Source organism: Bacillus sp. EB106-04-04-XG123 (assembly GCF_058791855.1).
This window is the reverse complement of record NZ_JBYTDZ010000004.1, coordinates 230,687-288,357: the sequence shown is the minus strand read 5'-3', so window position 1 is coordinate 288,357 and position 57,671 is coordinate 230,687. Positions and strand designations below refer to the sequence as shown.

Genomic DNA, 57,671 nt, shown 5'->3' with positions numbered 1-57,671 from the left:
CATATACGAGCTTCCCGCCTGTGTAACCGATTAAGAGCGGCAGCAAGTAGTTGATCATTGGACCAACAAGTGTATTTAATTGTTCATTTGGAAAATAACCACTTGGAATGAACAATGCAGTGATGAGTCCCCAAGCGATAAACGCTCCAATATTCGGCATGATCATACCGCTTAAATAGCTTCCAAAGCGCTGTACTTTTACGCGAAATCCGCTTTTTTCCTGCATCTATGAAAACTCCTTTCTTCTCTCCCTTTATTTAGGGCTTTATAGGTCAAAAGATATAAGAACAAGATTCAGTGAAGCCCTTATGCCTATCGTAAAACGCTTTCACTTTCTCATCAATTGAAACTAAATGTCACTTTGTCACATCGTGTGTGACAAAATTGAAAAATGATGTGAATTCTCTGTCAGATCTCAACATATAATGGGTGGAAAGCTTGATATGCCGTTGTTTTCACGCAAAATTCATGGGAATTTCACAACTTTCAAATGGTCACTTCTTGTTTCCTCTTCTTAAATCGAATAGGCTTATAATTGATCAAACCTATTCAATTAAGAAATGTCTGCGCAGACATGACACAGAAAAAGTGAACCATCTTGCTATTTGTTTCGTTTACCTTTTAGAGAGGGCGGTACAATAGAAGGAGCGGTTTTTTCTGTGACTCACAGTTTACTGCCGCTTTCTTTCTGATACATGAGACATTTTCATAGGTAGAAAGGCGGTTATTCACTTTGTTTAAAAATAGTCAGTGGCTTCTGCTTCTTATGGTCATGTTCGCTTTTTTCATTCCAAAGGAAGCATTTGCTCATGCATATGTCGTGAGCTCGAACCCAGCCGCAAATGAAGAGCTGGATCAGCAGCCTCCTTCAGTCTCGATCACATTTAGTGAAGGAATTGAGAGCGGGTTTCATGCCATTAAGGTGCTAAATGCAAAAGGTGATCGTGTGGATAAAGGAGATACGGTCATTAAAGATCAAAAGATCATGGAAGCGGCTTTAAAAAAGAATTTACCTAAAGGGATTTACACCATTCAGTGGAATGCGGTATCAGCGGACGGACACTCCGTCTCTGGCATGATTCCGTTTAGTATTGGAAAAGCGGCTGGCGGCTTTGACCAATTAGAGCAAGGTCAAACGGATGAATCTATTGATGTGGCATCAACTATTGATAAAGCCTTTCTTTATACGTCATTCAGCTTATTCCTTGGCACCATTTTGTTTGGACTGCTTTGGTTTAAGACTGCGATTTCACCTGTATTGGCGAAACGAATGAAGCGGATTTTGACATTGTCATTAATCATGATGGGCGGAGCACTTGTGTTCCAGCTGCCGATTCAGACAAAGTCAGCGGCAGACGTGTCCTTTTTTGGGGCATTTCAGCCTTCGCTTTTACAAGAAACGATTGCGTCCACTTCTGGCGGTAGTCTGTGGATGATGCTTATGGCGTCATTTGTACTTCTCACCATCTGGACAATTGTGGCGATGAGAAAAGGGGACTTCTCTTCTTTTCGTGTTTGGCTGTTTCCACTGCTTCTCTTCACAGTGCTGCTTTGGCTGAAAGCACAAATCGGACATCCAGCCGCAACAGACAATAAAATACTCACAACATCACTTGATTTCATCCATCTCGTCTCTGCTTCGATTTGGATCGGTGGTTTAACAGCCATTATCCTTCTTTTGATGAAAAAACTGCCAAATGAAGATGAGCCGCTCATACGGAATACGCTCGCAGCATTTCATCCTTGGGCACTGCTCTCTGTTGGACTTATTGTGTTTTCAGGATTTGTGAATGCCATCTTTATTTTGCAATCGTTTGACGCTCTTTTCCAATCAGCATACGGACGCACCTTTTTAATCAAGCTTGGTTTATTTATCATCATGGGCCTGCTTGGACTTATGCATTACTTGATGCTGAGATGGGAAAAAAAGCAGAAACGCAGCGTTTCCTTACGAGCTGAATGGATGATCGGGATCGCCATTTTGTTATTAACGGCTGTCTTTACTAATATTCCGAGCCCTCCTCCGCCTGCACCTGAGCCTTTCTTTGGCGCCAATCAGGTCGAGCATCGTGACATTGTGTCCTTGAGCATTACCCCGAATGCCCCGGGGAAAAACTCATTCGAGGTGGCATTTACAAAGAAGAATGGCGAAACGATCACTGATATTCAATCTGTGACAGCCAAGATTCATAAGGTGGCTTTATTCGGTGATGAGACACCAAGTGAATTTCAGCTGAAACGATTAAAAAATGGTCATTTCTCTGCTGAAAATCTCTTATTAAATGAAAAAGGCACATGGAAAATTGAAATCCATGCGTTAACTGGTTCTTTTGAGAATATCGATACCACCTTTATAAGAAGAAACTAAAAGGAGTTCATCACATATGAAAAAATACGTTAAAGCTTTATTACCAATGCTTCTCGCTTCATTTATATTGGCGATTCCTGTGAGTGCGCACGTAACAGTCAAGCCTGATACATCTGCGACAAATGCTTGGGAGACCTATACATTAAAGGTTCCTTCTGAAAGTGACAGTCCAACGACTAAGGTTGTCGTGAAAATTCCTAAAGGCGTAGAATTCCAGCAATATGAGCCAGTACCTGGCTGGAAAACGTCAACTGAAGAGAAAGATGGCAAGGTGACAAGAGTGACTTGGGAAGCAACAGGTAAAGGTGTGCTTGCTGGACAATTCCAGCAATTCGTTTTTGTAGCGAAAAACCCTGAAAAAGCTGGTGAAGCTGCATGGGATGCGTATCAATATTATAAGGATGGAACGGTCGTTGAATGGACTGGCGATAAAGATGCTGATAAACCTCATTCCATCACAAACATTGTGGCATCTAATACCGTAACGGATTCACATGGTCAAGAAAAACCAAAAGAAGAGAAGGCCTCTGAAAAAGCCTCTGCTTCTTCCTCACCACTTGTCCTTGGTCTGTCCATTGCTGCTCTAGTCGTGGCACTGATTGCACTTGGACTTGCTTTTAGAAAAAAATAAAAGCTGTATGAGCGATCGTTTTCTTAGAAACGATCGCTTTTTCTTCCTTTACACATGTACAAATCTCACTGTTTACTTTTATGAAAAATCAATTATTTTCCATTTTCCCAACTTGTTATTACCAATATAGGATTGAATAGGATAAATCCACATGCCATAATGAGACAGATGACCACATAGGAGGCTATGAGATGAACCATGTAATCATTTTTGCTCATCCCCAGCAAAGCTTAAATCAAACCTTATTAGATCTTGTTGTGAGCACTCTATTGAACAATGGTCATAAAGTGACTGTTCGTGATGTCTATGCCCTAGGTTTTTCGCCAGAGCTCACCATTGCAGAAAAGGCTGCGATCAAATGCGGTGATGTCCCGATCGACATTCAAAGAGAGCAGAAGCTGATTCAGCAAGCGGATGTGCTGACGTTTATTTTTCCAATATGGTGGACAGGCTTGCCAGCTATGCTAAAGGGCTATGTAGAGCGCGTCTTTTCTGAGGGCTTTGCTTATCAGAAGAATGAGCATGGAGTGATTGAAAATTTACTTCGGCACAAAAAAGGGGTCATTATCAACACGCACGATGCCCCGAGGAATTTTCTTGATTCCAATATGAGCTTCTCCTCCTCTCATCACATGACAACGGATACAGAAGTCTTTAATCTTATTGGGGTTCAGCCTGTCGAACGGCTTTTGTTCAGCAGTATGGAACAGGCATCTGCAGATTACATACATGAAATTCTGAAAGAAACGAAAGAAACGGTGGACCAGCTTTTCCCGCCGGCTGTATAACATAAAAAAGACTGCTGAGATTCCTCAGACAGTCTTTTTCACGTTTATTCGTCTAAACCAATAGATACATATTTTGTTTCTAAATATGGTTCGATTCCTTCGATTCCACCTTCTCGCCCTATTCCGCTCTCTTTCATACCGCCGAACGGTGCTTGGACAGCTGATGGACCGCCATCATTCCAGCCAATAATTCCATAATCGAGATGTTCGGAAATGTAGAGCCCGTTCCGATAATTTTCTGTAAAGAAATAAGCTGCAAGGCCAAAAGGTGTATCGTTGGCTAATTCAATTGCCTCATCTAACGTTTGGAATATCGTAATCGGTGCCACTGGACCAAAGGTCTCTTCATGCATGATGTTCATCGAAGGGTCCACATGTGTAAGAACCGTTGGCTGGACAAAATAATATGATTTGTCATCGTCGAAATGCGTATCGCCGCCAACAAGAACTTTCGCCCCTTTATCCACTGCATCTTGGATTTGGCCGACAATTTTATCAAAGCCGCGCTTGTTGATAATTGGACCGATAGATGTGCCTTCTTCAAAGCCATTTCCCACTTTCAGCTTTTCTACTTCTTTGCTGAACCTTTGCGCAAATGCTTCATGAATGTCTTCATGTACAATTAAGCGGTTGGCACAGACGCAAGTTTGTCCTGCATTACGGAACTTAGACGCCACTGCTTGTTTGACAGCTAGTTCAAGATTTGCGTCCTTGTCTACGATAAGCGGGGCATGGCCGCCAAGCTCCATTGATACATGCTTCACTGTACTCGCACTGTTTTTGATCAAATGCTTTCCGACGGGTGTTGAGCCTGTAAACGTGATTTTTCGAATCAATGGACTATCTGTGAAGATTTCACCCACTTCTTTGCCATCTCCGACAACCCATTGCAATGCATCCTCTGGAATACCAGCTTCATGACCTAATTTCACTAGTTCAATGGCTGTCAGCGGTGTGTCTTCAGCAGGTTTTACAATAAACGTACAGCCTGCTGCAAGCGCTGGGGCTGCCTTTCTCGTAATCATCGCCGCAGGGAAATTCCACGGAGTAATGGCAGCAACAGGACCAACTGGCTGTTTTGTGACGAAAAGGCGTTTGCTTGTCGTATGTGATGGGATGGTTCTTCCGTAGATTCGCTTTGCTTCCTCCGCGTACCATTCAATATAACCAGCCGCATAGACGATTTCCCCTAATGCTTCTTGATACGGCTTCCCGTTTTCTTCTGTAATGATTTTCGCAAGCCTTTCTTTATGTTCAATCATCAGATCAAACCACTTGCGAATGATATTGGCACGTTCATGCGCTGACGTTTTGGCCCATGCTTTGAATGCTTTGTGTGAGCGGGAAATTGCGTCTTCGATCTGTTCGTTTGTATGCTGAGCAACTGAAGCAATTTCTTCTCCTGTTGCAGGATTATACACTTTGAGTTCGTTTGTCATGCTCTACCGTCTCCTTCGTTCTTGGATTCATTACATATAGTATATACCCAATGAGTACCCAACCTAAAAGCAAAATCCATTCAGCTGGCCATGATAAGGAGGCCGGCATTCCTGGAAAGTAAAATGAAAGAAAAAGAAGACTCAGTCCAATGGCTAGAACGCCTGTCGTTCGCCAATATTTAATGCGGTATGGACGCTCAAGCTCGGGTTCTATTTTGCGAAGTCTCATAAAGGCGATGGATACAATTAAGTACCCAACGATGATTCCGACACCGCCCGCATTCACAATCCACACGAGGGCAGGACGGCCTAATAATGGAGCAAAAAAGGCCAATGCCCCAAGAAACAAAATCGCATTTGTCGGTGTTTTATACTTTGGATGAATATACGCAAACCATTTGGAAATCATGCCTCTTTCCGCCATGGCATATAGGATACGGCTTGCCCCGATGATAAAAGCGTTCCAGCTTGTCACAATCCCTGCTACACCGCCAATAACCAGCACTGTTCCAAATGCTTGATGACCGAGAAGCTGAACCATGGCATCTGCTGTCGCTAATGAAGAGGCTTCAAGCTGTCCTTTTGACATTCCAGCAGCTACCCCAAAGACAATAAGCAGATAAAAAACGACCGCGCTTACGATAGAAATAATCAAGATTCTCCCAATGATTTTCTTTGGTGCATGAATTTCCGCTGCTACTTGTGGAATGACATCAAACCCAACGAATAAAAAGGGAATCATGACTAATACCGCCATGAGACCGCCAACCCCGCCTTGAAACATCGGCTCAAGGTTTGCAAAATCTCCATTAAATGTTGCGCCGCCTAAAAGGAGAAAACCTGTCAGAATAATCGCCACTGTGAACACGGATTGAAAAATGGCAGCAGGCTTCGCCCCAATGTAATTCAGCGCTGTTAAAAACAATGCACCGCCAGATCCAATCAATACCCACGTGAAATAAACGTCCCATCCCCCTATATTCCATAAGAAGCCAACATGCTGTGTTGGAATCACATAATCAATGACGGTCGGCAAGGCGACAGCTTCAAACGTAATCACAGACACATAACCAAACAATACGCCCCATGCTGAGACGAACGCTGCTTTCATCCCAAATGCCCGTTGGACAAAGACGAGCCCTCCGCCTGTCTCTGGAATCGCAGATGAAAGCTCGGCATACGTGAGTCCAATAAAGATCACGAGAATGCCTCCTATCACAAAGGCAATCACACTGCCTAAAAAGCCAGCTGTTAAAATCCAATCTCCCGAAAGTACAACCCAGCCCCAGCCAAGCATTGCACCAATGGACAAAAACAGCACGTCTGACTGCGACATCGTTTTTGCCATTTGTTGTTTTTGCATACAACCATCCCCCTTTGTTGTTTAGCGTGCTTTGAAGGCTTCCTCGATGATCCCTAGTCCCTCGTGAAGCAGCTCATCTGTGATGACAAGTGGTGTTAAAAAGCGAATAATATTCCCATTAATCCCTGCCGTTAATAGAAGCAGCCCGTGATCGTTTGCATATGCTGCAATCGCTGCGGCTGTTTTCTTATCCGGTGTACGTGTTGTTTGATCTTCCACAATTTCAATCGCCGCCATTGCCCCTAATCGACGTACTTCCCCAATGAATGGATACGCTGTTCTCCATTCATTGGCTTTGTCCTCAATGACTTGTCCAATGTGTTCAGATCGTTGATTCAATTGTTCAGTTTCAATGATATCAAGAACAGCCATTGCTGCTACACAGCCTAACGGACTTCCTGCATATGTTCCCCCGAGCTCCCCTGGATCTGCCGCATCAAGCAGTTCTTTTCTGCCAACGACACCACTCAGCGGTAAGCCAGCTGCAAGAGATTTTGACACAGTAATTAAGTCCGGCACCACATCAAAGTGCTCAATCGCAAAGTATTTCCCTGTTCTCGCAAAACCGGTTTGGATTTCATCTGCAACAAAGACAATCCCGTGCTGCTGACAGAATGATGCAACATGCTGAACGAAACGCTTCGATGGTACAATGAATCCGCCCTCCCCTTGGACTGGTTCCATGACCACACAAGCAACGGTTTCTGGTGCAACGGCTGCGACGAAGAATTGATTGAATTGATCAATGATGTACTCGTCGTATGCGGCATCACTTAATCCTTCAGGCTTTTGATAGTAATAAGGGTACGGTGCTTGGTACACCTCAGATGCGAATGGTCCGAAGCCAAATTTATATGGCTTGACCTTGCTCGTCATGCTCATTGTCATATTCGTTCTGCCGTGAAAACCTCTTGTAAACGACACAACGCCCTGTCTTTTCGTATATTTACGGGCAATTTTCACGGCATTTTCAACAGCTTCTGCACCTGAATTAAGGAAAATGGTTTTCTTATCATGGTCTCCTGGTGTGAGGCGGCAAAGCTTCTCTGCCAATTCGATATACGATTCGTACATCATCACGTTAAAACCTGGATGAATCAGGCTCTCTGCCTGAGCTTTGACCGCTTCAACCACCTTTGGATGTGAATGTCCTACGTTTAATGTGCCAATGGCGCCTGCAAAATCGATAAATCGCTTCCCATCAATATCGAACAGCTCGGCTCCTTTCCCCTTCGCTGCAAGATGACGGTTGCCATTACTCACGCCTCTTGCGACGTATTGATCTCTTTTCCCCTGCCATTCTTCAGTTGAAAAACGGTTTGTTGTCGTTTGACTCATTGTCATCCATCCCCTTTATATCCTTTTTTATTATTCTGAATATTTTTTGGTATGATAGAAAGTACCAATATCATTTTTTTCATGGTACCAGAGAGGATGGAATGGTGAGATGCTGACAATTCAACTAGATCAAACAGGGCAAAACGGATATATTTATCATCAAATTTATATGAAAATCAAAGAAGAAATCTTAAATCGCAACTTGCAGCCACACGATCAATTACCGTCCAAACGAGAGTTAGCCGATACATTAAACGTCAGCGTTAATTCAGTGAATGGCGCCTATCAGCAGCTGCTTGCCGAGGGGTATTTATACTCGGTTGAGCGCAAAGGTTTTTTCGTGGAGTCACTAGAAACGTTTCATGAATCTGGTCAGCTAAAACCCTCTTCTCTTCCTGTAGATTTAAAGGAAGAACCGATTGCACGAGACGACTGGTATTCTTTTTCACATATCTCCGTCGATACAGCGAACTTCCCATTTAAAAGCTGGCTAAAAAGCGAACAAAAGGCGATCCATCTCCACCAAGATGCCTTCGGTGAGCTTCCGCATCCACAAGGTGTGTATGAGCTCAGGGAAACGATTGCCCGGCTGATCGGACTTGCGAGAGGAGTCAAATGCTATCCAGAACAGCTCATTTTAAGTGCAGGCACACAGTCACTGATCCATTCGTTATCAAGCATTCTTCCAGCCGATCAAGTATACGGGCTAGAAAACCCTGGCTACCGCCGGCTCTATCAAATGCTGAAAAACAATCATCATCAAATTGAAACGATTGGCATTGATCAAAAAGGTGTGCGGATGAACGACATTTATAAGAAACAGCCGAATGTGTTGATCATCACCCCTTCACATCAATTTCCAACAGGGGTGATTATGCCGATTTCCCGGCGCATTCAGCTGTTAAACTGGGCAGCTGATCAACCAGATCGTTATATCATTGAGGATGATTATGACAGTGAATTTAAATATGGCACAGACAGCATTCCAGCGCTGCAAAGTCTCGATCGATATGACAAAGTCATTTATATGGGCACCTTTTCAAAATCATTGTTGCCGGGCTTGCGGCTAAGCTATATGGTGCTGCCTCAGCATTTATTGAGACGCTATAAAGAAGAACAGCATTTTTTCATTCAAACTGCTAATCTTTTTACACAATACACCCTTCTTCATTTTATAAAAGATGGGGCGTATCAACGGCATATTAAACGAATGAATGGTTTATATGAGGAAAAACGGAAGCAGCTCATTGAAGAGCTCAATATGGTTTTTGCTGACAATGTGCGGATTATTGGTGAAAATGCCGGGCTTCATTTTATCGCAGAGTTCCGTTCAAATCGGACGCAGCATGAGATTTTACAGCGAGCGAAAGAAAGGAAGCTGAAAATGTACGGAATGGATCGGTTTACCCTTGATGAGCAATTGCCGGGGCATCAGCCAGGCTTTATCCCGCTCGTCCTCGGCTTTTCGCATATGAGGCGAGAGGATATTCAGCCGGCAGTGAAACGGCTGTATGATGCCATTTTCGGGAAATAAAACAGCCAGCTGCTCTTTATAGACAGCTGGCTTACCACCGCTTTTTATCTACAGCTAGAATCGATGACATGAGTCCAGGAAAAGCGGTCTCGATGTCTTCTTTTCTTAAAGAATAGTAACGGTGCTTCCCGTCAATTCTCACTTTCACGACGCCTGCCTCCCTCAGCACTTTGAAGTGATGGGAAAGCGTGGATTTGGCAATATTCATCTCATACGTGCCGCATGTCCTCTCCCCCGCTTCTGCCAAGCAGCGGACAATTTCTAAGCGGATTGGATCAGCCAATGCGTGCAGCACAGAAATCAGTCTCATATCTTCTTTGTTTGGATGGTTTGGATTCGTCATACGATAAATGTATCGTATTTTGTGCTCACATACAATCTCATTCACCTAAAACTCATGAACTGACTAGGCATGTAACGATTTAACTTCATTCACGTCCATTACTTAAGAGACGCTGTATTGAAGGGAAGGAACCTATTTTGATACGTAACATATGGTTTAGTTTATTGCTCTTGCTGCTCACGTTTTCCTTATGCGCCTGCCAATCAGTCCAATATTCTCAATCGAAACCACCTAGTGCGGAAGAGTTATTAGCTATGGATCAGCAGGCAGATTTATTTCAATGGGAAGGAACCGTGTATGAAACAAATGTAGATTGGACGACATCCTTACACGTCACAAAACATCAGCAAGTAGGTGTCATTCAGAAAACAGCCGCTAAAAATTTTGAACATGGTACAGCTTCTAGGCTGCAAAAAGGGACCGCTATTTACTCTGTGAAGGAGAGAGAAGACCTTTTGGTCGTTGAACTTCACGGCAAAACAAAAATATATGTCGCACATGCGGAAGGATAAAGTACCTGTCATACAGACGGGTATTTTTTTAAGTTCATTTTCTTGTCTTAAGGCATTGGTTTTGTTATGATAGCCAAAGTGACCACTCGGTTTCCATTGTGACCATATGGTTTTGCCGATTCGGAAAGGACTTAAGAAGATGAACGAAAAGCAAGAAGAGATTTTGCGGGTTTCGAAGAAATTGTTTTCTCAAAAAGGCTATATGAGTGTCTCCATGCAGTCAATTGCCGATGCCTGTAAAATATCCAAAGCGTCTATTTATAAACTGTTTGATTCAAAGGAAGCTCTTCTATTAGAACTGATTAAATACAATCAGCGCAAAATGAGAGAGATTTCCCGCATCATTCATTCAGAAACGACGCTGTCCAAAAAGGAAAAATTCACAAAGAAGATCAAGCTTGAGCTTGAAGAGTTTAAAGAGAATCATAAATTTTTGAACATGCTGTCCTTTGAAGCTTTTTCTCAGCATTCGCCCATTGTCATTAAGCATTTACGTGAAACACGCTCCATTATCATGCAGCGGCACAGAGACATTATTTTAAGTACATATGGTGAATCTGTCGCTCCATATGTCTGGGATTTAGTGATTGTTCTCAATGGATTAATGAGAGAATTCATCTTAATGCTGGCGATTGAGCAAAAAAACATCCAATTAGAAATTGCCGCCGAAATGATCATCGGTGTAATGGATCGTGTATCGAAAAAGCCTTGTTCCATTGAACCTGTGTTAACAGACGAGCTGATGAACTCTTATTTGCTTTCCTCACAGGACGAATATGACGAAGAAAAACTTGTCAATTCGTACTTAACAAAAATCAAACAAGAGCTTCACTCACTTCCAAGCGGAGAAGAACAGGACGACCTCCTCTCTGCGTATGAGCTGCTCAATCAGGAATTATCAAAGGACCAACCGAGAACCTTTTTAATCAGCTCACTGCTCGATTATTTAGGCAAAAACAGCGTTTTATCACAAAACGTGTCACAGCTGAAAAACATCATTTTATAGATAAAGAAGGGATAACATGAACCAATCAACAACATCTTACAATCGATCTGTGATTGTTGGGATTTTTCTCGTTGGGGCATTCGTCGCGATATTAAACCAAACGCTTCTTATTCCAGCGATCCCACATATCATGGAGGACTTCAATATTGAGGTCAGCAAAGGACAGTGGCTTACAACAGCCTTTATGCTGACAAACGGGATTCTCATCCCGATTACGGCTTTCTTAATTGAGAAATTTTCGAGCCGTTCTTTAGTTTTAACGGCACTTAGCATCTTTACAGCCGGTACAATTCTTGCTTCATTTGCTACGAATTTCCCGGTGTTACTTGCAGCGCGTATCGTACAGGCAGCCGGTGCGGGGATTTTAATGCCGCTGATGCAAACGATCTTTTTAACCATTTTCCCAAAAGAAAAACGTGGGCAGGCAATGGGCATGGTCGGACTTGTCATATCGTTCGCACCAGCGCTTGGACCAACACTTGGCGGCTGGATTGTCGATTCCTTCAGCTGGAAGGCCCTGTTCTATATTGTTCTGCCAATCGGTATCATCGACCTTATTCTTGCTTTCTTCTTAATGAAAAATGTCACACAGCAGCGAGAGACACGTATTGATGTCTTATCTGTCATCTTGTCGTCCTTCGGTTTCGGCGGGCTGCTTTACGGATTTTCTAGTGTCGGCACGTATGGATGGACGAGTGCGACTGTTCTCATTTCACTGATTGTCGGCGCCGTGAGTTTGTTCTTCTTTATCCTGCGCCAGTCGAACTTAACAAGACCGATGCTTGAGTTTGGTGTATTTAAATTTGCGATCTTTAGCTTAACAACCTTCCTTGGAATGCTTGTCTTTGCTTTATTAATTGGTACAGAGACAATTCTGCCGCTTTATACGCAGAATGTCAGAGGGCTGTCTGCACTTGATACAGGGCTGATCTTATTGCCAGGTGCTCTCTTTATGGGATTCCTGTCACCAATTATCGGACGGATTTTTGATAAAGTCGGCGGAAGAGGGCTCGCATTAGGCGGATTTACGATCCTCACCGTTACCACCCTGCCATTTATGCTGCTCACCCTTGATTCATCGATCGCTCTCATTACGGTCGCCTATACGCTTCGCTTAATCGGGGTTGGGATGATCATGATGCCGCTGACAACGGCAGGTATTAACGCATTACCGCCTCATTTGATCCCGCATGGGACAGCGATGAATAACACGATGAGACAAATAGGCGGTTCCATTGGAACGGCTGTGCTTGTTTCCATCATGAGCAGCTCTGCTGCAAATGCAGAATTGGCCAATCCATTAAAATCAGCCGTTCATGGAATGAATACGTCATTTTTCATTTCTGGTCTGATTGCGGTCATTGGACTCATCCTCTCCTTTTTCTTAAAGGCAAAACGTGATAACAAAGTGATGAAGCAGGAGATATCTTCCTCCTCCTCTTCTTCATAAGGAAAAGAGCTCGGCATATGGCCGGCTCTTTTTTCATATCATCATACAGAAACGTCCTCTCTGTAAATACATTTGTATTTCTAGTGAAGAAAAACCTTGATAATTTAAGGAAAAGAGTTGATAATAGGAACTATTCAATTTGTGAGAAAATTTTTACTATAGGAGATGTATGCATTGAAGGTCGTGAAATTTGGTGGCAGTTCACTTGCATCTGGCAAGCAGCTGCAAAAGGTATTTGACATTGTAACAGCAGATCCAGCTCGAAAAGCAGTCGTTGTTTCCGCACCAGGAAAACGGCATTCAACGGATACGAAGGTCACCGATCTATTAATTAGCTGTGGTGAACAATATTTACGTTTAGGTGAAGCACATGATTTAAAGGAAGCCGTCATTGAGAGGTATGCCTCAATAGCGGATGAACTCGGATTAGGTCAAGACATTATCGATACCATCAGGCAAGATCTAGACACATTATTACAGGCTGATTCATCCCGCCCTGAGTGCTATCTTGATGCCATTAAAGCAAGCGGTGAAGACAATAACGCCAAGCTCATTGCTGCGTATTTCCGCCACCAGGGTGTTGAAGCTCATTATGTGAATCCAAAGGAAGCTGGTTTGTTTGTGAGCGATGAGCCTGGCCAAGCGCAAGTCCTGCCGGAGTCATATGATCATTTGTACAAATTAAGAGAGCGCTCTGGCATTATTATATTCCCTGGCTTTTTTGGCTTTAGTCTAGCGGGAGACATCGTTACCTTTTCGCGAAGCGGCTCCGATATTACCGGCTCCATTTTGGCGAACGGCCTGAAGGCAGATGTGTATGAAAACTTTACAGATGTCGATGCTGTCTATGCTGTCAATCCAACGATCGTTCATGAACCGAAAGAGATTACAGAGCTGACATACCGGGAAATGCGCGAGCTGTCCTATGCTGGTTTTTCTGTGTTCCATGATGAAGCACTTATTCCGGCCTTCCGTGCAGGCATTCCAGTTCAGATTAAAAACACCAACAACCCGTCGGCAAAGGGTACAAAAATTGTGAATCAGCGGGATCATACAAATGGACCGGTTGTTGGAATCGCCTCAGACAATGGATTTTGCAGCATTTACATTAGTAAATATTTGATGAACAGAGAAGTCGGTTTTGGACGTAAGGTGCTGCAAACACTAGAGGAATATGGGCTTACGTATGAGCATGTTCCTTCTGGCATTGATGATATGACCATTATTTTACGGCAGGATCAGCTGGAGGAGCAGCATATTGAAGAAGAGCTGCTAGACCGATTGAAGCTCGTGCTTGATGCAGATGAGGTCGTTTTAGAGCGGAATCTCTCGCTGATTATGGTTGTAGGAGAAGCGATGCGTCATAATGTAGGCACAACAGCAAGAGCGGCAAAGGCGCTGTCAAAAGCGAAGGTCAATATCGAAATGATCAACCAAGGTTCTTCAGAGGTCAGCATGATGTTTGGCGTCAAAGCGGCTCAAGAAAAAGAAGCTGTTCAAGCCTTATATGAGGAATTTTTCTCTATGTCTACTGTCCCTGTCTCCCTTTAATCAGCAGGCTGCCAGATCTTTGGATCGGCAGCCTTTTTGCTTTCGCCGGATTCGAGTGTTTTTGCGCATTAAAGTGTATCTATTTCTCTTTTGATTTTGTATGATAGAGACAAATCAACTAACTGTTCCGGCCTGTGATCGGAGCTACAAGGAGTCCTAAAACAATGCCTCGTCAACAACTATTAAAACAGTTTCGCAATTTTCATGATGCTTCTACTAGTATTTTAAACATGATGAGTCAATTCATTGATGTGAATACACTGTTTATTGCTAAAAATGATCAAAACACCAATCATATTGTAAAGGTGCTAAATCAAGACGAGCAGCTTCTTGAAGAAGGAGAAGAACTTCCTTACGAAAAGACATTTTGCAAGCTGGCGGTCGATCATCGGAATACACTTGTGATCCCTGACATTTCGAAAGATGACCGTTTTAAATACTTAGAGGTCACGAAAAATCTTCAAGGCGGCTCGTTCATTGGGGTTCCCATTGATTTCACAGATGGGACAAACTACGGGACGATTTGCGGACTTGATGTGAAGCCGCAGCATTTTACAGAAGAGCATGTGTATATGTTTGAAACGATGGCTTCTTTATTAAGCTACGTTCTCGAGCTAGACCGTGCCAACAGGCAGATTCAGCAATTGTCTGTACCGATCGTACCGGTTGTTGACGGTGTCGCCGTGCTTCCTCTGCTTGGTGATATTGAAGAGACACGTGCTCAGCATATTTTGGAAACCATTTTACAGGAAAGCTACAGGCTGTCGCTCTCTCATTTGGTTATTGATGTATCGGGAACAAAAAGCCTGAATGAACAGAGCATTAATATTTGGTCAGCTACGCACAAACGCTGAGACTTTTAGGAATTTCAGCAGTTTTAACAGGCATTAAACAAGACCTTGCTTTAAGTGCGATTCAATCCAATATATCGTTTAAAGACATCACCATCCGAAAAGATTTACCGCAGGCACTTGCTCATATTGGGTTAACGTTTACCAAAAATGAATAAGTGGTGATTCACCAAAAAGGGCTAAAATGAACTTCATTTTAGCCCTTTTCTTCTGGAAACGGCAGTCGAATGGTAAATGTCGTTCCATTGTTTTTTTCACTTTTCATATCAATATGCCCTTCATGTAAGTCCACAAGCTGCTTCACGATGGACAAGCCCAATCCGTATTCTCCATACGGTGTATTCGTTCTTGAGATATCCGCTTTATAAAAACGTTCCCATATGTGTTTGACTTCATCTGGCGCAATGCCAATGCCTGTGTCTTCCACTTCAATGATCGTCTCTTGATTTCCTTGTTTTCCTCTTAAATAAATACGACCGCCTTCTGTGAATTGAATCGCGTTCTTTGTGATATTAACAAGTATTTGAATGAGCCTGTCATAATCTGCATAAACCTTTAGCTGGGGATCAACATCCACGATCAGCTGATTGTTTTTCTCTTCGGCGATTCGGCTCAGCTGTTCTTTCATCACTTCAAAAGTGTCAATGAGTGGATAGTGAAATTTCTGAAGGGTAATTTGATTCGATCTAATTTTCTCATAATCCATATTTTCATTGACGAGGCGCAGCATACGTTTTGTCTCGTCAGTAATTAAGGAATAGCATTTCTCTTTCTCTTCTGCTGACACATCCGCTGTGTTCAGCCATTCCACCAGTCCTCGAATGGTGGTCAGCGGTGTTTTCAATTCGTGAGACACATCTGCGATAAATTGGCGTCTGCGCTTTTCGAGCCGGTCAATTTCCTCTCTTGATTGCTGAAGACGCTTGGCCATCATATTAAAATCCTCACCAAGTGTGCCAATTTCATCAAGGTGTTTGTTTTCAAGCTTGATGTTGTAATCACCTTGCGCAATCTTTTCAGTCGCCTCTCTCAACTTTTTGATGCGGTTCACATGAAATTTAGACAAGAACAGGCTGAGAATAAAGGTGATCGTCAGTGCCACAAATACGATGATATACAGGTAACGATTCATTTGGGAGATAAGCTGTTCAGCGCCTTGAATCGGGGCAATAAGGACGACTCCGCCCTTTAGCTTACCATCCTCCATGACAGGGAGTGCCACAAGTGATGCCTCTTGATCAAGGCGGCGTGAATCACTTCGCTTGTCAATGATTTGCTCTCCTTTTGAGAGTTTGGCCCATAAATCCTTTGTCAATAATACTTCATGCGGCGGCATCTTTTGCTGCTGAGAGAGAATATCTCCTTTTTCATCAAACACGAAAAAACGAATTTGCCTCGTCGAAAGAATATCTTCAAATGGACGCAGACGAAAGGTCATCTCGCTTTTAGGGAGTCGTTTATAATCTTGCAAGATTTCATTCCCATAGGAGCTCATTTCATTCACTCTGTTTTGATAGGCAATATCTTTCACAAAATGAGATAAAAGGGTGCTGATAATGACAATGGCGATGAGCAATAACCCAAGATGACTGATCAGCAGCTGATAAAAATATTTAATCTTCATCGAACTTATACCCTACGCCCCATACTGTATACAAAAAGGGCTTAGGACCGTTCCCAATTTTTTGGCGCAGCCGTTTAATATGGACATCTACCGTTCGTTCATCTCCATAAAATTGATATCCCCAAATTTGCTCAAGCAATTGTTCTCGTGAAAATACTTGCCGAGGATGCTGAATAAAAAAGCACAACAGATCGTATTCCTTCGGTGTGAGGTTCTCTATTCGCTCTCCATCCAGGAAAACCTCCCTCGTTTTCTTATCCAACTGAAAATGTGCTGTCTCCAGCCGTTCACCCTCATTCACCTTTTCTTGAGTCGTTGTATGAGCAAAGCGTCGTTTCACCGCTCTAATTCTTGCCATCAAGGTGAGTGGGCTAAAGGGCTTGGTCACATAATCATCTGCCCCAAGATCAAAACCAAGTACCTGATCAGATTCGGTTTCCTTTGCTGTCAGCATGATAATCGGAACATCACTGATCTGGCGCACCTTTTGACAAATGGTCAGACCATCCATCGAAGGAAGCATGACATCTAAGATGAGCAGATCCCAATCCTCCTCTTGCTGAAAGCGATTCAGTCCTTCTAATCCATCATGAACGAATTCAGCTTGAAATCCCTCTCGTTGAAAAAACATATCCGTCATTGTACAAACACTCTGATTATCTTCAATCATTAATATTTTCATCATCAGCCTCCGCTGCTGCCATTGTTTTTCTTTATGTAGCTTTATTTTACATCTTCCCTCTCAAATCTCAATTGGATTCCACTGTTTTCATGAACTTATCATCGTTTGGTCATCTTTTATTCATACTTTTTGAAAGAACTAATACTGCGGTGGATCACATGAGTTTTTTTATGATGGAATTGCAGAAGATGGTCAACATGTTAGTTGAGTTATGATTCAACATTACTTTACAACATATCAAGATGAGGACATTGTCATTTATGGTTCTTTAACTCATGAGGAATTCTCATATATTTAGATAAAGAACTTCCTGACAGTTTATGATATATCTATTTAAAAAAGCTCATCTCTATTGATGAGCTTTCAGATTGTTGACAAAGGGCTAAAATGATCTTTATTTTAGCCCTTTGTCTTCCTTTCAGCGTGATAGAAAACCTTTGCAGTCTAGGAAGAGCGAGCACCGGAGCGCAAAACTGACACCGAATGCGAGGGTTTGTCTACACGCTGAAAGCTCATCTCTATCGATGAGCTTTTTTATCATGCCAGCAACTTCAAATACGCAGCGTCGTTTCCCTCTTCAACCGCCTGTAAAATCTGCTGTGCTTGTGATGCGCTTGTGACGCTGCTTAACTTTTGTATGATATCCTCTTTCGATAACGCACAGCCTGGTGCTCCCTGAGGTACATCAACTCGTTTGCTGATGGTGGTGCCGTCAGATAAGGTGAGCTTCACAATCGTAAAGCGTCCTTTTGGAACAGCATCGGGATGGGGCTCTATCGTTTGATCATATCCTCTGCTCACCCGTTTCATCCATGTCCGCATGTCTGATGGAATGCTTTTTTTCGTAAAGGCATCCAGCGTAAGCGTCTGTCCAAACACTGCAAGTGCGATGACATATTCAACACTGAATCGTCCTTCTTCTCCAGTCAAAGGTGTTCGCTCAATAAGCGCCGCATCTCCGTCTGGCGGGAATATGACATCAACCTGTTTCACCTGCTCCGGCAAAAAAGCCCGCTCTTTTATTAAAGATTGGATCGCATCTGCCGCATGGTGGGCTGCTGAGCAGAATGGATATACTTTGAACCACAGCCCCGGCGAAACAATACGCCATGTAGAACCATAGTCTTCTAGCAAACGGCTTTCCGCACGCTCCTGATCTCCATAGAGCGAAAAGAAACCAAGTGCGCCATCAAGAACCGAGTCATTCCCGCCAAAACCTGAACAAGCTAAATCCATAGACAAAACGGCTGTTTTAGCAGCTAAGCCGGCTTGTAATGGTTTCATATCAGAGCCAAATTGCTTTCGCATTCCAGCTGATTGCGCCCCGGCAAAGCCGATTGCTTTCGTCAGTTCTTCTCGTGTGACCTGCTTCAAATAGCCAATCGCACACACTGCCGCAATGGCACCGAGTGTCCCCGTATTATGCCAGCCCCGCTCATAATGCGCCTTGCCGATGGATTCGCCAAGTCTTGCCATCACTTCAACACCTGTAATGTAGGCTGCTAAAAACCGCTCGCCATACCCTTTGCCGTCTGTCAGCTGTGATAGCAGCGCCGGAATGATGACCGCACTTGGATGTCCTCTCACATCTGAGTGCACATCATCATAATCAAGGGCATGGATGAGGTAGCCGTTCAGCATTGCTGCGTATTGGCGGCTCACCTTCCTCCCTTTTCCCATGACTGGAATCTGAGCGGCTCCGCCTTCCTGTTCAACAAGCACCATCAGCTTCTGAATCCCTTCATCCTCTTTCGCAGCAAGCGCTGATGCCGCAGCATCTAACAGGCCATTTCTAGCCATCTGAATGGCCCGTTCATCTTGCAGCGGATCAGCAGAAAGCACTACCTCTGCCAGTTGTTTTGTTAATTCCATGATCGAGACTCCAATGCCCGAACGGCAAGCTCAGCAAAGAAAGCAGCAGCAACCGGAAGTGCGTCTTCATTTAATGTAAACGCAGGGTGATGCCACTCCTTCGTACCACTGGTCCCCATCCATACAAAAAAGCCTGGAATGCGTTCTTGATAAAGGGCAAAATCTTCTCCGCCCGGTGACTGCTCTGCCTGCACGACACGTAAGTCAAGCGAGCCCGCCGTTTCTTCTACCACCTTTGTCAGACGCTCATCATTCATGACAGAAGGCAAATAAGGATGCCATCTCACTTCAGCCTCTGCTCCAAATCCCTCTGCAATTCCGCTGACGATTTGTTTCATGAGCTGTGGAATCATTGCTCTTACTTCAGGCTCAAACGTCCGCACCGTTCCTTCCATCTCGACACGGTCGGGTATGACATTCCATGATGTACCGCCTTGAATGCGTGTGATGCTGACAACCGCATGATGCAAGGAGCTGATGCGGCGGCTGACGATTTGCTGAAGGGCACTAGTGATCTGCCCGCTGATGGCAATGGGGTCCACCGTGTGATTTGGAATTCCGGCATGACCTCCCGTTCCTTTAATATCGATTTCAAACCGATCCACACTCGCCATCAATGCTTTTTCTCTAATGCCAATCGTGCCAACTGGCAGGTCAGGTTTGTTGTGCATACCGAAAATCGCATCGACTCCATCTAAAACGCCTGCCTCTATAACGTGCTTCGCTCCTTGAGCAACTTCCTCAGCCGGCTGGAACAAAACACGGACCGTTCCTTTGATTTCGTGTTTCCGCTCCTTTAATAAAAGAGCCGCCCCAAAAATAGAAGCTGTATGGAAATCATGACCGCATGCATGCATTTTGCCCGGTACCTTTGAAGAAAATGATTCGCCAGATGCTTCTTCAATCGGAAGAGCGTCAATATCGGCTCTCAGAGCAATCGTCGGTCCTTCTTGTTCTCCTTTGATTTCACAGACAACGCCTGTTTGCAGGGCTGGGATATCAAGTACAGTAATCCCTTCCTCTTCTAACCAGCGGCGCAGTTTCTTTGTCGTTTCATATTCTTCAAACGCCAGCTCTGGATGCTCATGAAGCGCTCGGCGAATGTTGATTAAACGTTTGTTTAAAGCTTCATTTCCTATTGATTTCACTGTCAATCACCCCTCTAAAGAATAAAAAGCAGCTTATGCTTCTTCAGCCGCTGCTTCTTTTTGGATAAATCGTTTCGTCCGTTCATTCTTCGTTTCATCGAATAGCTCAGTTGGCGTGCCCTGCTCAATAATATGACCATCTGCCATGAAAATCACATGGTCTGCCACTTCTCTTGCAAACGCCATTTCATGTGTAACGATGATCATCGTTGTTTCTTGAATCGCAATGGATTTAATGACTTGAAGCACACCTGAAACAAGCTCTGGATCAAGCGCTGACGTTGGTTCATCCAGCAAAATCGCATGTGGATCAACCGCTAACGCGCGGGCAATCCCAATCCGCTGCTGCTGCCCGCCAGATAATGTGACTGGATAGCTGTCAGCCTTTTGCTCTAACCCTACCTGCTTCAGCAGTTTCATACCGATTTCATTCGCCTGCTGCTTTGTCATTTTTTTCGTCACAAGCAATGATTCTGTAATGTTTTGTAGCGCTGTCTTGTTTTTAAATAAATTATAGTTTTGAAACACCATGGCCGTTTGTTGACGCAGGTGATGGGCTTCTTTACGTGAATATTTAGACGCATCGAGCTTCGCATCGCCAATTTCAATCGTGCCTTCATCTGGTGTTTCTAATAAATTTAAGCAGCGCAGCAAGGTGGATTTACCGGAGCCAGAAGGTCCGATAATGGCCACAACCTGCCCTTTTTGCACGTCGAGATTGATTCCGTCTAAGACGACAAGGTCGCCGAATGATTTCTTCAAATTGGTGAGCTTGATCATGTCCACACCTCCTTAATTCCGGTAAGGTTTGCTGATTTTTCGTTCAAATAGGTCTTGCAGGAAGCTATAAATGATGGTCATCACCCAATACACAATCCCTACGGCTAAATAGGTTTCAAAGTATTTATAGTTCGCCGATGCAATCATCTTCCCTTGTGCAAACATTTCTGCCACACCAATCGTAAAGGCAAGAGATGTTTCTTTTAAAAGACCAATAAAGGTATTCCCCGTCGCTGGAATCGCATTTCTGATGGCCTGCGGGAAAATAATTCTGACGTAAGACTGCCATCTTGTCATACCGACAGATAAGCATGCCTCAAGCTGCCCTTCATCCACTGAGTTCAGAGCCGCTCTGAAAATTTCTGCTAAGTATGCTGAGTTTTTAATACTTAATCCGATAATGACCGCTGTTAAAGCATCCATTGAGGTCATCGCAGGGAATAGCTGCGGGAGACCAAAATAAATGAGAAAGAGCTGAACCAAGGTTGGAACCGCTCTGAAGAAAGAAATATACAGCTTGGCAAATTGGTATAAAACAGGTATCCGGTTTTTTGTAATAAGAGCGAATACCACACCAATGATAATGGCAAATACCATGGAGACAATCGCCATGAAGATCGTTATCGGCAAGTATTGAAGCAGTGTCGGAAAAACCGTCACCATATACTGCCAATCAATTTTGTTCATGTCTGCTCTTCACCGCCGCTGTTGTTATTTTTTAATTGGCACTGTGACATCGTCTTTGAAATATTTCTCAGACAATTTCTTAAGTGTCCCGTCTTCTCTTAATTCTTTGATGGCTTTGTTAAATTCTTCTCTTAGTTTGTCATGCTTTTTATCTTTCGCAAATGGGTAGCCTACTTCTTCATACACAATTGGGTTGCCTACGATTTTCAGCGGCAGACCTGTTTTTTCAATTTGAGCAAGTAATACACTGCGTCCGTTGACATAAGCATCTACGCGGCCATTTGCCACTTCATTTAATACGCCGTCTTGCGTTTCATATGTTTTAATCTTGATTTTCTTATCTGGGTCTTTGCTCTCTAAGTTTTTAGCATGGTTAGAGCCAAGAACCGCCGCCACTGTTTTTCCTTTTAAATCATCAAGACCTTTGATGTCGTTGTTGTCTTTTTTCACGATGATTTGTGTTCCTGCGTATGCGTACGTATCTGTAAAGTTAAATGTTTGTTTACGCTCGTCTGTAATGGCAACTTGGTTTGACACCGTATCGAGCTTACCAGATGTCAGCTGTCCCATTAGTCCGCTGAATTCGCTCAGCTGCCAGTCTAGTTTGTAACCAAGCTTTTTCGCAATGGCTTCTGTTACTTCAACATCGAATCCGACGAGCTTGCCATTGTCTTTATAAGCAAAAGGATAGCTTTGTCCAGTAGCACCTACTTTTAATACTTTTTCGTCTTTGCCTTCACTCTGATTATTGCCGCCGCAAGCTGCTAAAACTGCTAGCATTGCTGCAAAAAGAACGACTAGCCACTTTTTGTTTTTCATGTTCGAAAACCCTTCTTTCGTCTTATGGTTGTGTGATATCTGATCTTAATTGTTTTTTAAAATAAACCGTGATATGACCTTTGCCTAAATCCTTTTCTCCTGCTCTGACATAGCCTTTGCGCTCATACATTTCTACGAGCCACGGGTGCTTATCAGCTGTACCGAGTGACACGTACGGTACCTTTAGTGTATCCCTTAGTACTTCGGTTTCAACCCATTCCAGCAAGGCAGAGCCTGTCCCTTTTTTGGCGGCTGGTTCTGAGGCAAACCACCAGATGTGAGGGACGCCGAACGGTCCTGGCTGCTCTCCCCAAGGCATTCGGAGTGATAAGGTGGATAGAAGCTTTCCGTTCTCTTCCATCACATAGCAAAGATTCTTTTGTACATTATTCTGAACGAGAGCGAAATCGGCATGTGCTGCTTGGAACTGAATGCCGAGCTCACGAATTGGCTCATAGGCTCTTGTTGTTAGTTCAAGCAGCGCCTCTATATCTGCCTCTGTTGCCAGACGAAACGTGTATCCCAACGTTAGTCACCTCACCTTATGTCGTGTAGCGATTTTTTGGCTCTGTTAGTCCGAGATTTTCTCGTAAGGTTTGTCCTGTGTAATCGGTTTTGAATAAGCCTCGTTCCTGAAGGATTGGGACGACGCGGTCTACAAACACATCCAGCCCTTCTGGCAAGAGCGGCGGCATGACATTAAAGCCGTCTGCTGCTTCTTCATTCAGCCATGTTTCCATCACGTCTGCCAGCTGCTCCGGCGTTCCAATGAAAATATTATGACCGCGTGAGCCGGCAACTGATTGATAGAGCTGGCGAATGGTCAGGTTATCCTTTCTCGCCATATTCATCACGAGATCAAAACGGCTTTTCACCGCATTTGACGTGCTCGGATCAATCTCTGGAAGCGGTCCGTCTAACGGATACTGAGACAGATCAATCCCGCCTAAGTAATTTTGCAGAATGCTCAGTCCAATCTCAGTAACAATCAACTCCTGTAATTCTTCATATTTTGCTCGGGCTTCTTCCTCTGTATCAGCAATGATCGGGAAGATACCCGGCATGATGCTGACGTCCTCTCTAGCACGGCCAGCAGCCTCTACTTTCCCCTTCAAGCTTTGATAAAATTCCTTCGCTTTTTCGAGATCGTTTTGTGCAGTGAAAATGAGCTCTGCTGTTTTTGCTGCAAGCTTTTGACCATCTTCGGAAGATCCTGCTTGAATGATCACGGGCTGCCCTTGCGGCGTACGTGATACGTTAAGAGGCCCCCTGACTGAGAAGAACTCACCTTTATGCTGGAGCTCATGAAGCTTACTAGATTCGAAGAATTCTCCTGTTTCCTTGTTTCTGACAAGGGCGTCTTCCTCCCAAGAATCCCAGAGACCTTTGACGACTTCGACGAACTCTTCTGCCCGTTCATAACGTTTATGGTGTGCTAAATGCTCTTCTCCGCTAAAATTTTTCGCTGTTTCTTCAATAGAAGATGTGACCACATTCCATGCCGCTCTTCCGCCTGATAAATGATCAAGGGAGGCAAACTGTCTTGCAATATGGAAAGGCTCACTGTATGTAGTGGATGCTGTTGCTGCTAAACCAATCGTTGAAGTCGACTCAGCAATAGATGAAAGCAGCGTGAGCGGTTCAAATCTCGTTAATACGTTCGGATGAGAGGTTTGATTAATGGATAAACTGTCAGCTAAAAAGAGCAAATCCAGCTTTCCTTCCTCTGCCTTTTTCGCTAATTGTTTAAAATAATCTAGGTTCATGGCTGCGTCTGGTACTGCATTCGGATGTCTCCAAGAGGCAACGTGATGTCCAGTTCCTGCGATGAATACGCCTAGCTTGAGCTTCCTTTTCGGCTGTGACACTTGTTCTTCATCCTTTCTATATCCTACATGTATCAAACTGAAGTCCTTAGAAGATACATTTTTCTGATTGAATTAATCGGTTTTATTAATAAAAAAAGGGCAAATGTTGCGAAAAATGAAAAATAATTATTACTATATGCCCTTTTTACAGGATTGTCAACCGCCTTCTGAACCTCCAAAATAAGGGATTTCAAACGCTTATGATGGCGTATCAATCTCAATATTTCCGATGAGCCGGTCTGTGGTATGTGTCAACAATTGACTGCGTTCCAGCATGTTGTGAGCGATGACAGAATGAGTGGAATTTGCAGTGCGGACGGCAATCGCTTTTTGAGGAGATAGATTGATGATGTTATTGCGTAGCACACGAGCTGACGAAGCCTGGTCAATAAAGATCGCTGTCGGCTGTCCGATCGATCGATTCAAATAGAAGCGGTTATCTCCAATTTGTGGTGAACCATTTTTAATATACATCACCACATATAAGGATGTTTCTTCAAAGGAATTGTCTTTAATTTCTAATGCCCCTGTCGTGCTACTGTATACAGCGTAGTTTTGATAGTTTTTAAAGCGATTCTGCCAGATGAAAGCCTTTGCATTTTCGGTGACACTGATCGTATAGGAAGAATCTAGCTCCGGGTGTCCTTCTTGAATAAAGTGGTTGCCGTTGATCCCTGTTTCCCCTTCCTGCACCCAGATTCCTCTGCTGAATTCTTTGAATTGATTGTGCTGAATAAGGATATTCGTTCCTCTCACCACGGCCGCATCGATAACAGAATAGACCGTATTGTTTGAAAAGACGACACTATCCGATTGATAGATACGCAGGGAGGCGCTCCTTTTTCCGGTATTCGTTCCTGATTCAATATGGTTTCCTTCTATTAGAATACGATTCGCCATATAAACGGACACAGCCGCATCTTCAAAAAGACTAATCTTATTACCTGTAATGTGAACACTGTCTCCCCTCACATCAATCCCTTTTTCAAACCCCTCAATCATATTGCCAATAATAATCACATTGTTTTCGGTTTGGCCAAGTGAGACGCCTAAGCTCGTAATCCCTGCTTTTGTAACCCCTCCTCCCACTGCACGAATCATATTGTTGGCAATGATCGTTTCGGTGGAGAAGCCATAGGAGATACTGCTATCTGTATGATTGCCTTCAATGATCACACCATAACCGTTAAAGTTATAGATTGAGCTCGCAGCCCCTCCTCTGACGATGTTGTTTCGAATCTGAATATTCAGCGGTTCTTCCATATTAACGGCATTTTCTCCATAGCCTTCAATATCAATGCCCATTCTTGGCTCGACCCCATTTACTCCTGCTCTTTCCAAGAGACAGTCCTCCACAATGACCCCATCACAGCCTGTAATCGAAATGTTGTTGCGCCTCGAATCTGTGATGGTGCAGCCGGAAATATCAATAGATGCAGCAGGCGAGTACGGTTCACCCTCTGTCAATAAACCATGGGGACTGACAATAATGCCGTCTCCCGTACAATTTTTGATTTGGACATGATTCACCTCGACATGGGAGGCACCTTCAATGCACACCCCAAAGCCCCATTCATGGGTTTTTCGTTCAGAGGGGAGCGGCTTGTATACATGCTCATGACGATCCCCTTCAATACGTCCGCCTCGGATGGTCACATTCTGAACCTTTCCTATATAAAAGGCTGCATACCCCCATGAATCATTTGGTTTTACCTTTATCACAGCGTCTGGCGCCATCTCAATGCATATATGACTTGGCACCCGTATACCTGCACCTCGGAAAGGAAAAAATGAATCACCTCTGTACACCGCATCGATTAAATATGTGCCGCTCGGCAGCCAGACATGGGAATACCCTTGTGCTTTTGTCCATTCTAAACATTCATTGAGCTTGGCTGTGCAATCCGTTTTCCCGTCAGCAATCACGCCAAAATCTAGTACATTGACAACAGGTTTTTTTAGATCAGCTTCATTCAATTCCCCCAACCTAAATCACTCCTTTTCACACATGTTCTCTCGTCATCCTATGCATGTGGTAAAGGTTTGCTTGTACATTGCTTCAAATTTTAAATAAATTCTTCCGGAATAACTTTCCGATAATTTTTACTTCAATGAATTTTTCAATTTTTTGAGTCTTTAAGCCTATTGAACTAACATTTTCCTGTTTTAGAATAGTTTTATATTGACACAAGAACTATACAAGAATATCATTTTTCTCATATCTCTTTTTTTAAGAAAGGATCTATGCCATGTCTACAATTGACCACGATAAAATTGTTAAAAGTGTTCCTCAAAAAGGGTTTTTTGGACATCCAAAAGGACTTTACACACTGTTTTTCACTGAATTTTGGGAGCGTTTCTCCTATTATGGCATGCGTGCACTGCTTATTTATTATATGTACACAGAGGTGACAAAAGGCGGTCTAGGCTTTGACCAGACGACAGCCAATTCGATCATGTCGGTCTACGGTGCGCTTGTCTATATGTCAGGAGTTATTGGCGGATGGCTCGCCGACCGGGTATTTGGTTCGTCCAGTACGGTGTTTTATGGCGGAGTTTTCATTATGCTTGGCCACGTGATTTTGGCTTTGCCAAGCGGAGCAACAGCGCTCTTTATTAGTATGGGACTGATTATTATTGGGACAGGTCTTCTTAAGCCAAACGTTTCAAACATTGTTGGCGACCTGTATACAAAAACAGACCCGCGCAGGGACTCTGGATTTAGTATTTTCTACATGGGGATCAACATGGGTGGCTTTATCTCCCCATTAATTGTCGGAACACTCGGTCAAAAAGTGAATTTCCACCTCGGGTTCTCACTCGCTGCCGTCGGGATGCTTGTTGGACTCATTACATTTGTGGTCACAAAAAAACCGAACCTTGGTCTTGCCGGCACTTATGTGACAAATCCATTATCAGCTGCCGAACGTAAGAACTTCAAAATTTACGGATCATTGGTTGTGATTTTGCTCGCAGTTTTTGCTGTCATTGGCATTCAAACAGGCGCACTCACAATTAATCTATTCACTTGGTTTGTCAGTGCCCTTGGTGTACTCATTCCGATTGTTTATTTCATTGTCATGTATTTCAGTAAAAAGACGAGTGCAGTGGAGCAATCCAGGGTTCTCGCTTATATTCCATTGTTCCTTGCTGCCGTGATGTTCTGGGCGATTCAAGAACAAGGCTCAAACATTTTAGCGACATATGCAGATCAACGAACAAACTTGAATTTTCTTGGGATGACACTAGCGTCTTCATGGTTCCAATCATTGAACCCTATCTTTATTGTGCTGCTGTCTCCAGTGTTTGCTTGGTTATGGGTCAGACTTGGAAAAAAACAGCCGTCTACCCCGATTAAATTCTCACTCGGCCTTCTGTTTGCAGGGTTATCCTTCATCATCATGATCATTCCTGCATACATGTCCGGTCCGAACACACTTGTGAGCCCACTATGGCTCGTTCTGAGCTTCTTCCTCGTTGTGATCGGAGAGCTCTGCTTATCACCAGTTGGACTGTCAGCAACAACAAAGCTGGCACCTGCTGCCTTCTCAGCGCAGACGATGAGCCTTTGGTTCCTTTCAAATGCGATGGCACAGGCGATCAATGCGCAAGTAGTCAAACTGTTTGATAAAGTGCCAGAAACCGTCTATTTCGGTATCATCGGATTGCTGGCCATCGTTTTATGCGTTGTAATGCTATTACTGACACCAGTGATTAAGAAAGCGATGAAAGGCGTTCATTAATAAAAAACTGGACATGAGTACATCATGTCCAGTTTTTTACTTTATTGATGATCAGTCTTCATATATTTTTAATTCGTATTCATTGGTACTGTCTCATTTATTTCAATATTAAAATAATTCACGGCATTGTGATAACAAATATCTTTGACTATTTTCCCTATAAATTCGTAATCCCTTGGAAGCTCACCATTTTCTATCCAAGTCCCAAATAAATTGCATAAAATTCTTCTGAAATATTCATGACGAGGGAACGATAAAAAGCTCCTTGAGTCTGTAAGCATACCTACGAAAGTGCTAAGCAAACCTATATTAGATAATGTTTTCATTTGATCTAGCATGCCGTCTTTTTGATCATTAAACCACCACCCGGATCCAAATTGAATTTTTGCTCTGGCATCAGAAGATTGAAAATTCCCTATAGTAGAGGCCACAATCGCATTATGAACGGGATTTAAATTATAGATAATGGTTTTAGGTAAAAGGTTATCTTTGTCTAATTCATTCAAAAAACCATTTAAATGTCTTGCTAGGTGGAAGTCAGACATAGAGTCGTACCCACTATCTTTTCCCGTTAACTTGAACATTCGTGTGTTATTATTCCTTAAAGCACCTATGTGTAATTGCATGGTCCAATGAAGAGAATGATATTTTTTACTCAGGTGAAGAAGAGTGTTTGTTTTAAATTTATTGATATCCTCTTGGGATAGTGTTTTTCCTTGCAACGCACGTACAAATATAGAAGACACTTCTTGTTCAGTAGCTGGTGAAAATGGAAATATTTCAAAACCATGATCAGACATTCTGCATCCATTCGCGTGAAAATAATCAATTCGTGAATGTAATGAAGAGATAAAGTTTTCATATGTTAAAACAACGCCGTTGATTGACTCACCTAATTTTTCTATATAATTCACAAAATTTGATTGTTCAATATTTAAAGCTTGATCCGGTCTAAATGTAGGTAGGACCCTAGTTGTAATTCTTACATCTTTACGTATGATTTGATGAATTTCTAAAGTATCGATTGGATCATCAGTCGTACATACAACTTTTACATTAAATTTTTCTAAAATTCCATTTGTTGACATGTTCCTTTCATTTAATCTCTCATTACAGATATCCCAAATTTTATGTGCATTTTTTTCTGAGAACAACTCATTTATATTGAAATAACGACTTAATTCTAAATGTGACCAATGATAAAGAGGGTTTCCTATTGTATATGGAACCGTTTGGGCCCAAGCTAAGAATTTTTCCTTGTCACTTGCATTCCCCGTGATCAATCTTTCTTCTACACCTAACCATCGCATAGCCCTCCATTTATAGTGATCTCCATTCAGCCAAATATCAGTCATATTTTCATATTTTTTGTTAGTAGCAATATCATCAGCCATTAAATGCGTATGAAAGTCATAGATTGGCATATTTTTCGCGTAATCATGATAAAGAACTTTTGAACTTTCGTGATTAAGCATCATATCTTCGCTTAGGAATGTAGACAATATAGTCACCTCTATACTTATGTTTAGAAAATCAATTAAATGAAATAAGGTGTTATTAACAAAAATAACACCTCACTTTTTTAGATCTTACTTAATTCAATCTCCGTATTTACATAGATTGCGTCTCGTTGTGCAATTAAGCATAGTTCTGCGGCTTTAAAAGTATGTTCTTGAGTCATAGCATTTTCAGTATCGTTTAAACAATCTAAAATAAGTTCACCAAAGTAAGGGAATCCTACTTCTCCATTTAGAGAAAAATGTTGCTCTGTCTGTTGATTTACTAAGTATAAATGGTCTCCTATTTTATCCCTTGCTATGTCTACGTATTTGCGAATTTCAATATACCCCTCTGTTCCAAGAATAAATGTGCGCCCATCCCCCCAAGTGCTAAGGCCATCAGGAGTCAGCCAGTCTACTCTAAAGTAGTTTGTAGCCCCATTATCAGCAATCAAAGTAGCATCGCCGAAGTCTTCCAATTCTGGATATTGATGATGTTTATAATTGCCCACTTTACTATGTACAACTTTTGCATCTTTTGCGCCAGAATAGTAAAGGAATTGTTCAATTTGGTGACTACCAATATCACATAGAATACCTCCATAATACTCCTTTTCAAAAAACCAGCTTGGTCTGCTTTCTACATTACTACGATGTGGGCCAGTTCCAAGAACTTGTACCACTTTTCCAATGGCTCCTTGTTCAATCAGTTGACCAGCAAATACGGCACTTTCCACGTGCAAACGTTCACTATAATAAACAGCCCATTTAAGCCCCGTTTCAGCTGTTTTTTTACGAGCAAGCTCCAATTGTTCTAGCGTTGTAAAAGGTGATTTATCCGTAAAGTAATGCTTACCATGATCTAAAACACGCAGCCCTAAATCACAGCGTTTAGATGTAATGGCTGCGCCTGCCACGAGCCTTACATCTGGATCTTCGAGAATTTCTTTCTCACTTTTGGCTGCCTGTACCTCCGGATAAGCCTTACAAAATTCTTGTACTTTTTTCTGATCATGATCATACACCCATTTTAATGTAGCCCCAGCCTCAGTTAATCCATTGCACATTGCATAGATGTGTCCATGATCAAGACCTATAGCTGCCATTACGAATTGTCCTTCTGTAACGACAGGGGCACTTTTTCCCTTAGGAGCATAATTCATTCCATCACTTTTCTGCATGATTGTTCCTCCTCTAGCAAGCTTCCAGTTTATTTTTAATAACTTAATAACGTTAGACTCATAGTTTCTCGTAATTTCCTCCAACGGTTATCGTATCGTCTGAAAAATTTTCTACACTGCTTTGTTTTTCATAAAAATGCTTAACGTTCGCAAGCATTCCTTCACGTGTATAAAAAGGATCGTCTGCTGAAAGAGGAAGCTTCACATGAACACCTTGGTTTGCAGATTTATAGATGGCTGTAATAAGTTCTAGTGTATTTCTTCCTTCTGTTCCATCAATTAAAAGCTTCTGGTTACCCTTGATGGCCATTAAAAAATTATTTATTTGTCCTTTATGCCCTTCAAATAGCAATTCCGGATATTGATTAAAAGCTTCCTGAATACGATTTTCTAAATCCTCATCATTTTTCTCTTGAGGAAACCCATTTTCTTTAGCTATTTGAGCATTTACTTTCCATGGGACAGATACTCTAGCTTTTTCACCTTGAAAAATCAATTGTTGTTCTTCTCCATGATGAACAACAGAACTGGTTACTTGTGCTAAGCTGCCATTTCCATAGCGAAGTACAGCAATCGAAAGGTCTTCAACCTCTGCATTATCATGCAAGGTATTACTAGTTGCTGCAAAAATGTCAGTCGGCAATCCTAACATCCATTGCAACATATCAATATGATGGACAGCATGATTAAGTGTACAACCTCCACCTTCTTTTTCCCATGTACCGCGCCACCATAAATCATAGTAACTATGACCACGCCACCAAAAAGAATCAACTTGAGTATGAGCGATTTTTCCAATGAGGTTTTGATCAAGGACATGTTTTAATCTCATAATGGGCGTCATAAACCTGTTTTGAGCAACAACGGATAAAAGCTTTTGGCTTTCAATAGATGCTTTTATCATTTCGTCACATTCTTTTAGAGAAGAAGCCATAGGTTTTTCTACTAAGACATGTTTGCCTGCTTTAAGAAAATCGATGGCAATGGTTGCGTGCATATAAGGAGGTGTACAAATGGAAACGGCATCAATCGTAGGATCATTCAATAACTCTTGGTAGTTAGCGACAACTCGTGCTTCTAGGTTATATTTTGTTGCTGCAGACATTGCTTTTTCAGGATAAATATCAGCTAAAGCTACAATTTTACTGATTTCAGGCATTGCAAGATAAGCCTCGATATGGGCAGTTGCAATAGATCCAGTTCCTATAATTGCGATGTTGGTCATATCAATCTTTCCCTTCTGCAAGAAGATAAATTTTCACTTCTAATAATGAGATAGCGCTTTCAAAAAACTGAATGATTCACCTAACTGATAGATCAGAGTACCGTTCGTTCTATTAATATTCTAGTTATACTAGTATGGTAGCTCAAAAACATTATAACTCAATCTTTTTGAATTTTGTATAGTTTTTTGAATTTTCTTTTTAATATCCCTCACTTTTATGATTGATCATGGCTTACATAGTTAGAATCATCAAGAGTTATAAATGCTCACAGGGTAATATTCAGAAAAATTAAATTAGTGTCTACCATTCTAATGCACTTGTATGGTAGTATGTTAGAGAAAGGAGATTAGAATAATGAATATTGATTTTAAAAACCAAAACCTCTCTACGAGGGAACAAGTTTACAATATGCTAAAAGATCAAATATTAAGCCTGAAGCTTCCACCTGGGACAAATATTTCTGAAAAAGAAATATCCATTCAATTTAATGTTAGTCGAACTCCTGTAAGAGAAAGCTTTTTAAAATTATCTCAAGAAGGATTATTAAGTATCTACCCTCAACGAGGTACATTTGTTTCTTTAATTGATTTGAACCTTGTGGAGGAAGCACGGTTTATGCGAGAACATCTCGAGAAGGCAGTGATTAGACTAGCCTGTCAGGAACCTTCTGAAGAGTTGATTAATGATTTAGATATGAATTTAAGTATGCAAAAAATTTGCGTTAAGAAAAAAGATTATAAAAAAATGTTTGAATTAGATGAGGAGTTTCATAGAACTATTTTCAAACGGTGTAAAAAAGAAAAAACATGGTTAGTTATTCAACAGATGAATGTACACTTTAATAGGAGTCGCATGTTAAGGCTAGTAACAGATTATAATTGGGATAATATTTTTTCTCAACATGTAAATATCTTCAAAGCTATACAAGATCAAGATGCTGATAAAGCTGAAACAATCATGGAAGAGCATTTGAAAATTGCACTTGTTGATAAAGAATTATTGAAGAAAGAATATCCAAATTATTTTAAATAAAAATAGGTTGTTACTTATATTTTAGGGGTGATGGTAGATGAGGATGACATTTAGATGGTTTGGCGAAGGAAACGACACAATCACACTGGAACAAATAAAGCAGATTCCAGGAGTGGAAGGAATTGTTTGGGCACTGCATGATGTGCCCGCAGGAGAAGAGTGGCCACTAGAAAGAATTGTAGAAATGAAAAAATTAGCTGATAAACATAACCTTCATATTGAAGTGGTTGAAAGCGTGAATGTTCATGAAGACATTAAGCTCGGACTTCCAACTAGAGATCGATACATAGAAAATTATAAGAAAACAATTCAGAAGCTAGCAAAGGTCGGTGTTAAAGTCATATGTTATAACTTTATGCCTGTATTTGATTGGATCCGTACAGACTTAAATAAAACACTTCCTGATGGCTCTACAGCTCTATTTTATGAACATAGTCGAATTAAAGATATTGATCCGAAAGACTTAGTAAATAAAATTAGTGAGAACTCCAGTTTAACCATGCCAGGTTGGGAACCAGAGCGGTTAAATCACCTCCACCACCTTTTTGAAGCCTACAGAAATGTAACAGACGATGATTTATGGGACAACTTGAAATATTTTTTAGATCAGGTTATTCCAATTGCAGAACTTCATGATATTAAAATGGCTATTCATCCTGACGATCCACCTTGGCCTGTCTTTGGTCTACCGCGAATAGTAACTAACCAAAAAAACATCAGAAAAATTTTACAACTAAATAATAGCCCACATCATTGTATAACGCTCTGTACAGGATCTTTAGGAGCAAACTTAGAAAATGATTTAGTTTCTATGATTCACGAATTTATTGATAGAATCCCATTTACTCATATAAGAAATGTACGTGTATATGATAACGGGGACTTTGTTGAAACATCGCATCGATCAAAAGATGGATCAGTAGATGTTTCAGCTATTATACACGCTTATTATGAAAGCGGATTCAAAGGTTATTGTAGACCCGATCATGGAAGACACATATGGGATGAACAATGCAGGCCTGGATATGGTCTTTATGATAGAGCACTTGGAATTATGTATTTGTGGGGAGCTTGGGATGCTTTACAAAATAAACATTCTGTATGAAAAGAAGCAAAGGAGGAAGCTACATGGTAAACATACAAGAAAATAAAAATTTAGCTGGTAAAGTAGCTGTCATAACAGGAGGAAGTGGAGTACTTTGCAGCGCCATGGCAAAGGAACTTGCTAGACATGGCGTGTCTGTGGCCATTTTAAATAGAACAGTCGAAAAAGGTGAAAAGGTAGCCGAAGAAATTAACCTTATGGGCGGGAAAGCGATTGCGATTAAATGTGATGTTCTGAATAAAGAGAGTGTTGAACAAGCCGAGAAAATTGTAACAGAGGAATTAGGCAATTGTACAATATTGATAAATGGAGCTGGTGGTAACCACTCCAGTGCAAATACAACCAATGAAATATTTCAAACAGAAGACCTTACTAATCCTAAGGTAAATACTTTTTTTCATTTAAGTACAGATAGTGTACAAAATGTATTTGATTTAAATTTTATGGGGACTTTTATTCCTACACAAATTTTCACTAAAAATATGGTTCATCGAAAGGGAGCAGTTGTCATCAACATGTCATCTATGAGTGCCCCTTCTCCAATGACCAAAGTGCCTGCTTATAGCGCGGCAAAAGCAGCAATTGAAAATTTCACCAAATGGTTAGCTGTTCATATGGCCGAGGCAGGAATTAGAGTAAATGCCATAGCACCGGGCTTCTTTTTAACCTCACAAAATAAAAACCTTCTCCTAACTGAAGAAGGAGATTATACAGAGAGGTCTCATAAGATTATTTCGAACACACCAATGAGAAGGTTTGGTACGCCAGAAGATCTTCTTGGTACCCTATTATGGCTTGTTGATGATCATATGTCAGCATTTGTTACCGGCGTGACCATTCCTGTTGATGGAGGTTTTATGGCGTATTCAGGTGTTTAATATTTTTATTTTTTTCCTTGTCATACATCTTTATTTTATATGTTTTTTTAAATTTATAAGTAGGCTTGGAAAGGAGAAATAAGAATGCAGACTGAGAACAGGAAACTAACACTCAAAAATTATATTGGTTATGGAACAATGGATTTATTTGGAGGGGGAGCATTCGCTATCATAGGCGCATGGATGTTATATTTTTTTATTACATACTGTGGTCTTACCCCTGTTGAAGCAGGATCTATTATTGCAATTGCTCGTATTATTGATGCGATAGCAAGCCCAATTATGGGCCATATCACTGACAATTTTGGTCGTACAAAACTTGGGAAAAAATTTGGACGACGCAGGTTCTTTTTACTAATTGGAAGCCCTTTGATGGTTATTTATTCTCTTCTTTGGATTTCTGATATGAATTACTGGTACTATTTAACGGTTTATATTTTGTTAGAATTCCTTGCAGCAATGGTATTAATTCCATTTGAAACACTTGGAGCTGAAATGACGAATGATTTTAATGCACGGACCAAGCTCTCAACAATAAGATTAATCTACTCAGGACTAGGAACATTTTTAGCTACCTTTATTCCAGGCAGATTATTCGAAATATTCGGAAAAGATTCACCTCAAGTTTTTCTTTACAATGGAATTATCTTCACCTTTATTTTTATGGCTGCATTATTAATTACACATAGAACAACATGGGAACGTAAAATAGAAGAAGACATGATAGAACCTGATGGTGTAGAAAAAGTACCTGCTATAGAATCCATAAAAAAAGTCATCATTGACTTAACATCTACTTTTAGAATTAGAAGTTTCCGTCAGCACCTCACGATGTATATTTGTTCGTTTACTGCCATGGATATTTTAAACGCTGTCTTTGTCTACTTTGTTGTGTTTTCTTTAAATAAAGATGCAGTGCTCGCAGCCGATTTATTATCTATTGGTTCATTACTTCAAATGGTATGTACCATATTGTTTGGTTGGCTCGTGATTAAAATAGGTCCTGCGCCATCTTTGAAAATATCTTATACTGCTATTATTACATGTATCAGTGGTTATATATTTTTATACTTCACACAACCAACTTATATGATTATAGCGCTGTATGCTTTCTCTGTTATTTTAGGCATCGGAAAGAGTGGATTATATTATATACCATGGAATATTTACACTTTCATTCCTGATGTAGATGAAATGGTCACTCGTAAAAGAAGAGAAGGAATATTTGCAGGTATTATGACTTTTACACGCAAGAGTACTACAGCTTTAGCCACATTCTTGGTAGGAGTTATTTTACAGGAAAGTGGATTCGTTGCAAGTGCGACGACACAGTCTACGACAGCAATAAATGGGATTGTAGGTATTCTGTTTTTCGGAACTGTAGGGCTAGTCGGGATTAGTTTAGTTATTTCATTTAAATTTAAATTATCTAAGAAAACTCATTCCATTATGATTAATGAAATTAATAGGTTAAAGAATAATGGTTCAATGGAACAGGCTGATGATGAAACAAGAAGTGTTTTGAAAGCGCTAACAGGATGGGATTACGAGAAGCTTTGGGGTAATAATAACGTAGGATATCAGAATAAGCGCCAAAATTTTGAACAACAAGATTTTAAACAGCAGGATATGAACTAACTTTTGTTGTTAGTTGAGAACTACAGCTCAGTTAAATAGTACTTCTATTGATATGAGAAGTTCCAGAATCACTTCAAAAAAAAACACCTTCAGATTGATATCAGAGGTGTTTTTAAATTTCTTAAATTTAGTGTTTTTTGATTTTAAAACCGAATCTCATCATCTCCATGGATTTGCAGCTTCAGCGGCTCACTTTGTGCCTGATGCTTTTTCACATAGCGATGGTAGACAACATATCCAATGATCATGAGCGGTACGCCGACATATAGCCCGATGCGCTGCTCTTGATCAAAGGCAAGGCTGACCAAAACGATGGTATTCAGTGTAATCGCAATGATTGGCAGCACCGGATAAAGAGGCGTTTTAAATTTTAAGTTTTCCAGTTTTCCGCCTGCTTTCAAATATTTTCTACGGAAAAGAAGCTGTGATAATGTAATCGTGATCCAGCCTGTCTGGGCACTCATTCCGGCAATGGACACGATCCAGGCAAATACCGTTTTCTCTGCAAAAAAACCGGATAACAGCGAAATCCCTGTAAACAGGAAAGTGAGCAGTAAGGCATTCATCGGTATGCCGCGCTGATTGACGCGTCTAAATGCTTTTCCTGCCATTCCTTCCTTCGATAAGGAATACAGCATTCTCGTCGATGCATACAAGCCAGAGTTCGCAACAGATAATAAAGCAATAATAATGACAAAGTTCATGATGTCTGCCGCAAAAGGAATGCCCGTTCTCTCAAACACAGTAACAAATGGACTTTGCAGCACACTGGCTTCCTTCCAAGGCACCATACCGGCTAAGACGAAAATAGATAAGACGAAAAAGACAAGTGTACGCCATACGGTTTGATGAATCGAACGAGGAACGGTTTTCTCGGGGTTTTCACTTTCTCCTGCCGCAATACCGATCAGCTCTGTTCCCTGAAACGAAAAATTCACCGTAATCATCGTGACCACAACGGCAAGCAGGCCATTTGGAAACAGCCCATCATTCACAAAATGGCTGAAGTAAGGGGCGGGTTCACCGCTCGTTGTATCAATAAACCCAAACATCGCCGCTCCGCCTACGCCAATAAAGAGTAAAATTGCAATAATTTTAATGGTAGAAAAGAAAAATTCCGACTCCCCGAACGCTTTTGCTGACCGGGCATTTAATAAGAAAAGACAGAGTCCGAATATGAGACACCAAATCCACACATCTACTTGCGGCAGCCAGCGCCTCATCAGCTGTCCTGCTGATAAGAACTCAAGGGCGACCGTTGCCGCCCAGCCGAGCCAATAAATCCAGCCGACAGCAAAACCCGCTGCCGGGCTGACAAATTTCGTCGCATACGTATGAAACGACCCCGACACAGGAAGTGCAACCGACAGCTCCCCAAGACACAGCATGGTTAAATACATGATCAATCCGCCCACAATATATGAAAGAACAGCTCCGACTGGCCCTGCTTGTCCAATCGTATAGCCCGTTCCTAAGAAAAAGCCTGTCCCAATGACACCGCCAAGTGAAATCATAAATAAATGGCGGGAAGTCATCGCCCTTTTCAATTGTTCAGGCTGATTTTGTCCAACATCCACAATGATGCCCTCCTTCTTCTAAGATGCTCTGTTATCAAAACATGTCTCCATGTGATTCATTCCATTTTCAAAACAACCTACTAATTATACATCTTTTATAATAAATATGCTTCCTTCTATGGTCACTGTCTCAAAGTCTTTATTTTAGTAATGTTCGCACAAATAAACTGAATGGCTTTTTAGGTTTGAAAGAAATGGGTTGCGGGCATAAAGTTGGTGAGATTCGCTCAAGCTAGTTTCAAATGCTTTACTTTTAGGTTGCTTCTCTGTAAGATCATATGTTGTAAATACCAACAAGAAAAGTGGGGAATAAAATGAAAAAAATGTTCTTTGCCATTATTTTAGGCGCTTGTGTTGCATTGATCACGGCATGTGGATCTGGTGCAAGCGACAACGCGAATAAACAATCTGGGTCTAAGGAATCAGGAGACCTTTGGAAATCCATTCAGGATAAAGGTGTATTAACCATCGGAACTGAGGGTACTTATGCTCCTTTCACTTTCCATGACAAAAAGACAGATAAATTAACTGGCTACGATGTAGAAGTCATCACTGAAGTAGCAAAACGCCTTGACTTAAAACCTGAATTCAAAGAAACACAATGGGACAGTATGTTTGCTGGACTGAATGCAAAACGTTTTGACGTGGTAGCGAACCAAGTTGGGAAAACTGGCCGTGAAAATCAATACGATTTCTCTGATAAATACACGACATCTCAAGCTATTGTTGTGACAAAATCAGATAATAACGACATCAAGAAACTATCTGATGTTAAAGGCAAAAAAGCAGCACAATCGTTAACAAGTAACTACAACAAACTAGCAACAGATGCTGGTGCTAAGATCGAAGGCGTTGAAGGTCTTGCGCAATCCATTCAATTGATTCAGCAAGGACGTGCTGATCTGACGTTCAATGACAAATTGGCTGTATTGAATTACTTGAAAACAAGCGGTAACAAAAACCTAAAAGTTGCATTTGAAACAGGAGATCCTCAAGAAACTTATTTCGCATTCAGAAAAGGCAGCGGCGAAGTCGTTGACAAAGTGAATGGCGCATTAAAAGAAATGAAAAAAGACGGTACACTCGCTAAGATTTCTAAGAAATGGTTTGGTGAAGATGTTACAAAATAACATCCTAGGAGTCGTCATTCCTTGGGATCTTCTTCAGCAATCTTTTTGGCCAATGGTGATGCAGGGGATTTATTATACAATTCCCCTCGCCATCATTGCCTTTATTATTGGTATTTTTATCGCGCTTGTGACAGCTCTTGCGAGAATGTCTAAAATTAAAGCCCTCAGATGGATTTTCTCCATCTATGTGTCGGCCGTTCGCGGAACGCCGCTTTTTGTGCAATTGTTTATTATTTTCTATTTCTTTCCGACATTTAATATCACACTGGATCCATATCCAAGTGCCATTATTGCTTTTTCTTTAAACGTAGGTGCGTATGCGTCGGAAATTATCCGTGCATCCGTCCTGTCTGTTCCAAAAGGACAATGGGAAGCAGGTTATTCCATTGGGATGACACATCGCAAAACGCTCGTCCGCGTGATTTTACCGCAGGCTGTGCGTGTATCGATTCCACCGCTGTCTAATTCATTCATTAGCTTGGTGAAGGACACATCCCTTGCCTCCCAGATTCTCGTGGCAGAGATGTTCCGTAAATCACAGGAGATTGCTGCGGCGAACTTGGATCAGATCTTGTTTATTTATATGGAAGCAGCCCTCATCTATTGGGTATTCTGCTTCATTCTATCGCTCGTTCAGCATCAAATTGAAAAACGACTTGATCGATATGTCGCAAGGTAAGGAGGGAACGACATGCTAACAGTCAAAGGCTTAAAGAAATCCTTTGGTGAAAATGAGATTTTAAAGTCGATTGATTTTTCGATCAACAAAGGGCAGGTTGTGGCCATTCTCGGTCCATCTGGTTCTGGGAAAACAACGATGCTTCGCTGTTTAAATGCACTTGAAATACCAAATGGCGGCTCCTTTACCTTCGATGATTTCTCGATTGATTTTTCGAAAAAAAATAAATCAGCTGATCTGCTGAAGCTACGCCGGAAATCAGGAATGGTGTTTCAAGATTATCACCTGTTTCCTCACCGTACAGTGCTTGAAAATGTAATGGAAGGTCCTGTTCAGGTGCAGCGCCGTCCAAAGGAAATGGTTCGAAAAGAAGCCATTCAGCTCCTGCAAAAGGTCGGTCTTGAGGATAAAAAAGACCTGTATCCATTTCAGCTCTCAGGCGGTCAAAAGCAGCGTGTCGGCATTGCCCGTGCACTTGCCATTCAGCCAGAGCTTATGCTTTTTGATGAACCAACCTCTGCGCTTGACCCTGAGCTTGTCGGGGAAGTTTTAAAGGTCATGAAGGATCTAGCGAAAGAAGGCTGGACCATGGCGGTTGTCACACATGAAATCAAGTTTGCCCAAGAAGTAGCAGACGAAGTGATTTTCATTGATGGCGGCGTCATTGTCGAACAAGGTCCTCCGGAAGAAATCTTCAAACGACCAAAGGAAGAACGAACAAAACAATTCTTAAACCGGATTTTGAATCCAGTATGATGAAAAAAGGCTGTTCTCACGTGATGAGGACAGCCTTTTTTTATATCTCTTTTTGCAGGCGAAGCGCCAATAAATCTTGCAGGAGTAGTCTCGCTCCCTCTGGACTGATGACCACACCGCCGGATAGCACCTTATTGGAACACGTCACTTGCCCTGTTACGATACAAGGTTTGTCCTGCCAATACGGCTTCATCACAATTTGATCTTCTTCTCTGTAAATCTCCATAAAATCTTGCGGATGAATGTTCAACCGTTTTCTCATCTCTGTCGGAAGAACAATTCTCCCAAACTTATCTATATATTTAACATAATCGTTATTTAACAAATTGACCCCCTCCTGCATCTCTACATATAGATGATTCCCTCTTTATGAAGGGATTAAGCGATCAAATCGGTTAATCTGCAGGCTGTTCCAGTGACTAAATACGCTTCCCATATATGATGTATCTGTTTGGTGCAGGACCAATATAGGAAAAAGGGTAACATGTGGTGAGGATAAGTTCTTCCTTTTCCTGTTGTAACGTAATAATTGTTTGATCATCTTTCTTCACTATCTTTGTTTTCTCGATTTCATAGGCAAAACGTCCATATGAAAGCTCGATAATCAATTGATCTCCCTTCACAAGTTCTCCTGTTCGTCTAAACACCGTATCACGATGCCCTGATAGAACGATTTGTCCGTGCTCGTTTGGAAAATAACTCTCGTGAAAGTGACCAACGCCTTTTGCTAAATCATCTGCATCTGTTCCTTCTACAATCGGTAACTCAGCTTTTAGCTTTGGGATGTGCAAAAGCCCAATCGCTTCACCAGTCTGCGGCGCAAAAGGGGAATCTGCTTTCCCCTTTTGCTGAATGGCTGCTTGTGCAGACTGAAATGACTGACCTACTTCTTTTTGTCCATCAACGATATTCAAATATCCTACAATCGCAAGACAAAGCCCTGCTATGATCAATATCGCTGAGATGAATTTTTGAAACATGACCGGTTATCCGTTTCTTTTTCTTCTGTTCCAGACGATAAGAGCTGCACCTATTAATACGAGTGCAAAACCTGCTAGTAAAAGGTTGTACATCGCAGTTGCAGTATTCGGAAGATGATGACCAGGTGTCTCCGTTTCTGAACTAGAAGGCGTATCTGGATTAGTAGGCGTATCTGGATTTGCTGGCACCTCTGGCTTATGCGGTGGTTCTACAGTTGTTGAGTTTTCAGGGTTATCTGGATCGTCTACATTCTCACCACTTACGACTGCAATATTTTGAATGGTTTTCCCTTCAGATCCTTTGGAAACCTTCGCCTCAAATGTGACTGTATGCCATTTGGTATCTTTGATATCGCCAAATTGACCGGTTACTGTGCCTTTTGTGTAGTCTCCATTGTCGTCATCTTTTGCATCTGTCGCGGCTTGTCCATCCACTTTTAGTGACCCTTCGACATATTGAAGACCTTCTGGTAGTTTATCTGCGATGACTAGATCTTGGATGACACTATCTTCTACACTATTTTTTGTTTTGATGGTGTAAAGGAGCGTGTCGCCTGCCTGTACTTGTTTTTCATCTGTATTGCCTTCTGCTTTTTGAGAGATTTCAGATGTTTTTTCTGATTCAAGCTTTGGATCTCTTGGATCAATTTTTGTTTCTGTTGTTGGCTCTTCTGGCGGCGTGTTTTCGCCTGTTACTTTCGCTGTGTTTTGAATACTTTTACCTGAATGGCCTTTTGCGACTTTCGCTTCAAAAGTCACTGTATGCCAGTCCGTATCTTTGATATCGCCAAATTGACCGGTTACTGTGCCTTTTGTGTAGTCTCCATTGTCGTCATCTTTTACATCTGTCGCGGCTTGTCCATCCACTTTTAGTGACCCTACGACATATTCAAGACCTTCTGGTAGTTTATCTGCGATGACTAGATCTTTGATGACACTGTCTTCTACACTATTTTTTGTTTTGATGGTGTAAAGAAGCGTGTCGCCTGCCTGTACTTGTTTTTCGTCTGTATTGCCTTTTGCTTTTTGAGAGATTTCAGATGTTTTTTCTGATTCAAGCTTTGGATCTCTTGGATCAATTTTTGTTTCTGTTGTTGGCTCTTCTGGCGGCGTGTTTTCGCCTGTTACTTTCGCTGTGTTTTGAATGCTTTTACCTGATTGGCCTTTTGCGACTTTCGCTTCAAAGGTCACTGTATGCCAGTCTGTATCTTTGATAACGCCAAATTGACCGGTTACTGTGCCTTTTGTGTAGTCTCCGTTGTCGTCATCTTTTGCATCTGTCGCGGCTTGTCCATCCACTTTTAGTGAACCTTCGACATATTCAAGACCTTCTGGTAGTTCATCAGAAATCACGAGATTGTTGACGATGCTGTCTTCTTCAAGATTCTTTGTTTTGATCGTATAAAGAAGGGTATCGCCGACCTGTGGTGTCTTTTTATCTGTGTTGCCCTCTGCCTTTTTCTGAATGCCCGCTGATTTTTCTGATGTTAGTTTTGGGTCACGAGGGTAAATTTTTGTTTCTGTTGTTGGCTCTTCTGGCGGTGTGTTTTCGCCTGTGACGCTAGCTGTGTTTTGAATGTCTTGACCAGCCTGTCCCTTTTCAACTGTTACTTCAAACGTCACGTTGTGCCAGTCCGTATCCTTCACATCACCAAAAGATCCTGTAACCTTTCCATCTGTGTAGTCTCCGCTATCATCGTCTTTTACGTCCGTGACGGATTCTCCATCAATTTGCAGGGATCCAGTGACATACTTCAGTCCTTTTGGTAATTGATCTGAAATGACTAAATCTTTAATCAAACTGTCTTCTATCGTATTCTTTGTTTTAATCGTATAAAGAAGGGTATCGCCTACTTCTGGATGTTTCTCATCTTTGTTACCTTCTGCTTTTTTCTGCAAGACCGCTGATTTTTCTGATTCAAGCTTTGGATCTCGCGGATAGATTTCTGTTTTTGTTGTCGGTTTCTCTGGTGGTGTGTTGCCCCCTGTGACATTGGCTGTATTTTGAATGTCTTTGCCTGATTGTCCTTTTTCAACCGTCACTTCAAACGTCACCGTATGCCAATCTGTATCCTTAATGTCGCCAAATTGTCCTGAAATGGCTCCGTTTGTAAAGTCTCCGTTATCGTCATCCTTTGCGTCTGTGACTATATCTCCATCCACCTGTAGTGAATTCGGTACATACGCCAATCCTTCCGGCAGTTCATCTGAGATCACTAAGTTTTCAACGAGACTGTCTTCTTTCGTATTCTTTGTTTTAATTGTATAAAGAAGAGTGTCACCAACCTCTGGATGCTTCTCATCTGTGTTACCTTCTGCTTTTTTCTGTAAGACGGCTGATTTTTCTGACGTTAGCTTCGGGTCACGAGGATAGATTTCTGTTTTTGTTGTCGGTTTCTCTGGTGGTGTGTTACCGCCTGTGACACTCGCTGTATTTTGAATGTCTTTGCCTGCCTGGCCTTTGTTAACCGTCACTTCGAACGTCACTGTATGCCATTTCGCATCTTTCACTTCACCGAACGTTCCAGTAACAGTTCCATCTGTTATATCGCCGTTGTCATCATCTTTTGTATCCGTGACTGGATTTCCATCTACCTGAAGTGAATTTGGTACATATGATAATCCTTGAGGTAAATTATCAGAAATGACAAGATCTTCAATGAAGCTATCTTCAACAGCATTACGGGCTTGGATGGTATAAAGCAATGTGTCGCCTACTTCTGGATGCTTCTCATCTGTGTTGCCCTCTGCTTTTTTCTGCAAGACCGCTGATTTTTCTGATTCAAGCTTTGGATCTCGAGGATAGATTTCTATATCTGTTGTTGGATTGCCTGGTGGTGTGTTCTCCCCTTTTACATTGGCAGTATTTTTAATATCCTTGCCTGCCTGACCTTTTCCTACTGTCGCTTCAAATGTCACGGTGTGCCAATTGGTATCTTTCACGTCACCTATTTGTCCTGCAACAGTGCCGTTTGTATAATCACCTTTGTCTTGATCTTTTGCATCTGTGACACTGGCACCATCTACCTTAAGTGAGCCTGCAACATAGCTTAAACTGCTTGGAAGCTGATCTGAAATGATTAGATTTTTAAGAATGCCGTATTGTACTGTATTTTTGGCTCTAATTGTATAAAGAAGGGTATCGCCTACTTCTGGATGCTTCTCATCCGTGTTGCCCTCTGCTTTTTTCTGTAAGACAACTGATTTTTCCGATTCAAGCTCTGGCGGATATGGATCAAATTCTGGTTTTACACGAGAAGCTAGGTCGTAAGATAATGAATCACCTACAGTACCCATATATGTTGTACTTAATGTTTTCGCATCAAGTGTAAAAAGAGTGGAATGACCAATAGAATCATTTAATCCTGACTGTAATAGCATTTGTCCATTTGGCAAAAAGCTTATTCCCCGAACGCCTCCGTCAATCGTTTTACCATCCGCATTTTTAATTGGAATGACACGAATGACCTCTGCTGTATTAGGGTTCATTTGCGCAATGGCCCCACTGCCATTTGATGCGAACCAAAGATAACCGTCCTTATCAACGACAAGGTCTCCGCCAACACCAGACCCAATGTCATAGCCTACGATTTTTTTTGCTGTTTTTTTACCCGTAACTAAATCGTACGTTCCAAGGAAATACTCACCATTAGAAGCATAAGAATATATATATTTATCTTGATACACAACGGCATTAGTAGCACCTTCAGGTAATGAGGTTACGCTCTCTGCTTGCCCTGAGGTCGCATTTATTTTATATAGTATAGGGCTAGCGGTATTTGAAGTTGCATTTGCAGTTGCATATACAACATTTTCTCGATCACTTACAGCTACACCATTCACTGCACCTACAGCGATTCCTTTCACCTGTACACTAGCTTTTACGTTTGTTGGATTATTTCCATCAAGCTGCTGAAGAACCAGCGGTCTACTCCCAATAATATAAGAATCCGTATTGTTCACAACAACCGTCCCCGCGGCTTTCGTCACAGCTGGTGAGACCGTTAATAAGTTTCCAGCAATCAGCACCAATATAAGAAATAACTGACTTGTTCTTTTCAATATATTCATTTTTTGACCTCCCCTTTTTCTTGCTTTATATCGTAATGGTATGTACCAGTTCACCTCCCACACTTTGGTAAAGAATATCAGTAACATTTCAAAAGTAACAACATGACCAAATGACTAATTTCGACAAAAATAGACCTTTAGTAACAGGTGCCTCTCAGCGTTTGATTTGCATATGTTTTTTCCAATAAAATGATCTTTTTTTATCGTAAACCTCCGTATTTTCCAACAGGTCTAATGACACAGTTTACATACAATCTCTTCTATCTAAAGATAATTATTCTTTAATTGGTTTAGATTATTTTTTTGTCAAATTATATTGAATTTTTTTCTTTTTCTTTTAAAACGAGGTAATTAATGGCTTGGTTTGGTAAAAAAAACAATTCGAAAGTCTTGCTGTTTGTTTTGATGTTTTGACCTTTACGAATCAAAAAAATTCTTTTTGGAGTAAGCGATTACAATTGAGCAAAGCCATTTAAAGGGGGATGAGAGTATGTTACGATGGAAATCGAGTGTTTAAGAAAGAAGGGAATGCTTTTGAAGCGGGAACATCTTTTACGTTGGTTTTTTTATTTTGTTGGATTGATCGTACTAGCTTTTGGACTATCGCTGACAGTGAAAGGGAAGATCCTTGGGATTGGTCCTTGGGACGCTTTCCACTACGGACTGTTTCAGCATTTTGGACTCACAATTGGACAATGGTCCATTATCATTGGTGCACTTATTGTGACACTGACTTCTATTTTCACGAAATCATTTCCAAAGATCGGCGCTTTACTGAATATGGTGCTGATTGGTGTGTTTATTGATTTCTTTAATGCGATATTACCTGCACCACATGGGTATTTACCGGCTTTATATGTATTTATTACAGGTGTTGTAGTTTCTGGATACGGTGTTGGCATTTATGTCTCAGCCAATCTTGGCGCTGGGCCAAGGGATTCATTAATGCTGCTCATCTCAGCGAAAACGGGACTGAACGTACAGTGGGTTCGAAATGGCATTGAGTTAACAGTGCTTTTATTTGCATGGATGCTCGGCGGACCGATTGGCATTGGAACGATTTTGACTGCGATCTTCACAGGTCTTGTCCTTCGTTTTTCCTTGCCGCAATCGACACGACTCCTGCAGCTGCTCATTACAAAAACAGCAGAGAAACCTGTTCAAACCCTTACTAGATGAGAACAAGCCATTCTATAATCAGAATGGCTTTTCTTGTGTTAAAATAAAAAAACAGAATATTCACACATAGGAGTTGGAGATCTCATGCAGCTTTTCCACTATCATTACTGGACACCATTTGTTGAAGAGACAGAACAAGCGTATCGTTCGCTGGGCTTTGAGGTAAAAGGACGTTTCACAAAGGATGGTTCCTTTCATCCCCCGCTCACATGGGATGATTTTAGAGATAAGCAGCCGACCTTTCGAATCATCGAAATGAGAAAAGGCCAGATCAATATTACATTCGGATATAGTAAAAAAGTCTTGTTTGATCACATCGGCTTTCTTGTCTCAAACGAAGAATATGATCAGCTGCTTGCACAAGCTAAAGAATTAAACTGGCCTGTCCAAAAAGGGGAACGGAGAACGTTTCTTTCGACACCTCTTCGTTTAAGGCTTGAATTACAGCGGCGTACAGATGTCATTGAAACTGGAAACGATGCGCTGCATGCTATGACAATTGCTATTCCTGATTTGTCACAGACACCTAAAGTGGATCAGCTGCTATCACCTTTGAATCAGCTCATTCACTGGCAAAGAGGAGAACGCCTTTCCCTGCTTGACGTGGTCATGACGGATATTGATAAAATGGAGACAATTGATCCGAATGGTGTACACATTATGAAACAGACATAAAAGCAGCGAGGCTCGCTGTCTTTTTTACATTAATGGACCCTTTTGCACGTCACTCTCCAATGGTACAATGAATGTAAAAAATTAGAGGTTCGTTATGAAGATATTTGCTATCCAATTACAACACTTAGATGAAATCAATGCACAACAACAAATAGAGCGTTTGAAGCTCTTTGTGTCATCTGAAAAGCGTGTAGCGGCTGATCGCTTTCGTTTTTTGATCGATGCCAGAAGAACCTTGTTAGGTGAGGTGCTGGTTCGTCAAACGATACATGTTATGTACGATCTGCCTATGGATCAGATCGTTTTTGAAACTGAGGGCAATGGCAAGCCTGTTGTTCGGCAGCTTCCTTCTTTTCATTTTAATCTTTCTCATTCTGGCGATTGGGTCGTTTGCGCAGTAGATGATGCACCTGTTGGCATTGATATTGAGGAAATCAAACCTATTGATCTGGCGATTGCCAAGCGATTTTTTTCAGCGGATGAGTATCAGGATTTACTCTCACAACCGGCAGAGCGGCAGGAAGCCTATTTCTTTCATCTATGGTCAATGAAGGAGGCCTTTATCAAACTGACTGGAAAAGGATTATCCTATGGTCTTTCGTCCTTTACAGCCCGTCTTTCAGAGGATGGACAGGCTGCGTTGACATTACCTGATCATGAAACGCCTTGCTTTGTTCAAACATATTCAATTGATCCTGCCTACCAAATGGCGGTATGCACACGAAAGCCTGCTGCGGCTGATAGCGTTGAGAGACTCACTTGCAGTGATGTACTGTCCCGCCTTTAATAACGCGTGATTTGCTGAAATACCGTCTTTAATAGATCGACTCCGCGTGTGATCTGCTCTTCTTTCACCTGCCAGATGTTTAGCTGAAAAATCGGGTCCTTTTGATAGGCCTTCAGGTAATGGCGGTCAATTGGCTGAATGGAAACAGATGCCTTTTTCAGCTGCTGAATGAGCTGGTTCATGGGAATCGACCGGTCGACACGTACATGTGTATGGGTAGCCGGCTCCTGTTCTCCCAGCTGATAAGCGCCCTGATCATTTTTTAAACTTGCTACGAGCTGCTTGGAGCGATTTCGATAGCTCGCCCGCATTCTGTCTCTATGCCGCTCAAACATCCCGCTTTTTAAATATATTTCTAAAGCTGCCTGAGACAGCATGGAGCTGTCGATATCAATGAGCCGTTTGTGTTCGCTAAAAGGAGTAATCAGTTCTTCAGGTAAGACGACCGCTCCTGTTCGAAGCCCTGGAAAGATGATTTTCGAAAAGCTTTTCAAATAAATAACCTTTCCTGCCTGATCGAATGAATAAATAGGGTCTCTTTTTGTGTCGAATTCTAAATCTGCTATATAATCATCCTCAACAATGTAGACATCATATTTCTCGGCAAGGGCTGCTATCGCTCTTTTTTCTTGCTTTGATAAACTCGTTCCAAGCGGGTTTTGAAATCGTGGCATCGTATAGAAAAAACGAATCTCCTCTTCTCGAAAGATACGCTCTAATTCGATCAGATCGATCCCTTTTTCCGTCCTCTGAATTCCGCGCACAGGCAATTGATTTTTCTCTAAATATTGGAGATATAAGTGATAACCCGGCTGTTCGACTAGTATGGTTTGTTTTCCATTCGGAAAAGGGATGGTGCTTAAAATGGATAAAGCGAGCTGTATGCCAGAGGTCATGACGATCTGTTCTGGATGAGCAAACACTTGATAATCCATTAATCGCTTTGAAATGACTGGCAGCAGGGATGGTAAGCCGTTGGCTGTGCCGTAAATAAATAAGTCGTTTTGATACAAATCGATCGCTTGATTGATGCAGTGCTGAAAATCGACATACGGAAACACCACGGGATCAGGTGCAGAGGAAGCAAAATCAATCCATGTGCCATCCTGCTTACCAACTGATTGCTTCGTTTTCACGACATAATAGCCGCTTCTTTCTACAGAATACAGCAGATGTTCACGCTCCAATGTGTCTAGCGCTTTGATGACAGTGCTTTTACTCACTGCATATTGAGCCGCTAAGTGGCGAATGGAGGGAATTTTCATTCCAGCGCTGTACTCCCCTGAATCCATTTTTTCTTTTAAACTCAAGACAAGCTGATCATATTTCCTCACGCCTTTTCCTCCTTGTACCGGTACAGATATTATGTTCTCTTATTGTACACGTTAGATGTTCCGATTACGATAGAAAACAGAACCGGTCAATTCATTTGAAGCATGCATGCTCATGTAAGGAGTCACGTTATGAATATTTCAAAACAAAAAGCGTATGCTGCTGCGATCGCATACGCCTCTATCATTGGTTTTTCCTTTTTGTTTGTCAAAATAGCATTAGAATCAGCAAACCCAATCGATTTATTGGCACACCGCTTTACTGTTTCTTTTTCAGCCGCTCTATTGCTGTATCCATTTTTACGAAAGAAGAATCGCATATCCATTCAATGGCGTGATCTCATTTATATCGTACCGTTTTCCTTGCTTTATCCTGTTTTGTTCTTTGCTTTTCAAGTGTGGGGATTGATGTATACATCTTCTTCAGAGGCTGGCATCATTCAAGCAACGATTCCCATTTTGACGATGCTGCTGGCAGCCTGGTTTTTAAAGGAACGTGCGACATGGATACAAGTGCTGTTTACCCTTCTTTCTGTGTGCGGGGTGATGCTTCTCTTTGTCATGAAGGGAATTGATGTCCAGCATTCTCACTTCATCGGCTATGTGCTGATTTTACTTTCAGCCTTGTCATCCAGTGCATATAGTGTGTTTGCTAGAGTGATTACAAAACGATTCCATGTGATCGAACTCACCTTTGTGATGACCTTCTTTGGCTTTGTCTTTTTCAATGCCGCTGCGCTTATCCGGCATTCGACCAATGGCTCATTGCCGGAGTTTTTCAGTCCATTTACAGATGCATCCTTTGTATGGTCGATGCTCTTTTTAGGTATTCTTTCATCGCTTCTCACGGCGTATTTATCAAACTATGCACTCTCGCACCTAGAAGCGGCAAAGGTCAGCATCTTTAATAATTTATCCGCGTTTATCACAGTCGCCGCCGGGGTTCTCATTTTACACGAAACGATTGATTGGTATCATTTCCTCGGAGGGGTGCTGGTCATTGGCGGGGTGATTGGCGGGAATGTGGTAAAGAAACAGCATTCATAAGAAAAAGCGGCCTCTTTAAAGAGAGCCGCTTTCTTTTTTAATGTCTGATCAATTGCTGCTTGGCTGCAAGTTCAATCACATGTCTCATCTGCTCTGCAAATGGCTCGGGATGTGTGTTGATGTACATGTGGCCTCCATCGAAATCGGTGCGTTCGATGGTTTTTGCCCATTTTAGCCAGCCGCTTGCATCCTGCATGCATTTCTCATCTTGTTTTCCATTGAATAAATAAACAGGTGTGTCGATGATCGATTGATCTGTGTGCTGAAAGGTTTCTAGTGCCCTGTAGTCTGCACGCAAGGATGGTGTAAAGTAATCCATCATTGGTTTGTTTTCTAGTAATTCCTTTGGAATCCCTCCCATTTCGGCAATATGCTGCACAAATGCGTCATTGGATAAATGCGTCAGCATCTGTCGTTTTGTTTGCGGGGGCTGAATGGCTGAGATCACCGCTGCTGCCGGATAGATCCCTTCTTTTTCTAGCAGCTGGGTTAGTCTGTAAACCACAAGTCCGCCCATTGAATGTCCGAACAGAATAAATGGACGGTTCAATTTGTCCGTGAGTCCTTCTTTATACAGCTCTGCCAGCCTGTCAATGCTTGATTCAAGCGGCATGAGATTGGTGCCGTGCCCTGGAGGCTCTGCTGCTGTGACTTCGGCCATGTCTTTTAGCTGTTCAAAGAGTGGACGGTATGAGGCGGAATATCCGCCGGCAAAAGGAAAACATATAAGCTGAATGAGATCTGATTTTTTTTCAAAGGTTTTAAATAACTGATTCATACGTCTTTACCCCTTTATAATCGTTTGAAGAATCCGTGCCAGTTCATCTGCCTGCGGTCTTTTCATCATGGTGACATGGTCGCCTTTGATGTGGTAATACACGCACGATCCTTTCGTATAAGCCTCCCAGTCTGCGAACTTCTTCTGGAAATCGCTTGCATGATCACTACTTTGGACAATATAAAATGGCACAGGGAATGGTTCTTTTTCTAATTCAATGGCTTGTGACATGATCGTATTATGCGTTTGCATTTGCAAATATTTATCTAAATATTGATCATTCATGAATTGATGAACAACTTCATCCTTTTCTGCCTCTTTGAGTATTTTCTGCTTCACTTCTTGGAAGCTCAATCCTTGTAAAGCTTCTGGCTGAATGCCGACCAGATTCCCCATTCCAAGGACAAGTGCGAGCATTTTCACTTCTTCTTCGTTCATATCGGCATGAAGTGCCTGATCTGCCTCATCTCTTAGCACTGGCACCGTATCTAAAATGATGAGTCCTTTCGGTGCTTTTCCTGCATGAGAGAGCCGCTGATTCATTCCGTAGGCAAGGTGCCCGCCCATTGAATGCCCTGCGAGATAGTCAATGCCCGGACGGTAGAACGTTTCAATAGCTTCAACAAAAAGGGTCACAAGCTCCGTGTAATGGAGAAATTGCGGCTCTTCATCCTCATATAAGCCGGGAGACTGCAAGGCGTACACAGCACCTTGATGTGTCATGAGCTTGGCAACATCAATATAGCCCATCACCGTTCCACCAGCAGGCGGTGCAAAGAATATTCTTGGTTCGGCTGAATCGCCTTTTTTCAACTCGATCACATAGTCCTTCGGAGACCTTTCGACGTTCTCAGCGGCTTCTGGTACTGCGTCCAAATGTGCGGCTAATTGCGCAGGTGCAGGGTGCATAAAAATCCATTTTGGATCAACACGAACACCTTTTTCTTTTAATTTGGCGACAGCCTGAATACTCATGATGGAATCGCCGCCCAGATCAAAGAAGGAGTCATGCATACCTACTTGCTTCACACCAAGCACCTCCTTGAAAGCTGCGACAATCCGCTCCTCCGTTTCGGTGACCGGTTTGTCGTCATCTTGGGAAAGGGAGATTGTTTCTGTTGGCTCTGGCAGTGCTTTTTGATCAACCTTCCCGTTCGTTGTCACCGGCATTTCATCCAGTACGACAAAGTAACTTGGAATCATATAGCCTGGCAGGCTTTCCTGCAAAAAGGCTTTCCAGCCCGGAAGAGGATTGTCTCCGTTTGTCACTAGGTAGGCTGCCAGCCTTTTTGAGCTGCCATACGTTTTGGCGATGACTGTACATTCTTTGACTTGTGGATGCTTGAGCAGTGCTGTTTCAATTTCTCCGCATTCAATTCGGTAGCCTCTAATTTTCACTAGATGATCTTTTCGCCCGAGGTATTCAATGGTGCCATCTGACCGCCATGTACCAAGGTCGCCTGAGCGATACAGCTTGTCTCCCTTTAGTTCAGGAAAAGGATTGTCAATAAACCGCTCCTTTGTCCGCTCTGGATCATGAAGGTAGCCTTTAGCAAGGCCAGTTCCACCGATATAAATTTCTCCTTTGACTCCTGCTGGTACTGGGTTGAGCGCATCGTCCAGTATGACAACAGTTGAGTTCGACACCGGCACACCAATTGGAACTGATTTTGCACCTGCTGGCACGTGTGTGACTTGATGTGTTGTGGCTAAGGTCGTGTTTTCTGTTGGCCCGTAAGCATTGACGAGCACACCTTCCATATGCGGCAGTGCCTTTCGTGCATGCTCACTAGACATGGCTTCCCCGCCAACGAGTAATGTGCGGTAGCCTGCCACGCTTTTTGGATCATGCTCCACCAATCGATTAAATAAAGCGGTTGGCAGACAGTTGGCGGTTACTTGATGCGTTTTGATGAACTGTGTTAATTCGTCCATATTCAGTGCTGCATATTTTGGGAGCAGAATCAGCTGACCGCCATTCAGCAGCATTCCCCATAATTCAAATGTAAAGGCATCAAAAGCATAGTTTGAAAGCTGAAGCATTTTGTCATCTGGACCGAGCTTTATATAATTTGTTTCTCTAACCAAGCGGACAACTCCTGCATGAGGAAGCATCACGCCTTTTGGTGTACCTGTTGAGCCTGATGTGTAATTAACATAGGCTATCTGGTCTTCACCTATGATCGATGATTCTCTTTGATACACTGCATTTGTTTCTTGTATTGGCTTGTCCATGACGATCTTTGTACATGTAAAGTCTACTAGACGGTCTGCAAAATGAGACTGGGTGATGATCACATCGCTTTGCGTATCACGAACGATGAGACGGATGCGTGCATCAGGATATTCAGGTGACATCGGAACATATGCAGCACCAGATTTGATGATTCCTAGTACCGAAACAATCATGTCAAAGGAGCGATCAAAAAGCATCGGGACAAGGGAGCCTGGTCCAATTCCTTTTGACTGCAAGTAAGCAGCAAGCTTTGTCGCCTTCTTATCTAAGGCTTCATACGTCATATGCTTATCCATATAGGACAAGGCAATACGATGCGGATCACGCTTCACCTGTTCTTCGAACAATTCTTGAAGCGTACGCTTTGGATAAGGCGTTTCCGTTTGATTTTTCCCTATAATCATCGCCGCCTGTTCCGCTTTGTCCATTAAGCAATAATCAGCAAATGTACGCTCAGGCTGAGCCGTCATGCCGTCTAGCACATGGAGATAATAGTTCATATAACGATGGATGGTCTCTTGATCAAATAAATCCGTATTGTATTCCACATGAATCGACAGCTGCTCTTCCTGTTCAAATACATGCAGGGTGAGATCAAATTTAGATACTGTATGATGAACCACCACATGTTCACTTGTCAGCCCTTTTAGGTTTACATCAAGCGAATTGGTGACATACCCCATGGCCGCCTGAAAAATAGGTGACCGGCTTAAATCTCGATCTAACGAAATGTCATCGACAAGCTTATCAAATGGATAATGCTGATGTTCAAACGCTTTTAATGTCATCTCTTTCACATTTTCCAAGAGATCGGCGAACGTCTCTGCTGTTGAGACGTCCTGTCTCAGCGCAAGTGTATTCACAAACATCCCAACGAGCTGCTCTGATTGCTTGGCATCCCGGCCTGCAATAGGCGATCCAACAATGATATCTGTCTGTCCGGACAGCTTGTGAAGCAGGACGTAGTACGCAGACAGCATTGTCATGAACAGTGTCGTGCCCTGCTGCTTAGACAAAGCCTGCAAGCGGCGGATAAGCGGTTCATCCAATACGATTTGCTCTGTAGCACCGTTAAATGTTTGAACTGGCGGACGAGGGCGATCAAACGGCAGATCCAGCACTGGAAGTTCACCTTGTAACGTATTGAGCCAATAGGTTTTGTCTGCTTGATGATGCTTTAATTGTTCATTTTCCCAATGTACATAATCTGTCCATTCGATTTCTAAGGCTGGGAGCTGCGGCGTTTCATCTGCAATCAGTGCGTCATATGCCACTTCTAATTCCTGAATGAGCAGGCTGAGTGACCATGCATCTGAAATGATGTGATGCTGCGCGCAAAGAAGATAATATTCCTCCTTGCCCATATCTACTATCGTCCACTGCGCAAGAGGTCCTCTTTCTAAATCATAGACGCGTTCTGCCTCTTGCTGAATGAGCTGCTTCAGTCTTCTCGCTCTTGTTTTTTCATTAAATAACGAGAAATTTGCCACAGTCACAGATGGCGGAAGGTCTTCTCGAATGAGTTGGACCGGCTTGCCGCCAAGTGATTCGAATGTTGCCCGAAGTGCTTCATGCCGCTTTGTTAAAAGGCCAATCGCTTTTGTTAATGCTTGAATGTGTAATGATCCTGTCAGCTTCCAAGCACCTAATATATTGTAATGATGGCTCTTTTCTAATGTGGATAAGAACCAAATGCGCTTCTGGGCATGTGACAGCTCATAGCTTGTTTTCTTTTCAAGCTTTGGAATTTTGGCTTCCTGAACGGCTAGCGCCCCTTTGATGTCATCAATCATTTGCGCCAGATGTGCCAGATGTTTGCTTTCAAATAATATTTTTAAAGGCGCCTTCATTGAAAATTCATGATTGATCCGAGAAATGGTTTGAGTCGCTTTTAGTGAATGTCCGCCAAGGTCGAAGAATTGATCCTCTTTGTAGACGCGATCCACATCTAAAATGTCCTCCCATATGACGGCAAGAAGCTGCTCTGTCTTCGTTTCTGGCAATTGCTTTTCAAGGCTTTGTACGTTTTTGCCATGGTTCAATTTGAGAGCTTCATGATCAATTGAGCCATCTTGCTTTTTCGGTATTTCCTGTACTTGCTGAATGTCCCATTTACCTTCTGCGATGCTCTTGATCTCTTCAACATGCACTTCTTTGCCAGGCTGAACAGTGTAAAAAAGCTTTTTCTCAAAGACCGGTAATGGAGCTGGCTGAAGATACCCGGCGATGTCTGGATTTGCTCCGTCCAGACCGATAAATAGATGCGCTTCATTCAGCCGGACACCTAAACATAATGAATGGAGACCTTGCTTCTTTCCAATCAATTGAAATCCCTTGCGAACGGTGAGAGCTGCTCCGGTATGCCCCTTAGACAAACCGAGATTATCCCACATACTGAAGTTCAAAGAGATCGCTCGTCTTCCTTCTTGGAAGGTGAGAGCATGAGCGAGTCCATCTAAAAAGCTGTTGGCCGCAGAGTATGCCCCAAATGTTGTGCCGCCAAAAAAGCCATTGACCGATCCAAAAAAGACAAGCGGTACTGTCGGATCATACTTAAAGGCTTCCTGCAGGACCCATGCTCCGTCTGCTTTCCCTGACATTTCTTTTGTGAAATCCTCTTCTGACGTATGAGCCAGTGTATACTTGTCCGCCTGCTGAAAATGCTCAGACACCTTGCCAGCACCGGCCAAATGCAGCACACCTCGGATCGATTGTCCAAAATGCTTTTCTGCTTCATAAATCGCCTGTTCGACGTCACATAAGTTGGTCACATCCGCTTGGACATAAATGACGTCACCAAAACCTTTTAACTGTGAGAAGGCTTCTTTCTTTTCCAAGCTGCCTTCCAGAGATGTCCGTCCAATCAAGACGAGCTTTAAGCCAAATTGGAGCATCTGCTTAGACAGCTCAAACCCAATCCCGCCAAGTCCTCCAGTCAATAAATAAAGACCTTCATATTCTAAAAACCCTTCTGTTTGAGATGCTTCCATCATGTTGACTTTTTCCAGCTTTGGTACGAATCTGTCCCCATTTCGGTAAGACACCTCTGCTTTTATATGAATCGCAGACAATTCTTCCGCAATATGCTTGGCATCCTGTTCTACATTCTCCGCTTCAATATCAAGATGAGACACCTCTGCTCCTTCCCATTCTTGCGGAATGGTTTTTAATAGACCTACAAGCGGCGTTTTCTCCACATGAAGATCGTCTTCAGGCTGCACAAATTGACCACCTTTTGTCACAACGACAAAACGGATGGACTCTTTATTTGCTTGTCTCAATGCTTGATACAAGTACAGAATGGATTGATTGGTTCTGGCATGCAGCTCTTTGAAATGCGCAGGATCAACGATGTCTTCTTTGTCTGACACATTCCACAGATGGAGCATGCGCCCGGTCTTTAGTTCATCTGCTTCAAGTGCTGCAATGAGCCTGACGTAATCCCCCTTGATTCTCGGGTTTATCTGATACATCCCTTTAGACAGACGC

Annotated in this window: 47 protein-coding genes (2 of these 47 running past the window's edge); 22 read left to right on the top strand and 25 right to left on the bottom strand. The window is 42.2% G+C overall.

Features of this window, described 5'->3' with window-relative positions; all coding sequences use genetic code 11:
- A protein-coding gene (locus tag AC3WTB_RS14230; protein WP_039176553.1) for a PTS mannitol transporter subunit IIBC crosses the window boundary here: on the bottom strand, positions 1-226 show its 5' end (the start). 1,217 nt of this gene lie to the left of the window's left edge; 226 of the gene's 1,443 nt are visible here — the first part of the coding sequence; it begins with the start codon at positions 224-226; the stop codon falls past the left edge of the window.
- 507 nt (positions 227-733) lie between these two features.
- On the opposite strand from AC3WTB_RS14230, the gene AC3WTB_RS14225 reads away from it, so the two are divergent.
- The 3 genes from AC3WTB_RS14225 to AC3WTB_RS14215 all read left to right on the top strand — a co-directional run bounded on the left by AC3WTB_RS14225 (position 734) and on the right by AC3WTB_RS14215 (position 3,787).
- Positions 734-2,368, top strand: coding sequence for a copper resistance CopC/CopD family protein (locus AC3WTB_RS14225; RefSeq protein ID WP_369879129.1), 1,635 nt, complete (start codon positions 734-736; stop codon positions 2,366-2,368).
- Between the two features lie 16 nt (positions 2,369-2,384).
- Positions 2,385-2,999 (top strand): YcnI family copper-binding membrane protein, encoded by a 615-nt coding sequence (locus AC3WTB_RS14220; protein ID WP_099662914.1) that lies wholly within the window; start codon positions 2,385-2,387, stop codon positions 2,997-2,999.
- Between the two features lie 191 nt (positions 3,000-3,190).
- Complete coding sequence (locus AC3WTB_RS14215; protein WP_039176546.1) at positions 3,191-3,787, top strand: NAD(P)H-dependent oxidoreductase; 597 nt, start codon at positions 3,191-3,193, stop codon at positions 3,785-3,787.
- Between the two features lie 44 nt (positions 3,788-3,831).
- Here the strand turns inward: AC3WTB_RS14215 and AC3WTB_RS14210 are convergent, their stop codons facing one another.
- From AC3WTB_RS14210 to gabT, 3 genes are read right to left on the bottom strand one after another with little or no spacing between them, the layout of a single operon-like run.
- Positions 3,832-5,226: an NAD-dependent succinate-semialdehyde dehydrogenase gene (locus AC3WTB_RS14210; protein WP_492333877.1), complete on the bottom strand. Its 1,395-nt coding sequence runs from the start codon at positions 5,224-5,226 to the stop codon at positions 3,832-3,834.
- On the bottom strand, positions 5,201-6,589 hold the full coding sequence (locus AC3WTB_RS14205; RefSeq protein ID WP_047202688.1) for an APC family permease: 1,389 nt from the start codon (positions 6,587-6,589) through the stop codon (positions 5,201-5,203). Before AC3WTB_RS14205 ends, AC3WTB_RS14210 begins: the two co-directional genes overlap by 26 nt.
- A gap of 21 nt (positions 6,590-6,610) precedes the next feature.
- Positions 6,611-7,927, bottom strand: a complete 1,317-nt coding sequence (gene gabT, locus AC3WTB_RS14200; RefSeq protein WP_492333876.1) for a 4-aminobutyrate--2-oxoglutarate transaminase — start codon at positions 7,925-7,927, stop codon at positions 6,611-6,613.
- Between the two features lie 109 nt (positions 7,928-8,036).
- Here gabT and gabR point away from each other — a divergent pair, with 109 nt between their 5' ends.
- Complete coding sequence (gene gabR, locus AC3WTB_RS14195) at positions 8,037-9,461, top strand: MocR-like transcriptional regulator GabR (RefSeq protein ID WP_064498680.1); 1,425 nt, start codon at positions 8,037-8,039, stop codon at positions 9,459-9,461.
- A 31-nt stretch (positions 9,462-9,492) separates the two neighbouring features.
- Here the strand turns inward: gabR and AC3WTB_RS14190 are convergent, their stop codons facing one another.
- The gene (locus tag AC3WTB_RS14190; RefSeq protein WP_039182979.1) at positions 9,493-9,804 is read right to left on the bottom strand and encodes an ArsR/SmtB family transcription factor; all 312 of its coding nucleotides are present in this window, start codon (positions 9,802-9,804) and stop codon (positions 9,493-9,495) included.
- Positions 9,805-9,941: 137 nt separating this feature from the next.
- On the opposite strand from AC3WTB_RS14190, the gene AC3WTB_RS14185 reads away from it, so the two are divergent.
- The 6 genes from AC3WTB_RS14185 (at position 9,942) to AC3WTB_RS14160 (ending at position 15,332) form a co-directional block, all read left to right on the top strand.
- The gene (locus tag AC3WTB_RS14185) at positions 9,942-10,316 is read left to right on the top strand and encodes a hypothetical protein (RefSeq protein ID WP_492333875.1); all 375 of its coding nucleotides are present in this window, start codon (positions 9,942-9,944) and stop codon (positions 10,314-10,316) included.
- A gap of 139 nt (positions 10,317-10,455) precedes the next feature.
- The gene (locus AC3WTB_RS14180; protein WP_492333874.1) at positions 10,456-11,322 is read left to right on the top strand and encodes a TetR/AcrR family transcriptional regulator; all 867 of its coding nucleotides are present in this window, start codon (positions 10,456-10,458) and stop codon (positions 11,320-11,322) included.
- A gap of 16 nt (positions 11,323-11,338) precedes the next feature.
- Complete coding sequence (locus tag AC3WTB_RS14175; RefSeq protein WP_144464113.1) at positions 11,339-12,772, top strand: MDR family MFS transporter; 1,434 nt, start codon at positions 11,339-11,341, stop codon at positions 12,770-12,772.
- 174 nt (positions 12,773-12,946) lie between these two features.
- Positions 12,947-14,323 (top strand): aspartate kinase, encoded by a 1,377-nt coding sequence (locus AC3WTB_RS14170; RefSeq protein WP_034283784.1) that lies wholly within the window; start codon positions 12,947-12,949, stop codon positions 14,321-14,323.
- Between the two features lie 164 nt (positions 14,324-14,487).
- Positions 14,488-15,177: a GAF domain-containing protein gene (locus AC3WTB_RS14165; RefSeq protein ID WP_492333873.1), complete on the top strand. Its 690-nt coding sequence runs from the start codon at positions 14,488-14,490 to the stop codon at positions 15,175-15,177.
- Positions 15,153-15,332 (top strand): STAS domain-containing protein, encoded by a 180-nt coding sequence (locus tag AC3WTB_RS14160; RefSeq protein ID WP_492333872.1) that lies wholly within the window; start codon positions 15,153-15,155, stop codon positions 15,330-15,332. Before AC3WTB_RS14165 ends, AC3WTB_RS14160 begins: the two co-directional genes overlap by 25 nt.
- Before the next feature lie 38 nt (positions 15,333-15,370).
- On the opposite strand, the gene AC3WTB_RS14155 is transcribed toward AC3WTB_RS14160, so the two are convergent.
- The 10 genes from AC3WTB_RS14155 to AC3WTB_RS14110 form a co-directional block, all read right to left on the bottom strand.
- Positions 15,371-16,798, bottom strand: coding sequence for an ATP-binding protein (locus AC3WTB_RS14155; protein ID WP_492333871.1), 1,428 nt, complete (start codon positions 16,796-16,798; stop codon positions 15,371-15,373).
- Positions 16,788-17,480, bottom strand: coding sequence for a winged helix-turn-helix domain-containing protein (locus AC3WTB_RS14150; RefSeq protein ID WP_461199120.1), 693 nt, complete (start codon positions 17,478-17,480; stop codon positions 16,788-16,790). The genes AC3WTB_RS14155 and AC3WTB_RS14150 overlap by 11 nt, the downstream gene beginning before the upstream one ends.
- 537 nt (positions 17,481-18,017) lie before the next feature.
- Positions 18,018-19,352: an MmgE/PrpD family protein gene (locus AC3WTB_RS14145; RefSeq protein ID WP_492333870.1), complete on the bottom strand. Its 1,335-nt coding sequence runs from the start codon at positions 19,350-19,352 to the stop codon at positions 18,018-18,020.
- Positions 19,343-20,500, bottom strand: a complete 1,158-nt coding sequence (locus AC3WTB_RS14140) for an amidohydrolase (protein WP_492333869.1) — start codon at positions 20,498-20,500, stop codon at positions 19,343-19,345. The genes AC3WTB_RS14145 and AC3WTB_RS14140 overlap by 10 nt, the downstream gene beginning before the upstream one ends.
- A gap of 33 nt (positions 20,501-20,533) precedes the next feature.
- Entirely contained in the window at positions 20,534-21,280 is a 747-nt protein-coding gene (locus tag AC3WTB_RS14135; protein WP_039176505.1) for an amino acid ABC transporter ATP-binding protein, read from the bottom strand.
- A gap of 12 nt (positions 21,281-21,292) precedes the next feature.
- Complete coding sequence (locus AC3WTB_RS14130; protein WP_024427305.1) at positions 21,293-21,967, bottom strand: amino acid ABC transporter permease; 675 nt, start codon at positions 21,965-21,967, stop codon at positions 21,293-21,295.
- A 24-nt stretch (positions 21,968-21,991) separates the two neighbouring features.
- Positions 21,992-22,786, bottom strand: coding sequence for an amino acid ABC transporter substrate-binding protein (locus tag AC3WTB_RS14125; RefSeq protein ID WP_024427304.1), 795 nt, complete (start codon positions 22,784-22,786; stop codon positions 21,992-21,994).
- A gap of 22 nt (positions 22,787-22,808) precedes the next feature.
- Positions 22,809-23,312, bottom strand: a complete 504-nt coding sequence (locus AC3WTB_RS14120) for a GNAT family N-acetyltransferase (protein ID WP_059374438.1) — start codon at positions 23,310-23,312, stop codon at positions 22,809-22,811.
- Between the two features lie 16 nt (positions 23,313-23,328).
- The gene (locus tag AC3WTB_RS14115) at positions 23,329-24,654 is read right to left on the bottom strand and encodes an LLM class flavin-dependent oxidoreductase (protein ID WP_492333868.1); all 1,326 of its coding nucleotides are present in this window, start codon (positions 24,652-24,654) and stop codon (positions 23,329-23,331) included.
- Between the two features lie 198 nt (positions 24,655-24,852).
- Positions 24,853-26,640: a right-handed parallel beta-helix repeat-containing protein gene (locus AC3WTB_RS14110; protein ID WP_039176499.1), complete on the bottom strand. Its 1,788-nt coding sequence runs from the start codon at positions 26,638-26,640 to the stop codon at positions 24,853-24,855.
- 263 nt (positions 26,641-26,903) lie between these two features.
- On the opposite strand from AC3WTB_RS14110, the gene AC3WTB_RS14105 reads away from it, so the two are divergent.
- The gene (locus AC3WTB_RS14105; protein WP_024425520.1) at positions 26,904-28,397 is read left to right on the top strand and encodes a peptide MFS transporter; all 1,494 of its coding nucleotides are present in this window, start codon (positions 26,904-26,906) and stop codon (positions 28,395-28,397) included.
- Positions 28,398-28,465: 68 nt separating this feature from the next.
- Here AC3WTB_RS14105 and uxaC read toward each other — a convergent pair whose 3' ends face one another.
- The 3 genes from uxaC to AC3WTB_RS14090 form a co-directional block, all read right to left on the bottom strand.
- Positions 28,466-29,899 (bottom strand): glucuronate isomerase, encoded by a 1,434-nt coding sequence (uxaC, locus tag AC3WTB_RS14100; protein ID WP_492333867.1) that lies wholly within the window; start codon positions 29,897-29,899, stop codon positions 28,466-28,468.
- Positions 29,900-29,979: 80 nt separating this feature from the next.
- Complete coding sequence (locus tag AC3WTB_RS14095) at positions 29,980-31,077, bottom strand: Gfo/Idh/MocA family protein (protein WP_492333866.1); 1,098 nt, start codon at positions 31,075-31,077, stop codon at positions 29,980-29,982.
- A gap of 58 nt (positions 31,078-31,135) precedes the next feature.
- Positions 31,136-32,302 (bottom strand): Gfo/Idh/MocA family protein, encoded by a 1,167-nt coding sequence (locus tag AC3WTB_RS14090; protein ID WP_151284003.1) that lies wholly within the window; start codon positions 32,300-32,302, stop codon positions 31,136-31,138.
- Between the two features lie 355 nt (positions 32,303-32,657).
- On the opposite strand from AC3WTB_RS14090, the gene AC3WTB_RS14085 reads away from it, so the two are divergent.
- The 4 genes from AC3WTB_RS14085 to AC3WTB_RS14070 all read left to right on the top strand — a co-directional run bounded on the left by AC3WTB_RS14085 (position 32,658) and on the right by AC3WTB_RS14070 (position 36,956).
- Positions 32,658-33,335 (top strand): GntR family transcriptional regulator, encoded by a 678-nt coding sequence (locus AC3WTB_RS14085; protein WP_039176486.1) that lies wholly within the window; start codon positions 32,658-32,660, stop codon positions 33,333-33,335.
- Positions 33,336-33,372: 37 nt separating this feature from the next.
- Positions 33,373-34,440, top strand: coding sequence for a mannonate dehydratase (gene uxuA, locus AC3WTB_RS14080; RefSeq protein ID WP_039176484.1), 1,068 nt, complete (start codon positions 33,373-33,375; stop codon positions 34,438-34,440).
- 23 nt (positions 34,441-34,463) lie between these two features.
- Positions 34,464-35,318 (top strand): SDR family oxidoreductase, encoded by an 855-nt coding sequence (locus AC3WTB_RS14075; protein ID WP_126682201.1) that lies wholly within the window; start codon positions 34,464-34,466, stop codon positions 35,316-35,318.
- A gap of 84 nt (positions 35,319-35,402) precedes the next feature.
- The gene (locus AC3WTB_RS14070; RefSeq protein ID WP_064498666.1) at positions 35,403-36,956 is read left to right on the top strand and encodes an MFS transporter; all 1,554 of its coding nucleotides are present in this window, start codon (positions 35,403-35,405) and stop codon (positions 36,954-36,956) included.
- Positions 36,957-37,099: 143 nt separating this feature from the next.
- On the opposite strand, the gene AC3WTB_RS14065 is transcribed toward AC3WTB_RS14070, so the two are convergent.
- Complete coding sequence (locus AC3WTB_RS14065; RefSeq protein ID WP_039176475.1) at positions 37,100-38,533, bottom strand: amino acid permease; 1,434 nt, start codon at positions 38,531-38,533, stop codon at positions 37,100-37,102.
- Positions 38,534-38,847: 314 nt separating this feature from the next.
- Here AC3WTB_RS14065 and tcyA point away from each other — a divergent pair, with 314 nt between their 5' ends.
- The 3 genes from tcyA to AC3WTB_RS14050 are packed head-to-tail and all read left to right on the top strand — an operon-like array spanning position 38,848 to position 41,098.
- Entirely contained in the window at positions 38,848-39,663 is an 816-nt protein-coding gene (tcyA, locus tag AC3WTB_RS14060) for a cystine ABC transporter substrate-binding lipoprotein TcyA (RefSeq protein WP_039176473.1), read from the top strand.
- Positions 39,650-40,342 carry an amino acid ABC transporter permease gene (locus tag AC3WTB_RS14055; protein WP_024424286.1) on the top strand — a complete coding sequence of 231 codons (693 nt, stop codon included), beginning with the start codon at positions 39,650-39,652 and terminating at the stop codon, positions 40,340-40,342. The genes tcyA and AC3WTB_RS14055 overlap by 14 nt, the downstream gene beginning before the upstream one ends.
- A 12-nt stretch (positions 40,343-40,354) precedes the next feature.
- Positions 40,355-41,098: an amino acid ABC transporter ATP-binding protein gene (locus tag AC3WTB_RS14050; protein ID WP_041089051.1), complete on the top strand. Its 744-nt coding sequence runs from the start codon at positions 40,355-40,357 to the stop codon at positions 41,096-41,098.
- Between the two features lie 40 nt (positions 41,099-41,138).
- Here the strand turns inward: AC3WTB_RS14050 and AC3WTB_RS14045 are convergent, their stop codons facing one another.
- The 3 genes from AC3WTB_RS14045 to AC3WTB_RS14035 form a co-directional block, all read right to left on the bottom strand.
- The gene (locus AC3WTB_RS14045) at positions 41,139-41,423 is read right to left on the bottom strand and encodes an AbrB/MazE/SpoVT family DNA-binding domain-containing protein (RefSeq protein WP_039176465.1); all 285 of its coding nucleotides are present in this window, start codon (positions 41,421-41,423) and stop codon (positions 41,139-41,141) included.
- 94 nt (positions 41,424-41,517) lie between these two features.
- Positions 41,518-42,078 (bottom strand): class D sortase, LPxTATN-specific, encoded by a 561-nt coding sequence (srtD, locus tag AC3WTB_RS14040; RefSeq protein ID WP_144494698.1) that lies wholly within the window; start codon positions 42,076-42,078, stop codon positions 41,518-41,520.
- Between the two features lie 6 nt (positions 42,079-42,084).
- Positions 42,085-46,149: an isopeptide-forming domain-containing fimbrial protein gene (locus AC3WTB_RS14035; RefSeq protein ID WP_492333865.1), complete on the bottom strand. Its 4,065-nt coding sequence runs from the start codon at positions 46,147-46,149 to the stop codon at positions 42,085-42,087.
- A gap of 534 nt (positions 46,150-46,683) precedes the next feature.
- Here AC3WTB_RS14035 and AC3WTB_RS14030 point away from each other — a divergent pair.
- From AC3WTB_RS14030 to AC3WTB_RS14020, 3 genes are all read left to right on the top strand, one after another.
- The gene (locus AC3WTB_RS14030) at positions 46,684-47,328 is read left to right on the top strand and encodes a YczE/YyaS/YitT family protein (RefSeq protein WP_041089049.1); all 645 of its coding nucleotides are present in this window, start codon (positions 46,684-46,686) and stop codon (positions 47,326-47,328) included.
- An 84-nt stretch (positions 47,329-47,412) separates the two neighbouring features.
- On the top strand, positions 47,413-48,003 hold the full coding sequence (locus AC3WTB_RS14025; RefSeq protein ID WP_492333864.1) for a hypothetical protein: 591 nt from the start codon (positions 47,413-47,415) through the stop codon (positions 48,001-48,003).
- Between the two features lie 94 nt (positions 48,004-48,097).
- Positions 48,098-48,790 (top strand): 4'-phosphopantetheinyl transferase family protein, encoded by a 693-nt coding sequence (locus tag AC3WTB_RS14020; RefSeq protein ID WP_197202843.1) that lies wholly within the window; start codon positions 48,098-48,100, stop codon positions 48,788-48,790.
- Here the strand turns inward: AC3WTB_RS14020 and AC3WTB_RS14015 are convergent.
- Positions 48,787-50,124: an aminotransferase-like domain-containing protein gene (locus tag AC3WTB_RS14015; RefSeq protein ID WP_197202844.1), complete on the bottom strand. Its 1,338-nt coding sequence runs from the start codon at positions 50,122-50,124 to the stop codon at positions 48,787-48,789. The two genes, AC3WTB_RS14020 and AC3WTB_RS14015, sit on opposite strands and share 4 nt — an antisense overlap.
- 129 nt (positions 50,125-50,253) lie before the next feature.
- Here AC3WTB_RS14015 and AC3WTB_RS14010 point away from each other — a divergent pair, with 129 nt between their 5' ends.
- A complete protein-coding gene (locus AC3WTB_RS14010) occupies positions 50,254-51,168 on the top strand; it encodes a DMT family transporter (RefSeq protein WP_492333863.1) in 915 nt (304 codons plus the stop codon).
- 37 nt (positions 51,169-51,205) lie between these two features.
- On the opposite strand, the gene AC3WTB_RS14005 is transcribed toward AC3WTB_RS14010, so the two are convergent.
- Together AC3WTB_RS14005 and AC3WTB_RS14000 are read right to left on the bottom strand one after the other, a co-directional pair.
- On the bottom strand, positions 51,206-51,946 hold the full coding sequence (locus tag AC3WTB_RS14005) for a thioesterase II family protein (protein ID WP_268464189.1): 741 nt from the start codon (positions 51,944-51,946) through the stop codon (positions 51,206-51,208).
- Positions 51,947-51,952: 6 nt separating this feature from the next.
- On the bottom strand, positions 51,953-57,671 hold the 3' portion of the coding sequence (locus AC3WTB_RS14000; protein WP_492333862.1) for an amino acid adenylation domain-containing protein. It continues 2,477 nt past the right edge of the window; the window shows 5,719 of its 8,196 coding nt (coding positions 2,478-8,196); its start codon lies off the right edge, out of view — the gene reads right to left on this strand; its stop codon occupies positions 51,953-51,955.

Bases quoted from the DNA above. Each gene is read 5' to 3' on its own strand.
- AC3WTB_RS14085 (WP_039176486.1), top strand. From the start codon at position 32,658: ATGAATATTGATTTTAAAAACCAAAACCTCTCTACGAGGGAACAAGTT.
- AC3WTB_RS14095 (WP_492333866.1), bottom strand. From the start codon at position 31,077: ATGCAGAAAAGTGATGGAATGAATTATGCTCCTAAGGGAAAAAGTGCC.
- AC3WTB_RS14070 (WP_064498666.1), top strand. From the start codon at position 35,403: ATGCAGACTGAGAACAGGAAACTAACACTCAAAAATTATATTGGTTAT.
- AC3WTB_RS14010 (WP_492333863.1), top strand. From the start codon at position 50,254: ATGAATATTTCAAAACAAAAAGCGTATGCTGCTGCGATCGCATACGCC.
- AC3WTB_RS14150 (WP_461199120.1), bottom strand. From the start codon at position 17,480: ATGAAAATATTAATGATTGAAGATAATCAGAGTGTTTGTACAATGACG.
- AC3WTB_RS14005 (WP_268464189.1), bottom strand. From the start codon at position 51,946: ATGAATCAGTTATTTAAAACCTTTGAAAAAAAATCAGATCTCATTCAG.
- AC3WTB_RS14145 (WP_492333870.1), bottom strand. From the start codon at position 19,352: ATGGAATTAACAAAACAACTGGCAGAGGTAGTGCTTTCTGCTGATCCG.
- AC3WTB_RS14055 (WP_024424286.1), top strand. From the start codon at position 39,650: ATGTTACAAAATAACATCCTAGGAGTCGTCATTCCTTGGGATCTTCTT.
- AC3WTB_RS14190 (WP_039182979.1), bottom strand. From the start codon at position 9,804: ATGACGAATCCAAACCATCCAAACAAAGAAGATATGAGACTGATTTCT.
- AC3WTB_RS14020 (WP_197202843.1), top strand. From the start codon at position 48,098: ATGAAGATATTTGCTATCCAATTACAACACTTAGATGAAATCAATGCA.
- AC3WTB_RS14165 (WP_492333873.1), top strand. From the start codon at position 14,488: ATGCCTCGTCAACAACTATTAAAACAGTTTCGCAATTTTCATGATGCT.
- AC3WTB_RS14050 (WP_041089051.1), top strand. From the start codon at position 40,355: ATGCTAACAGTCAAAGGCTTAAAGAAATCCTTTGGTGAAAATGAGATT.
- tcyA (WP_039176473.1), top strand. From the start codon at position 38,848: ATGAAAAAAATGTTCTTTGCCATTATTTTAGGCGCTTGTGTTGCATTG.
- AC3WTB_RS14210 (WP_492333877.1), bottom strand. From the start codon at position 5,226: ATGACAAACGAACTCAAAGTGTATAATCCTGCAACAGGAGAAGAAATT.
- AC3WTB_RS14025 (WP_492333864.1), top strand. From the start codon at position 47,413: ATGCAGCTTTTCCACTATCATTACTGGACACCATTTGTTGAAGAGACA.
- AC3WTB_RS14155 (WP_492333871.1), bottom strand. From the start codon at position 16,798: ATGAAGATTAAATATTTTTATCAGCTGCTGATCAGTCATCTTGGGTTA.
- uxuA (WP_039176484.1), top strand. From the start codon at position 33,373: ATGAGGATGACATTTAGATGGTTTGGCGAAGGAAACGACACAATCACA.
- AC3WTB_RS14135 (WP_039176505.1), bottom strand. From the start codon at position 21,280: ATGATCAAGCTCACCAATTTGAAGAAATCATTCGGCGACCTTGTCGTC.
- AC3WTB_RS14180 (WP_492333874.1), top strand. From the start codon at position 10,456: ATGAACGAAAAGCAAGAAGAGATTTTGCGGGTTTCGAAGAAATTGTTT.
- gabR (WP_064498680.1), top strand. From the start codon at position 8,037: ATGCTGACAATTCAACTAGATCAAACAGGGCAAAACGGATATATTTAT.
- AC3WTB_RS14215 (WP_039176546.1), top strand. From the start codon at position 3,191: ATGAACCATGTAATCATTTTTGCTCATCCCCAGCAAAGCTTAAATCAA.
- srtD (WP_144494698.1), bottom strand. From the start codon at position 42,078: ATGTTTCAAAAATTCATCTCAGCGATATTGATCATAGCAGGGCTTTGT.
- AC3WTB_RS14175 (WP_144464113.1), top strand. From the start codon at position 11,339: ATGAACCAATCAACAACATCTTACAATCGATCTGTGATTGTTGGGATT.
- AC3WTB_RS14090 (WP_151284003.1), bottom strand. From the start codon at position 32,302: ATGACCAACATCGCAATTATAGGAACTGGATCTATTGCAACTGCCCAT.
- AC3WTB_RS14205 (WP_047202688.1), bottom strand. From the start codon at position 6,589: ATGCAAAAACAACAAATGGCAAAAACGATGTCGCAGTCAGACGTGCTG.
- gabT (WP_492333876.1), bottom strand. From the start codon at position 7,927: ATGAGTCAAACGACAACAAACCGTTTTTCAACTGAAGAATGGCAGGGG.
- AC3WTB_RS14075 (WP_126682201.1), top strand. From the start codon at position 34,464: ATGGTAAACATACAAGAAAATAAAAATTTAGCTGGTAAAGTAGCTGTC.
- AC3WTB_RS14220 (WP_099662914.1), top strand. From the start codon at position 2,385: ATGAAAAAATACGTTAAAGCTTTATTACCAATGCTTCTCGCTTCATTT.
- AC3WTB_RS14035 (WP_492333865.1), bottom strand. From the start codon at position 46,149: ATGAATATATTGAAAAGAACAAGTCAGTTATTTCTTATATTGGTGCTG.
- AC3WTB_RS14130 (WP_024427305.1), bottom strand. From the start codon at position 21,967: ATGAACAAAATTGATTGGCAGTATATGGTGACGGTTTTTCCGACACTG.
- AC3WTB_RS14105 (WP_024425520.1), top strand. From the start codon at position 26,904: ATGTCTACAATTGACCACGATAAAATTGTTAAAAGTGTTCCTCAAAAA.
- AC3WTB_RS14125 (WP_024427304.1), bottom strand. From the start codon at position 22,786: ATGAAAAACAAAAAGTGGCTAGTCGTTCTTTTTGCAGCAATGCTAGCA.